General features: G+C 36.7%; 48 protein-coding genes and 1 tRNA gene (1 of these 49 running past the window's edge). 39 read left to right on the forward strand and 10 right to left on the reverse strand.

The features are described from left to right. Positions 1–132: 132 nt before the first annotated feature. Positions 133–873 (reverse strand): hypothetical protein, encoded by a 741-nt coding sequence (locus tag J2S74_RS24195; RefSeq protein ID WP_307331330.1) that lies wholly within the window; start codon positions 871–873, stop codon positions 133–135. Between the two features lie 302 nt (positions 874–1,175). Here J2S74_RS24195 and J2S74_RS24200 point away from each other — a divergent pair, with 302 nt between their 5' ends. The 4 genes from J2S74_RS24200 (at position 1,176) to J2S74_RS24215 (ending at position 3,049) form a co-directional block, all read left to right on the forward strand. Further along, positions 1,176–1,433 carry a hypothetical protein gene (locus J2S74_RS24200; protein ID WP_307331333.1) on the forward strand — a complete coding sequence of 86 codons (258 nt, stop codon included), beginning with the start codon at positions 1,176–1,178 and terminating at the stop codon, positions 1,431–1,433. Continuing rightward, on the forward strand, positions 1,414–1,596 hold the full coding sequence (locus J2S74_RS24205; RefSeq protein WP_307331337.1) for a VHS/ENTH/ANTH domain-containing protein: 183 nt from the start codon (positions 1,414–1,416) through the stop codon (positions 1,594–1,596). The genes J2S74_RS24200 and J2S74_RS24205 overlap by 20 nt, the downstream gene beginning before the upstream one ends. Before the next feature lie 243 nt (positions 1,597–1,839). Continuing rightward, complete coding sequence (locus J2S74_RS24210; RefSeq protein ID WP_307331338.1) at positions 1,840–2,268, forward strand: hypothetical protein; 429 nt, start codon at positions 1,840–1,842, stop codon at positions 2,266–2,268. A 133-nt stretch (positions 2,269–2,401) separates the two neighbouring features. After that, positions 2,402–3,049 (forward strand): MerR family transcriptional regulator, encoded by a 648-nt coding sequence (locus J2S74_RS24215; RefSeq protein WP_307331341.1) that lies wholly within the window; start codon positions 2,402–2,404, stop codon positions 3,047–3,049. A gap of 713 nt (positions 3,050–3,762) precedes the next feature. Here the strand turns inward: J2S74_RS24215 and J2S74_RS24220 are convergent. After that, a complete protein-coding gene (locus J2S74_RS24220) occupies positions 3,763–4,704 on the reverse strand; it encodes a hypothetical protein (RefSeq protein WP_307331344.1) in 942 nt (313 codons plus the stop codon). 342 nt (positions 4,705–5,046) lie between these two features. Here J2S74_RS24220 and J2S74_RS24225 point away from each other — a divergent pair, with 342 nt between their 5' ends. Then, on the forward strand, positions 5,047–6,168 hold the full coding sequence (locus J2S74_RS24225; RefSeq protein ID WP_307331347.1) for a hypothetical protein: 1,122 nt from the start codon (positions 5,047–5,049) through the stop codon (positions 6,166–6,168). A gap of 210 nt (positions 6,169–6,378) precedes the next feature. On the opposite strand, the gene mcrC is transcribed toward J2S74_RS24225, so the two are convergent. Then, a complete protein-coding gene (gene mcrC, locus J2S74_RS24230) occupies positions 6,379–7,416 on the reverse strand; it encodes a 5-methylcytosine-specific restriction endonuclease system specificity protein McrC (protein ID WP_307331350.1) in 1,038 nt (345 codons plus the stop codon). Further along, positions 7,409–9,898, reverse strand: a complete 2,490-nt coding sequence (locus tag J2S74_RS24235) for a DUF8426 domain-containing protein (RefSeq protein WP_307331353.1) — start codon at positions 9,896–9,898, stop codon at positions 7,409–7,411. Before J2S74_RS24235 ends, mcrC begins: the two co-directional genes overlap by 8 nt. Positions 9,899–11,192: 1,294 nt before the next feature. Between J2S74_RS24235 and drmD the strand changes: the two genes are divergently transcribed. The 6 genes from drmD to J2S74_RS24265 all read left to right on the forward strand — a co-directional run bounded on the left by drmD (position 11,193) and on the right by J2S74_RS24265 (position 27,380). Continuing rightward, the gene (gene drmD / locus J2S74_RS24240) at positions 11,193–14,432 is read left to right on the forward strand and encodes a DISARM system SNF2-like helicase DrmD (protein WP_307331356.1); all 3,240 of its coding nucleotides are present in this window, start codon (positions 11,193–11,195) and stop codon (positions 14,430–14,432) included. Positions 14,433–14,447: 15 nt separating this feature from the next. Further along, a complete protein-coding gene (locus tag J2S74_RS24245) occupies positions 14,448–19,301 on the forward strand; it encodes an Eco57I restriction-modification methylase domain-containing protein (protein WP_307331358.1) in 4,854 nt (1,617 codons plus the stop codon). Positions 19,302–19,315: 14 nt separating this feature from the next. After that, a complete protein-coding gene (locus tag J2S74_RS24250; RefSeq protein ID WP_307331360.1) occupies positions 19,316–24,757 on the forward strand; it encodes a DEAD/DEAH box helicase in 5,442 nt (1,813 codons plus the stop codon). 214 nt (positions 24,758–24,971) lie between these two features. After that, complete coding sequence (locus J2S74_RS24255) at positions 24,972–25,112, forward strand: hypothetical protein (RefSeq protein ID WP_307331363.1); 141 nt, start codon at positions 24,972–24,974, stop codon at positions 25,110–25,112. A gap of 721 nt (positions 25,113–25,833) precedes the next feature. After that, positions 25,834–26,022, forward strand: coding sequence for a helix-turn-helix domain-containing protein (locus J2S74_RS24260; protein WP_307331366.1), 189 nt, complete (start codon positions 25,834–25,836; stop codon positions 26,020–26,022). Between the two features lie 137 nt (positions 26,023–26,159). Further along, on the forward strand, positions 26,160–27,380 hold the full coding sequence (locus J2S74_RS24265) for a site-specific integrase (RefSeq protein ID WP_307331369.1): 1,221 nt from the start codon (positions 26,160–26,162) through the stop codon (positions 27,378–27,380). A 132-nt stretch (positions 27,381–27,512) separates the two neighbouring features. Here J2S74_RS24265 and J2S74_RS24270 read toward each other — a convergent pair. Continuing rightward, a tRNA-Sec gene (locus tag J2S74_RS24270) sits at positions 27,513–27,609 on the reverse strand. 1,263 nt (positions 27,610–28,872) lie between these two features. On the opposite strand from J2S74_RS24270, the gene J2S74_RS24275 reads away from it, so the two are divergent. From J2S74_RS24275 to J2S74_RS24315, 9 genes are all read left to right on the forward strand, one after another. Next, positions 28,873–29,556, forward strand: coding sequence for a hypothetical protein (locus J2S74_RS24275; protein WP_307331371.1), 684 nt, complete (start codon positions 28,873–28,875; stop codon positions 29,554–29,556). A gap of 119 nt (positions 29,557–29,675) precedes the next feature. Then, entirely contained in the window at positions 29,676–31,571 is a 1,896-nt protein-coding gene (gene selB / locus J2S74_RS24280; protein ID WP_307331373.1) for a selenocysteine-specific translation elongation factor, read from the forward strand. A 483-nt stretch (positions 31,572–32,054) separates the two neighbouring features. Next, positions 32,055–32,597 carry a helix-turn-helix domain-containing protein gene (locus J2S74_RS24285; protein WP_307331376.1) on the forward strand — a complete coding sequence of 181 codons (543 nt, stop codon included), beginning with the start codon at positions 32,055–32,057 and terminating at the stop codon, positions 32,595–32,597. Next, entirely contained in the window at positions 32,590–33,522 is a 933-nt protein-coding gene (locus tag J2S74_RS24290; protein ID WP_307331378.1) for an alpha/beta hydrolase family protein, read from the forward strand. Before J2S74_RS24285 ends, J2S74_RS24290 begins: the two co-directional genes overlap by 8 nt. A 61-nt stretch (positions 33,523–33,583) precedes the next feature. Beyond that, entirely contained in the window at positions 33,584–34,117 is a 534-nt protein-coding gene (locus J2S74_RS24295; protein WP_307331380.1) for a DUF4269 domain-containing protein, read from the forward strand. Positions 34,118–34,189: 72 nt separating this feature from the next. Beyond that, the gene (locus tag J2S74_RS24300; protein ID WP_307331382.1) at positions 34,190–34,681 is read left to right on the forward strand and encodes a YajQ family cyclic di-GMP-binding protein; all 492 of its coding nucleotides are present in this window, start codon (positions 34,190–34,192) and stop codon (positions 34,679–34,681) included. Positions 34,682–34,816: 135 nt separating this feature from the next. Beyond that, complete coding sequence (locus J2S74_RS24305; RefSeq protein ID WP_307331385.1) at positions 34,817–35,416, forward strand: hypothetical protein; 600 nt, start codon at positions 34,817–34,819, stop codon at positions 35,414–35,416. Positions 35,417–35,514: 98 nt separating this feature from the next. Continuing rightward, entirely contained in the window at positions 35,515–36,786 is a 1,272-nt protein-coding gene (locus J2S74_RS24310; protein ID WP_307331389.1) for an MFS transporter, read from the forward strand. 2 nt (positions 36,787–36,788) lie between these two features. Continuing rightward, complete coding sequence (locus J2S74_RS24315; RefSeq protein WP_307331392.1) at positions 36,789–37,184, forward strand: hypothetical protein; 396 nt, start codon at positions 36,789–36,791, stop codon at positions 37,182–37,184. A 204-nt stretch (positions 37,185–37,388) separates the two neighbouring features. Here the strand turns inward: J2S74_RS24315 and selD are convergent, their stop codons facing one another. Beyond that, positions 37,389–38,459, reverse strand: coding sequence for a selenide, water dikinase SelD (gene selD, locus J2S74_RS24320; protein ID WP_370876069.1), 1,071 nt, complete (start codon positions 38,457–38,459; stop codon positions 37,389–37,391). 166 nt (positions 38,460–38,625) lie between these two features. On the opposite strand from selD, the gene J2S74_RS24325 reads away from it, so the two are divergent. Together J2S74_RS24325 and selA are read left to right on the forward strand one after the other, a co-directional pair. Further along, the gene (locus tag J2S74_RS24325) at positions 38,626–38,868 is read left to right on the forward strand and encodes an Rdx family protein (RefSeq protein WP_370876067.1); all 243 of its coding nucleotides are present in this window, start codon (positions 38,626–38,628) and stop codon (positions 38,866–38,868) included. Positions 38,869–39,462: 594 nt separating this feature from the next. Continuing rightward, entirely contained in the window at positions 39,463–40,887 is a 1,425-nt protein-coding gene (gene selA / locus J2S74_RS24330; protein WP_307331393.1) for an L-seryl-tRNA(Sec) selenium transferase, read from the forward strand. Between the two features lie 99 nt (positions 40,888–40,986). On the opposite strand, the gene J2S74_RS24335 is transcribed toward selA, so the two are convergent. Continuing rightward, complete coding sequence (locus tag J2S74_RS24335; RefSeq protein ID WP_307331396.1) at positions 40,987–41,124, reverse strand: small acid-soluble spore protein P; 138 nt, start codon at positions 41,122–41,124, stop codon at positions 40,987–40,989. Positions 41,125–41,301: 177 nt separating this feature from the next. Between J2S74_RS24335 and J2S74_RS24340 the strand changes: the two genes are divergently transcribed. Beyond that, entirely contained in the window at positions 41,302–41,556 is a 255-nt protein-coding gene (locus J2S74_RS24340) for a hypothetical protein (RefSeq protein WP_307331399.1), read from the forward strand. A gap of 79 nt (positions 41,557–41,635) precedes the next feature. On the opposite strand, the gene sspO is transcribed toward J2S74_RS24340, so the two are convergent. Continuing rightward, complete coding sequence (sspO, locus tag J2S74_RS24345; protein WP_307331401.1) at positions 41,636–41,782, reverse strand: small acid-soluble spore protein SspO; 147 nt, start codon at positions 41,780–41,782, stop codon at positions 41,636–41,638. A gap of 250 nt (positions 41,783–42,032) precedes the next feature. Here sspO and acnA point away from each other — a divergent pair, with 250 nt between their 5' ends. Further along, the gene (gene acnA / locus J2S74_RS24350; RefSeq protein ID WP_307331403.1) at positions 42,033–44,747 is read left to right on the forward strand and encodes an aconitate hydratase AcnA; all 2,715 of its coding nucleotides are present in this window, start codon (positions 42,033–42,035) and stop codon (positions 44,745–44,747) included. A 312-nt stretch (positions 44,748–45,059) separates the two neighbouring features. On the opposite strand, the gene J2S74_RS24355 is transcribed toward acnA, so the two are convergent. Further along, entirely contained in the window at positions 45,060–45,431 is a 372-nt protein-coding gene (locus J2S74_RS24355; RefSeq protein ID WP_307331405.1) for a hypothetical protein, read from the reverse strand. Positions 45,432–45,623: 192 nt separating this feature from the next. Here J2S74_RS24355 and ypzF point away from each other — a divergent pair, with 192 nt between their 5' ends. The 5 genes from ypzF (at position 45,624) to J2S74_RS24380 (ending at position 47,577) form a co-directional block, all read left to right on the forward strand. Beyond that, entirely contained in the window at positions 45,624–45,755 is a 132-nt protein-coding gene (gene ypzF, locus J2S74_RS24360; protein ID WP_307331407.1) for a protein YpzF, read from the forward strand. Positions 45,756–45,779: 24 nt separating this feature from the next. Next, complete coding sequence (locus J2S74_RS24365; protein WP_307331409.1) at positions 45,780–46,496, forward strand: DUF421 domain-containing protein; 717 nt, start codon at positions 45,780–45,782, stop codon at positions 46,494–46,496. A 77-nt stretch (positions 46,497–46,573) separates the two neighbouring features. After that, positions 46,574–46,705: an FbpB family small basic protein gene (locus tag J2S74_RS24370; RefSeq protein ID WP_307331410.1), complete on the forward strand. Its 132-nt coding sequence runs from the start codon at positions 46,574–46,576 to the stop codon at positions 46,703–46,705. Between the two features lie 59 nt (positions 46,706–46,764). Beyond that, on the forward strand, positions 46,765–46,914 hold the full coding sequence (locus J2S74_RS24375; RefSeq protein WP_307331412.1) for an acid-soluble spore protein N: 150 nt from the start codon (positions 46,765–46,767) through the stop codon (positions 46,912–46,914). A 162-nt stretch (positions 46,915–47,076) separates the two neighbouring features. After that, positions 47,077–47,577: a VanZ family protein gene (locus J2S74_RS24380; RefSeq protein ID WP_307331415.1), complete on the forward strand. Its 501-nt coding sequence runs from the start codon at positions 47,077–47,079 to the stop codon at positions 47,575–47,577. 26 nt (positions 47,578–47,603) lie between these two features. On the opposite strand, the gene J2S74_RS24385 is transcribed toward J2S74_RS24380, so the two are convergent. After that, complete coding sequence (locus tag J2S74_RS24385; protein ID WP_307331417.1) at positions 47,604–48,317, reverse strand: TVP38/TMEM64 family protein; 714 nt, start codon at positions 48,315–48,317, stop codon at positions 47,604–47,606. A gap of 303 nt (positions 48,318–48,620) precedes the next feature. On the opposite strand from J2S74_RS24385, the gene J2S74_RS24390 reads away from it, so the two are divergent. From J2S74_RS24390 to J2S74_RS24435, 10 genes are all read left to right on the forward strand, one after another. Further along, positions 48,621–49,907: a LysM peptidoglycan-binding domain-containing protein gene (locus J2S74_RS24390; protein WP_307331421.1), complete on the forward strand. Its 1,287-nt coding sequence runs from the start codon at positions 48,621–48,623 to the stop codon at positions 49,905–49,907. Positions 49,908–50,142: 235 nt separating this feature from the next. Continuing rightward, positions 50,143–51,066, forward strand: a complete 924-nt coding sequence (locus tag J2S74_RS24395) for a DMT family transporter (protein ID WP_307331423.1) — start codon at positions 50,143–50,145, stop codon at positions 51,064–51,066. 93 nt (positions 51,067–51,159) lie between these two features. Beyond that, complete coding sequence (locus J2S74_RS24400; RefSeq protein WP_307331425.1) at positions 51,160–51,378, forward strand: hypothetical protein; 219 nt, start codon at positions 51,160–51,162, stop codon at positions 51,376–51,378. A 93-nt stretch (positions 51,379–51,471) separates the two neighbouring features. Beyond that, entirely contained in the window at positions 51,472–53,814 is a 2,343-nt protein-coding gene (locus tag J2S74_RS24405; protein WP_307331427.1) for an AAA family ATPase, read from the forward strand. After that, complete coding sequence (locus J2S74_RS24410; protein ID WP_307331428.1) at positions 53,814–54,251, forward strand: acyl-CoA thioesterase; 438 nt, start codon at positions 53,814–53,816, stop codon at positions 54,249–54,251. The genes J2S74_RS24405 and J2S74_RS24410 overlap by 1 nt, the downstream gene beginning before the upstream one ends. 69 nt (positions 54,252–54,320) lie before the next feature. Further along, positions 54,321–54,548: a small acid-soluble spore protein Tlp gene (tlp, locus tag J2S74_RS24415; protein ID WP_307331430.1), complete on the forward strand. Its 228-nt coding sequence runs from the start codon at positions 54,321–54,323 to the stop codon at positions 54,546–54,548. A gap of 552 nt (positions 54,549–55,100) precedes the next feature. After that, positions 55,101–55,427, forward strand: a complete 327-nt coding sequence (locus J2S74_RS24420; RefSeq protein ID WP_307331432.1) for a hypothetical protein — start codon at positions 55,101–55,103, stop codon at positions 55,425–55,427. After that, positions 55,420–56,247 (forward strand): NAD(+) synthase, encoded by an 828-nt coding sequence (nadE, locus tag J2S74_RS24425; protein WP_307331435.1) that lies wholly within the window; start codon positions 55,420–55,422, stop codon positions 56,245–56,247. The genes J2S74_RS24420 and nadE overlap by 8 nt, the downstream gene beginning before the upstream one ends. A 2-nt stretch (positions 56,248–56,249) precedes the next feature. Next, positions 56,250–57,119 carry a PHP domain-containing protein gene (locus J2S74_RS24430; RefSeq protein WP_307331437.1) on the forward strand — a complete coding sequence of 290 codons (870 nt, stop codon included), beginning with the start codon at positions 56,250–56,252 and terminating at the stop codon, positions 57,117–57,119. Between the two features lie 270 nt (positions 57,120–57,389). Next, a protein-coding gene (locus J2S74_RS24435) for a hypothetical protein (RefSeq protein ID WP_307331440.1) crosses the window boundary here: on the forward strand, positions 57,390–57,671 show its 5' end (the start). It continues 789 nt past the right edge of the window; only the first 282 of its 1,071 coding nucleotides appear in the window; its start codon is at positions 57,390–57,392; its stop codon lies off the right edge, out of view.

The raw sequence follows: 57,671 nt of genomic DNA on the forward strand, positions 1-57,671 counted from the left end.
AATCACCTTTTTCTTTAGGCTTTGTCTTTTTGGCTCAAATTAAAGAAAAAATATTTACTGAATTTTTAGACTATATTAATGCAATGCTAGTGATAAATTATATAAAAAAATATGTGGTTCCCTTCAAAAAAGTTAACCATTCCCCTCTAATTCTGCTAAGTCATCCAATAAACTTTTCCAATCATTGAAATCATCTGGTTCTTCTAGGTCATATTTGGCCTTCTGTCCACTTAATACATCAGCAAATACAGTGTAAAAATCCCCATTATAACGAGTAGTAAAATGATTAATTTCCTTTTCAATTTCTTTAATCAGATCTTCTTTCGTTTGGTTCCTCAACTTCAGTTGTTGGTGCAAGCTTTGTATTCGTGAAGCCCATAGGCCATCCTTCCAGTAAAAAGCGTTATGTATTGGATAGCAAAAATCCCCAACGTTTGCAACGGTCTCCATGCCATTACTAACCATCTGCATAATTGTTGCTTGGGAAACTCCAAGCTGCTCACATAATTCACTGCTCCGAATTAGATAGGGTGGTTGGTATGTAAAATGTAGTCTCCCGTTTTCGAAGATAAGCAAGTACAGCGAGTCCAAATAATACTTAGTTACTGCAAAGCTCTGTACCGTCAATGAATTGTTAACGAGACAGTCAATGAGGTTTGATAATAGGTATTGTGCCTTTACGGCGTCAATATTTTTGGATATCACTGTGTCATCACTTGGAGAAATTCCTACCACGAAATTATTGAATTTCAACTGGGTGGCATAAGTCGTAAGAGTGAATTTTGTTACATAATTGAACGAACCATCATCTTGGATCTGAGTTACCAATTCGCGGATAATTTGCTGCTTGCCTTCAGAACTATTCGGTTCCACTACGCCACCTCCTTTTTTATCATCATAACAACAATACAACCAAAAAAACAATTTCGTTTCAATAGATAAGCTTTATTGTGAGGATTTCAATAAATCTTGAATTATACTTCGTTAAAGGGCAAGAAACATTTCCCAGAATACGTTGGGGAGTATTTGAAATGAAGGGGATAGGTTCTCCTTAAATTAATGGCACAACAGTTAGCGAAACCAAATACATCTTGAATGGGATCGAAAGGTCGATTAAAATGTTATTAAGAACGTACGTTCCTAACAATTAAGGGATATAATATGGGGTGATAGCAATGATTCGATATACATTTGCGTTTACTACTCATGCTAAAAAACGGTGTATACAGCGTAATATTGATCGATCTCAGTTATGTCGGCACCTCCTTTCAATTCCATTTGACACAGAAACAAATAGGAAGAGAGAGTGGCCGGTGCCGAACAGTAAATTGCTTGTTGTTTTTTCGGATAGTGATTATCAACGAATTATTATTACCGTGAGTTACCAAAAAATAAAAAAAGGCCGTGATCGTAATGAAAAGGAAACAAATTGAGGAATTTGATGATGCTTTCGAGGATGGTGTTTTTGCTTTTCCTCCTAGTCCGTCCGAACCAAAGGTAAAGATTAAAGCATTGGGGGAATACTGCAAACAAAAAGGTGTTTTACCTACAGATTTAACCAATGAAGAAATGCGTCAATTCTTAGATGAAGAGTGATTGGTATGGAGTGTTAGCAAGTTTAATAAAAGTCAATGGAGTTACTTCCTTAGAAGACGGGGACTATCAAATTTCCTACGTCTTCTTTTTTCTTTTTCAAAAGCTTTAGGGTAGATATATCACCAATGTTCCTTAAATTGGAAACCAGATTGGGGTTCAAGTTTTAGTACATGCTGCCGATAAGGTTATTTGTATAGCAGAGAATGCTATTTGATTTAATCATTAAATGAGGAGGTGATATTAGTGAGTTTTACAGGTATGTGTGCTAGTTGTAAACAGCAGTTCAGAGGAATGGTTAATACGTTGTCTGACTATAAGTGTAGTAGGAAATTCGTTTCTTTCTCGTTTAGTGTTGAAGACAGTTTATATACGCAAGAAGGGAAAAAAACAATAGTTAAAAATAACTCTACAAAAACAATAAAAAAGAAATTAGTAGTTAATGAGGAAAAGAATATAATAGTTAAATTCGAGATGAGTGGGTTCATAAGTAGCACAGAATTAAAGGTGTATATAAAAGAATTTGCATCTCAAGAGAAAGTAATGATTATTAATAACCCATACTACACATTAGAAATAAATGAAACAGATGAAGAAACAAATAAAAGTAAAAAGATGATGACTATGGAGGATCTTTTTCAAAGAATTAATAATAGAGTAAATATGAGGAAGTAGAGTGGTATTTAAGTTAGTAACTAGTCCATCTAGTTACTAACTCTTAGCTATTAAAAAAAAGGTATACTCTGACCTTCAGTAGTATTGGCATCTATAACTTCAAGGTGTTAGGTGCATATAGGAGGTGATATAAATGGAACCTATGTCAATTAGTCAACTTGCTGAAAAGCTTGAACTTCATACAAACACCGTAAATAATTGGTTTAGTTTACTAGATGCTAAAAAAATACATCTGGTAAATGTAAAGACTGTCGGCAAAAAAAAGACAAAAACCTATGATGAAAAGGATTATAATGTTGCCCTCTACATTAAAGGCTTAAGAGATGAAGGGATTCTGCTTGAGGAAATAGTAGAAAATCTTCAGAAAAACGTCAGTGTAAGGTTTCATAGTGTTGAAGATCACGATGTAGTAGCTAACAACGGTGATAACAGCAGCATTAATTTACACTCCTTTGAATCGATCCTCATTGAAAATGTAGTGGAAGAAATTGAAACGTGTCAAGAAGGAATCAGGGATATATTAAATGGCCTTGATCGTTTATCTCAATCCACAGATATAGATAGTGGTGATAATACAGAATTCCTGATAGAGAAACTTACAGATCTACGGATCATTGAACTTGTTCTTGAACTTGAGGCACTAGATAAATGGGAGAAACTGCATAACACAAAGTTTTACTGGTTTAATATTTTCAAGAAGAATGAAGCTATCCGAAAAGAGAAATTTGTTAAGAACCATGTTATCGATAATATGGAAGAATATGTGAATAGAAGGCTGTAATTGTGTAATTATAGCCATATGTTAGCTACAATATTGGCCACATCTACTGAAAGTATATACAACCTATATACAAAGGGCCATCAAACTATATATAAATGGTTACCGAAGTATATAGAAATGGCTATCAAAGTATATACGACTTATAAACAAATACACCGTCTTTTCTTCCGTGAAGTGGTCAGGTACAAAGCAAGTATGTTAATATATAGCTTATCTCCAATAGAATGTTGCTGTTGTTGGAGATGACCATCCGGAAACTGCGATAAAAGCATCAAGTATAAGGAGCTCTCAAATCACATTATTGAAGTTCTGAAAATTAAGAATTGTTGTTGCTGATCGAGTAAAAGAAGTAAATAGTAAATGGGAAATGTTCAAAATGGCCGTCAGCGACACCGTCAGCGACTGACGGAGCCACTGACGGGCATTTTGTTATCAAAATACACGTCAGAACCGCGCCATTACTGAATTTTTGGTATGGTAAAAAAAGTGGAAAATAACCAGGACTAATTTATACCCTGATCCTATAAAATTGGGGGATTCTTAATTTGACTATTGAATATTCGGAATTGTTTTAGTGGTGTGAGTATAGTATTGAAAAACCTATTTTAGCAATAAAGTAATAAGGCTTATTTTGGTGGACCAGTAACTAGCTTAATATGATTAGTTACTGGTCTTATTACTTATTAAGGAATTAGCTTCCGTACAATACTCTATTACACGTTTTTCTTGCTCCTGTTACATATATCAAGAAACTTGTTATACTTTCTGTCAGAATGGATCTTAGAGTCCTCATATAGCCACTTTAAAACAGTCATCACTTGGTCTTTTCCTCGTAATTGGAGTCTTCTAATGTTATTGCTTGGATTTGCCGCAAAAAGTTTAGCACGAGCAGGTACGGCTAGTTCGACTTGTATTATTTTACGAATGGATTCCAAAAAGTCTTGTGTCCCCTCAATATCTATTGCATACTGATTATTCCTTGCAAGGCAGAAGGTCCCGTCTCCGTCGATATACCCACGGATAAAGGCCTTATAAAGCATTCTATCTAGATTTTCTGGGAATTTAATTTTATGAGTTTTATTAGGAACAACGCCAAATTTCATTAGATCTTGGGATAACAAAGGAGAGGTAATATCAAGTGACACAACTTCGAAATCTCCTACTCTAGTTTTAGCTGTATGTTCTCGTATTGGATGCTCCGCCTCCATCGCTTCCTTAAATTTAATGATAATATCTTTGTCTTTTCTGGCAAGGGTAATTGTTAACGTTCCCTTTTTAGTGAGGCAACAGTCGGCATAAATAAACCCAAGGAGGTATGCCTTTTCTTCTGTATCAATATCAGTAAAGTAGTTAAAATTCGCTCGGTACATATTCCCCATAATTCCTCGCTCGATACCACGGACCCTCAAATGCTGCCTAACATTCTGTGCACTCATTTTGTACTTCTGAGCCAATTTACTTGTTTTCTCACCTGCAAGATAGTCTTTGAGCACATTAATGGTCCTTTCTCGCGCATGTGTTAATCCAAGGCTTTTTATAATTCTATCGGCAGTTCTAACCGAAACATTGTAGTTATCTTTGATCCAACACTTATCGACATGGTTTAAAAACGATTTTGCTCTAATTTCCTCTAGCTGCTCTTTTGTTAATGGCATTGCTATTTCCTCTTTTCTCTATTAATCTTTACTCCTCTGGAAAATAGTGAATTCACATTTATGTTCATTACAGGCGGGAGTAATGCAAAAGGGAATACTTATTGGCCAATAAAGTAATTCAACCTGTATAAATTAAGATTAATAGACGAAAAGAAATTAGCCAAACTGAGTAGGGGGTAGGTGAAGGGGAATAAGAATCATAATAAACCAAACGTTAATTTTTTCTGTTTTCTATCTCTTGTTGAACAGAGAAAAACTATAAAAGTGAAGCTGGACTGGCTTGAATTAGTTAAACTTATTATGTGCTAAACTAGATATAAGAAAAAATTTAGGAGGTTGGCAATGAAAGAATTACATATGACTATTTCTGCTACACCAAATTCAAACATTGCTGGGCTTATGGCTAATGAAAGTCCACTTTTAAAAGTAGGGCTTCTCTATGCTGATAAAGTAATGCTTTCAAGTTTTAGTTCTGCATTAATGATTGATTTTGCAAGAATGTATTCTTTTACAACCCTTGAAAAACTTCAATTTATGAAAGAAAATTTGGCTATATTAGAAAAAGATGAAGAAGAGTTATATGTAAAGCAAGTTCGATTGGAATATCTTATACAGTTAATGACTAAAAGAAAATTAAAGCCAATCGAAAAGCAAGAGAAGCTCCAATTGCAAAAGGGACTAAATCAACAATGGTTGCCATTTAGAGAAGTTATTGAAAATTTAGTTGTAAGAACTGGAATGGAGGATTTAATTCGTTTTGTGGAAGACGATATACTAGAACTTCAAAACTTAACGCCCAAAGATAATAGCATGGACAGTTTAATGGAAGATTGGTTTGAGAAGATAGACAGAACTCTTTTAAACCCAAATACATATCCACTCTTCGATAAGACTATTAGCTCATTAGTAGGGCAAGCACAGAAGGTTGTCCAATCTTTAGGCCTTCAAAATGTTACGAAAAAACATATATCAGAACGTGCATCTCACGCCGGGTTTGTATCAGACGTATATCAGAGATTACCATCATTTGAGAAAGCTAGCTTTGATGAAATTATGGACATTAGAAAGGAATTAAAAAAGCCTTTGGATAATTTTAGGTCAGTGATGCTGGAGTATTCTCAAGAAATCAATAGTGTACCTTGGGAAGAGGAGTTTGATTATGAAGCCCAAAAGTTATATCTGATGAAAGTTGTTCCAGCTGTTAATAAAGTAGATGAAGCTTGTAAAGAGAATAAGATGCTTATGAAAGTAATAAATAGAGTAGTTAGAGATAATGCGGTTAGATGGAGCGGTCTAGGTTTGGGAGTTGTCTCATTAACTGAATTAACGAACTTACTTTACTTAAATGCTATACCGGTTGGGTTAGCTACAATTGATGGAATCAATGAATGGAAAGAGCAAGAAAAAAGTAATCGTAATATGAAATTGTATTATTATAATGCAGTAAGTAAAAAATTTAACTAATCATTACATTAAAGAAAAGAGACCTAAGAAGGCAGGAAGTAGTTCAGTTTTAGATTAGAATTTTCAAATTCGTCCAATCCGATTGAACTGAACCCCCATTTTTTAGAGTGTGTCTAACAAATGGGGGTTCAATTCAAAGATCTAAAGTTGGAGGTGTTAATGAATAATAGGACAGTGCTATACATTTAACAATAGTTGTTATCAATAATTTTATTTTTTTATCAACATTTCAGCCAACTGATCCAATTGTTTTTTGATATTGGTGAAATCCGTATCCATATCCAATGTCTTAACTGCTATTCGATTTCCACTTATTAAAAAATCATTATCTGGTACAGTATCTTCGTCTGTCTTTGCATAAAGTAAAACCCCACTCACGTTTCCGGAATTTGTATAATCCTTGTTTTTTACATATGTAAAAATCTGATACATATTGTGAGAGTGAAAACTTCTGCTATCAAAATAGCTGTTTCTTTGCATTGTTTTTTCATAGTATTTAGTATCGATAATTAACGTTTTCCCTTCATATTGGAGAGTAATATCTGTTTTCATGATAGGCAGAAATTCAACAATACCATCATCTACATCCCAATTAATATGAGAAGAGGAAGCTTTAAATTGCGGAAAATGTTTTCGGTAATACTCCAGTACAAACTTCTCAAAAAGCCGATGCATATGTTGATTATCCATAAATCTTGCTAGTTTACGATTTCCCTCTTGTTCGGTAAGTAGCAATCCCTTGATAACTAAGTAACATACGTTGATCAGCATCTTATAGGTTGCATTGTTTCGATGGTACTTTATGCCCGACCATTGTATTCTGCGATAGTCTACCTCTTCGACGTTCGAAAAATAGAGCAGTATTTTCTTTAAGTCCCTTTTATTCTCCCCTGAAACTTCCGGAGTCTTTATTAATAACAGGGCAGTAGTTTTTAATATTTGATTCATATAGGAGTTTTCCGTATATTCATCAAAATTACAGACTAACTGCTTGTTGAGCATGGTTTGTTGCTTTACAGAAAGAGATACATTGATCTTCCCTCTTGGAGACCTAAGGGACTCCGTTTTATCAACATAGTCCCTGCCTAGCCCCCGTTTTATTTGATTGCCGATGCCCTTTGCTAGTATTGCGGCAAATAAATCAGCTGTATACTCAAATTCTTCAGTTTCTAATTTTGCATAGTTTACCTTATTCAAAACCTGAAAGGCATAAGCTAGCATATGGTAAATATTTTTAATTCTAATCATTTAGAACACCACGAAGTCGATTTGTCCATAATTCCACTTTAGATGGTTCATCAAACCAATATTCATCTAACAAAGGGATTAATTCATATTCTATAACCGATGACATCCATTCATCTGTTACTTCTTCATCAGAACATAAAAAACTGTGTCCTATCTGAAATCCACTACCCAAAGATTCGTCTTCACTTATGTAGTTGTTTAAAGCTTTAATTTGCTCAACAAGTGCAGTGAATTTTGAGTTATTTTCCTGGTTCATTATTTCCAGGAAGCCATCAGAATCAAATGCAGCCTCTAGCTTATAGAAAGCAAATCTTCTTCTAAGGGCATAATCAATCATGGCTAGACTTCGGTCTGCCGTATTCATCATTCCAAGAATATATACATTTTTTGGAACAGAAAATAATTCATTTGCATAAAGAAGACGAAGTTTTTGCCCACGCTTGTCATTTTCAATGAGCATCAGAAGTTCTCCGAATATTTTACTTAAATTTCCGCGGTTAATCTCATCAATAATAAAGAAATAATCGCGATCGTTATCTTTTTCTGCTTTTTTACAAAACTCATAAAATGGTCCTTCTGAAAGTTCAAACCCATTATTTGTTGGACGATATCCCATAATAAAATCTTCATAACTATAGCTTTGATGGAACTGCACCATCATCACACGATCCACATCTTTCTCCCCCATAATAGAATAAGCAATTCTTTTAGCAGCAAATGTTTTTCCTACGCCAGGTGGTCCTTGTAATATGACGTTTTTCTTCTTTTTTAGGAGATTTACTATTTTATGGTAACGATTTTCAGGTATAAAGACTTCATTAAGAAAATCTTCTTTAGTATAAGGATCATAATCAACTTCTATTTCTTCTATATCCTCATCGTCTTCATCAATAAACAGATTTTCCAGTTTCCGTACATAATCCGTATAGGGGGTAATATCGGTAAGTGTCTTATTGACAGCTTTACCTGGATGATCCCATTCTCCATTTTCTACCCAATTAACTTTATGAATATGTTTATATTCATCTCTAGTTGGATCATACATATATTCTGATTCAACAATTCCCTTTCCTATTACTGTTGAAGTTCCTTTTTTTACATAAACCGTATCTCCTGGTAATATTTCGTTAGCGAATTGCCAAGTTGCATGTGCAGCATTCATATAAGTATATTCTTGTCCATATAATTCTTTCATTTTGACTTTCATTTTTTGTTTAGAAGAGAACTGACTTAAATCCCCCAGCTCATCCCAACCAATTCCCATAACACCTTGAGAGTAAAATTTCTCCCATTGGGAAGCATTTTGGCCAGGCGAATAAATCCAGTATCTTTTTTCCTTTTCGTTTACAACATCTGAAGGGGAAGAGGAATCTTCATCTCGTTGCAGCTTCATTTTATCTGTCCATTTGAGGAATATGTCACTAGCTATATCATCATTCATATCGGCGGTTCGTCCTATTTCAGTTAGTGACCATGTTCCTCGAATAGAATTATCTATGTAACCCTCATAAACCAAATAATTTCTTGCGAAAGCAACTTCATTATCAAACTTTTTAACGCCACTTTTTCCACGAGTTTCACCTAAAAATTCACCTGTGAGATTTAAGTCCGATGCTATTTGTTGACGTACTTCTGCTGGTGTACCAGAGCCTCCAAGTGCTTTTAAAGCATTTATAAGTGGGACAAACCACTTAAGAAAGCTAGCATTCGATTTCTTGTCGTCTACTTCTTTTGGTGATGGTGATTTCCATGCTGCAAATGATAGCTCTGGAAAACTTTGGTGTGGGAATTCTTCTATTTGAAATTTGTCTTTAAAGTAATTAATTAGTTTTAAGTAATCATTGGTATTAGGTAAGTCCTTCAGTTTTGATATTTCTGTTATATCATTTGAATAGGGACTATTTTTCTGTAATAAGTAGGTTCTATTTCTTTCATCAAGGTTTAAATAAAAAAATGGGCGAATCCAATAGAGGCCCATTGTTAAATTCCATTTAACACCTCGCTGTTTTCTTACTTTTTCATAAATATCGGTAAACTTTTTCTTTGTATCTTCGGATGGATGATCTGCGTATTGTATTCCTGTTTCAAAAACGTTCCAAAGATTTGGAATATCATCTGCCTTTCTACGATCTTTAGATGCAAAAAACCATGCTCTCATATTGTTTAATACAGGGATACCATCAAAATCAGTTGGAACAGAAGCATCAACTCCAATCCTATTACTAATTTCTTTAGCGATCACAATACGATTTTCATTGGTTATTCCTTTGTTAAAACTCCCAAGAACAGTGAATGGACAAATGTCGTCAATGGGTTGGTCATTTTCAATAAAAGGGTACCGTATCCCTAAATCACCATAGACTTCTTCAAGCATATTCAAAAGTTCCGGCCTTTTATTTTTGTACTGTAGCAGTTTGTCAGCAAATTCCATGTAAAAAGCAGTCCAGGTAAAAGAACTAGTAGTTGGATTAACGGTTTTCATTTAAACACCTCTAATCATTTTTATAATCGAAATGGATGGAGCTACCTGAAATGGTATTTAATATTAGTCTAATTTTTATTATAAGGACTTAATCTTATTAAATAAATAGGTGAGCTTTATTCATGTATAAGACTTAACGTAATACAACCCCAATACCCTTAGGTTCGTAATTAACTTACTGTGAAGGCTTAAGCAGACCGTAACCCAGGTAAAATGGATCTTATTCCTTAATGGATATATCTACTTCTTAACAGATACTTTATAAAACAACATTTATTTACACACGAGCTTAGTAAGGATTTAAAAATCTTCAGGCATTACGTACTTCATTAGCCATCTATAGAATAGTTTTCGACAACCACGCCAAGATGATCTCGTCCAATATCTTGCTTAACGATATAATGAAAAGGAAAAGAAGCAAATTAATATTGAAATAATTGATTTGAGTCCTTAAATAAGTAGGTGATTTAATTAGAGGAATCATATGTTTATGTGGTGGCTCAATCAGGAGTACAATTCAAGCTGTAGAATTTCTTTACAGCTATTCTACTTGTACATACTGTAGTCCTCTTTAACTAGACAGTTTAATATTTATAAAACTAATCGAAAATTGTTTGGATTTAAACCAGTAACTACTAAAGGTATTATTGCCCGTTAAACCAAAATAGTTTAGCTTATCTAATTTTTTGGTGATACTTTCTCCTAAGTCAGGTTAAGTCGTTTACTACTTTTATACATCAATGATTATCTCTCCATATTTATAAATTACATGTTCATTTTCAAATGAATCTGTAGCTATTGATTTAATTAGAAAATGAAGGTGTTTAATTTAATATGGTGATAATAAATATTAAGGTAGTAAAAATTACCTAAAATAAGATAAAATAAAAATATAGTAAAATATGGAATAGTGATTGGTGTTCTGGAAATATCATGGAAATATCTTCAATAGGCTGTTTGAACAAAGGAATTTATTCGGAACAGTGCTAGCTAACAAATATTTCTATATGTCGAACTTACTGGTCATGGTTTTTGTTGATTTAAGGCTTAGAATGTTTAGAATGATTATTCCATAGGTAGAGATTTATATTGGGATATACTGATTTAAGAAAAAAATTATTAGGATTAAAATTAAATAAAGATTATATATCTTGATTCTCTAAAGCATTAAATTATAAAAGTTAGAAGTTTCAATGACATTACAGTATGGAAACTTCTATGCGTAAAATATTATAAGTAGTTGTTAGAAATTATTAAATAATGTTTGTGAATGGTTAATAATGGGGTGAGATAATTGCATCAAATAAATAAGGATATTCCAAAGAGCGGTCAACTTGTTGTTGTTAGAGGTAGACCAGCAATTGTAAGAGGAGTTCAGGAATATAGAACAATGGACAATCATTTTTCTTATGGTGTCGAAATTGCCTATACTGACGGTTGGAATTACCCAAATAGTGACTTTATTATTTGGGAAAATGAAGTTGGAGCTAGGATTATCAAAGGGAATATGTTACCGAAAATAGATAACCACTCAATTGCGCCGGATAGACCTGAGAATCTTCAAGCATTTTTAGACTCATACAAATGGTCCTCTATAAACCGTTTGGATGAAAATGAAGTTAATGATATTAAGTTAATAGGACCTTGGCAAAGTGCCATACAAATTGAAGATTATCAGCTATATCCTGTATTAAAAGCTCTTTCAATGCCTAGGGTATCATTACTTCTAGCTGATGATGTTGGTTTGGGAAAAACTATTGAAGCTGGTTTAATTATTTCAGAATTGTTTGCAAGAAATAAGGTTAAAAGGATTTTGATAGTCTGTCCAGCGGCATTACAAAACCAATGGAAAGAGGAGTTGAAAGAAAAATTTTATCTAGACTTTGAAATTGTAGATAGAGATCGAACATTTAGACTCCAGAAAGAATTTGGTATTGATTCCAATCCATGGGCCACGTTTCCGAGAATTATTACTTCTATGGACTATTTAAGACAAAAAGATATCCAGGAGTCTTTTAGAAGCGCTAATGAACAAATATGTGGAAACAATGAGTCCTTATTACCATGGCAATTGTTAATTGTTGATGAAGCCCATAACTTTGCTCCAGCAACCTTGGGTAAAAGTAGCGAAAGATATAAGATGCTTCGACAATTTAGTTTGCAATTTGAACATAGATTATTTTTAACAGCAACCCCGCATAATGGCTATACTCACTCTTTTACGGGTTTATTAGAATTGCTTGATCCGGTTCGTTTTACTCAAAAAACAAGTATGGACTCTGAAGACCTAAGCCAGATTAATTTAACTATGGTAAGGAGACTAAAATCAGATTTAAACAAAATAAGTGGTGGTAATCGATTTGCTAACAGGTTTGTCAAATCCCTAGATATTTCGATTAGAGGGTTAGAAAAAGACTTGTTTATCGCCTTACGGTGGTATAGAAACAAAGGATCTAAATTATTAAAAACACTAGGCAAAAAAGAAAAATATATAGGGGATTTCTTATTTAATTTATTAACAAAAAGATTATTATCAAACAGTTATTCATTTGCTTCTACATGGTGGCAACATGTTGCAGGGTTAGATAGGGATATGCCTGCTGTAGATGAATTAAACTATTCGATAAACAGGGTAGAAGCTCCAATAAATGATGATACGGAAAAGAATGATCGAGAAGACGATATGCTTCGTAAGGGGGGAGCGTGGCTTCACCGATTTTCAGACGATTTAAAATCTGAGATGGAAAACGTCTCATCTATTCTTAGAGAGATGGGGTTAGGAAAAGATCTTTTTCAAATTTCAACGAATCAATTTACAGTGTTTCCACCTGATGCTAAATGGGATTGTTTAAAGGAATGGATTTGTTCGAATTTAACAGATAAAGGTAAATATTTGCAAGAGGAACGTGTAATCATTTTTACAGAATATAAACAAACTATGGATTACTTTGTTGAACGCTTTCGTAGTATTGGAGTAGAGGAGCCAGTATTACAATGCCTCTATGGAGGCATGACATCTGAAAGAAGACAAGAAATTAAGAAAATGTTTAATGACCCGTTAAGTTCCGTCAGAATCCTTCTTGCTACAGATGCAGCTGCGGAAGGTATAAACTTACAAACCAATTGTAGGTTTATTATTCACCTAGACATTCCTTGGAATCCTATGCGGTTGGAACAAAGGAATGGACGTGTTGACAGGCATGGACAATTTAGAGACGTTATTATTCATCATTTCAATAGTGCTGATGAAGAGGATATGAGGTTTATGTCAAGAATTGTAAGTAAAGTCGATAGAGTACGGGAAGATCTTGGTACAGTGGGGCAAGTTTTTGACCAGGCTATTATTAACTATTTTAATGATAAAAATATTGATGAAGATAAAATGGACTCTTGGGTAGAATTGACAAGAAGTAACATTTACGAAAAACAAGACCTTTCTGAATCAGACAAGGGAAATCAGAAATTATATAGTCAATCTTTACAACGTTTGAGGTTAACAGAGATGGAGTTAGGACTAGAAGAACATAGATTAGCAAATGTTTTGACAAGTGCCATGATTATGGAAAATGGTGAGTTGAAAGAAGTAGAACCTGGGGTTTATAGAATAACTCAAATTCCTCCCTCTTGGAAAAAGATGATAACGGAAAACCTTGAGATTTCAGGTGGAGTAGCCCAGGGAGCTTTACCCAAAATTGTTTTTGATCCAAGTTACTTTGAAGAACTTGTTAATAATCGTAAAGTCTTTAAAAGTAAATCCGACACAGTATTATTAAGATTAGGACATCCTATAATGCAAAAGGCACTATCTACAATGAAAAAGGCATTATGGGATCAAAATGGACTTGGACGTTGGACAATTGAAAAGACGAAACTTCCAAATGGCTTTAACCAAATTTTGGTTATTCACTATATCCTAGAAGCAAATAATAATTTAAGAGAAAATTTTCATCAGGAGTTTATTTCGGTACCATTTCAAGTAAGTGGTGAAATATTAATACCATTAGAAAAAGAGTTTTGGAATCAAATTAAGAACGTACCAAGAAATCCTTTAAATATTGAGGAACTAAAAAAGTGGAGACATCAATTATCAGATCAATGGATGGATTTTGAGCCCCAATTACGTCAATATCTAAAAGAAAGAAAGCTTGAGGCAGAGGTCAATATTAATACGCATCTAAAAGAAATGTCCCGAAAAGTAATAAAAAATGAATCAGATCGTTATGATAGAAGGATTAAAGAGCTACGAAAAAGCAGTCAATCAAATGCTCAAAAAAAGTTACTTAAGGAAATTGAGCAACAAAGAGGAGTTCTAGAGCAAGGTTCACTATTTGTGGAGTTTGATATTGAAGAAAAACAAAAACTGCGTGAATTAGAATTACAACTTGAACTAATTGTTCAAAATTATGAGTATATGAGAACGGTTTTAGAAAGAGAAAAGAAAAGAGTAATTGAACATGTTTTTCCTAAACGATTTAATTTAGCTCATATAGATATTCAACCCTTGGCATTACAATACATTGTAAACACAATGTAAGGAGGTTTTAAAATTATGGCAGTAATTGCTTCCACAGATCCATTTAAATGGTGGAGCGAATTAAAACACGGAGGAATGCTCATTTCTCCTCCAGTGCTGGAGGAATATTTTCCAAACGAATCTAATATTACACCCTCTACGTATCGAGTTTTAAGGGATAATTATACTACTTTTTTATCCTGGTTTGAACAAACGCAAGATTTAGCAAAGGGGGAGACTTATCGTATACATCGCTGGTTAGATGTAGTATTAGAAAAATTATTAGGGCACAATGAGCAGTTGTGGTTAAAAGGAACAAATATAGATGATAAGTATACTGTAGAGACTCCTTTAAAAGAAAAAATTCGACCTCACAGAATTCTTTTTACTGATAAAGAACAAAAAGACCCACAACTATTTGTTTACATAGATAAGAGTAAACGAATTGGGTTAGGTAAAGGAAAGCATAACTATAGTAAATTGCTAGAATTGTTAAGGGTATCTGGTGTGAAAATGGGATTAATAACAAATGGGATTCAATTTCGTTTGTGCTATGCAGGGGTAGATCATGAATCCTGGGTAGAATGGGATGCAACAACTTGGTTTGAAGAAGGGGAATTGCGTTACCAATTAAATGGATTATTGACGTTATTAGGCTCAATGGGCATGAAGCCACGGGAAAATTTTAAATACCCTTTACTAAAAGCAGTGGAGGAGTCGAGAACAAGACAAAGCGAACTATCTTCAGTGTTGGGCGAACAAGTTCGAGAGGCGATTGAGCTAGTACTTAATCAAACTTATATTTCCTTAAAAAAGAATCCTGATTTAGCTACTAAACTAAACTTAGTTACCTCTTCATCGGAAACTTTAAATTCAGACTCTCTAAATGCTATCTATCAGGCGTCATCACGAATAATCATGAGACTAGTTGTCGTCTTATTTGCTGAAGCTAGAGGCCTACTTCCTAGGGACATTTCTACTTATAATGAAAGTTATAGTCTTGAAGGAGTTTATGAAAAGCTTAAAAATGCACTAATTTATGAAGGGGCTTATACTTTAACACAAAGAGGTAATTCTTGGTTGAGAATAATCTCATTGTTTCGTGTAATATCAAAAGGATCATTTCATCCAAATTTACCAATTAGGGCTTATGGTGGTTTACTTTTTAAAGAAGGTGAACTAAATCAAGAAGACTTAGTGTTAAATATTATCCATCTAATAGAAAGTGAATATTTTGAGATAAGTGATTTTACTGTATACCAAATACTGGAAAAATTAAAAATAGGTAAATTAAAAGTTAAAAGAGGAAGATCTACAGCTTGGGTAAAGGGACCTGTGGACTTTTCAGAATTACGAACGGAGTATATTGGTATGATGTATGAAGGGCTTTTAGATTATCAATTAAAGTCTGCAACTGAGCCAATTGTATTTTTAAATTTAGGAAATGAACCAGCCCTACCCTTAAATACACTAGAGAGTATGTCGAATACCGATATAAAAAATTTATTTGAAAAAGTGAAATCCGAAAGTAGTGATAATAATAGTGATTCGGATGATATGGAAGTAGATCATCAAAATAGTCCGTTTAGTGTAGATAAAGAAGAAGTATTTGATATGGAAGAGCAAGAGGAAGTACATTTTACACGAGATGAAGAGTCTTTATTGCAGGAACGAGCACTTATATGGGCAAAAAAGGCTGTCGAAATAAGTGGAATGATAAAAAAAACAAAGAAAAATACTGAGCGGTATATTTACGAACAGAAACTCGAGAAAATAGCAAGTAACATTGTTAAACAGGTCCTAACAGATGATGAATTTTATTTAATTCGTTGGGGGGGGAACAGAAAAGGTTCAGGTACTTTTTATACTAAACCAGGGTTGTCAATTCCTACTGTTAATAAAACTTTACAACCATTATTATATGAGAATGACAAAGCAGGAAATTTAATACCTCGTTTACCTGAGGAAATATTATCAGTAAAAGTTTGTGATCCTTCTTGTGGTTCAGCATCTTTTTTAGTAGCTGCTTTGAATTATACCACTGAAGCATTATTTCGATCTATGATGTATTTTAGTCGCTATAAGAAAAAAGGTAGTAAAAATACAATATTGTTACCATTTGGAACTAAAGTAAAAGGCCACCTACAAGAAGATATAGTAAAAGTTACACCGGAAGATGAAAGATTTGAAGAAGTAGTTAAAAGTCAGCTAAAAAGATATGTAGTTGAACGGTGTATTTTCGGTGTTGATATTAACCCTATGGCAGTTGAATTAGCAAAATTAAGTCTATGGATAGAGACTATGGACAGGGAACTTCCTTTTACTTTTTTAGACCATAAAATAAAAGTTGGAAATGCTCTTGTCGGTTGTTGGTTTAACAATTTTATGGATTATCCAATTCTTGCTTGGAGTCGGGATGGTGGAGATAGTTCTCATACAAATGGTATTAACTATAAAAAAGAAGAATGGTCTAAAAATATAAAAAAAGCATTACAAGAAAAAATAAAACCAGAGATAGTTGATTATATTGAATCGTTAAATGGACAATCTAAATTATTTGAAACAGCTGAAGACTCCGGAAAAGATATCCTTGCTCATATTTTGACAGTGTTTAATGAGATTCATGATACAGCTCTATCTGCTGAAGGAATACGTCAAAGGGAAAAGTTATATAAAGAAAAAATCGTACATAATAGTACATTTCAAACTTTAAAGAATGCTTTTGACACTTGGTGTTCGCTATGGTTTTGGCCTGCCGATCAACTTGACGATGCACCTACCCCATCGAGTTTCCTTGACCCAGCTGAAAAAACTGTAAATATAGTTAAGAAACTAGCCAATAAATATAAATTTTTTCATTGGGAATTAGAGTTTCCAGATGTATTTACCTCGCAAAATTCAGGGTTTAATTCTATAATTGGAAACCCTCCTTGGGATGTAAGTAAGCCGAATTCGAAGGAGTTTTTCTCTAATTTTGACCCTTTATATCGGACATATGGTAAGCAGGAAGCTATTAGAAAACAAAAGGATTATTTTAAAAATGATAAAAATATTGAACGGGATTGGTTATTGTATCAGGCAGAATTTAAAGCCATGAGCAATTGGATCACTAATGTTGCTTTTCCTTACGGGGATGGCCAATTCCCTGGTTCACAGAAATTAAACTTAATGCAAAAAGGAGGGCAATGGAGAAAAAGCGATTCGTTACATAAAGCCTGGTCCTTATTTAGAGAAAATAGGCTAGGGTTTGTGGATTCTAGACACCCTTTTAGATATCAAGGATCTGCTGATCTAAATAAATATAAATTATTCGTTGAAGCATCTCATTCCCTCCTAAACGAAAAGGGAAGATTAGGAATGATTGTTCCTTCAAGTATTTATACAGATAAGGGGTCAAGCGATCTTAGGAAGCTATTCCTTGATAATAGTAATTGGGAATTAATATTTAGTTTTGAAAATAAAAATAAGATCTTCAAAATCCATTCATCCTATAAATTTTGTATATTAATTATAAATAAATATGGAAAGACGGGAGAAATTAAAACTTCTTTTATGAATCATGATTTATCCGATCTGGAAAAGCATATAAATGATACAATGCCTTACAGCCGTAATCAATTGCAAAGATTTAGCCCCAATAGTTTAGCTTTATTAGAGTTTCGAAATAATAAAGACCTTGACATAGCAGAAAAAATATATTCAAACTCTGTACTGTTAAGTGATGGTGGAGAACATTGGAAAATAAAATATCAAAGTGAGTTTCATATGACTAGTAAATCAAATTTGTTTTTTAATTTGAAATATGTGGAAAACCATGGCTATGAAAATGATATTTATGGAAGATGGATAAATAATAACGAATCATCAATTATGTTACCGTTATATCAAGGTGTGATGATAAATCAGTTCGATTTTAGTACAAAAGAATGGCTATCTGGAACAGGTTTAAATGCAGTATGGGAGGAAAATAGTTGGGAGCAAAAGAGAATTAAGCCCCAATTTTTAATTAAAGAAGATAATTATCTTGAAGAAATAGAAGAAACTGGTGGTATAAAGGTTTGTTTTAGGGATATTGCAAGAAATACTGATACACGTACTATGATTGCTAGTATTATTGGTGACTTCCCTTGTGGAAACCCGGTACCAGTTCTTAGGTTAGAGGGTAATAATATTTTTAAGTATTTATTTTTAGCAGCAAATTTAAATAGTTTTTGTTATGACTTTGTTATAAGACACAGGTGTGGGGGAACTCATTTAAACTATTTTGTAATAAGTGAATCTCCTTTATTGAAATTCGAAAATATAAGTGAACAAATTATCCACAAGATATGTTCTAGTGTTGCTTCATTAAATATGGCACATAATTTATTTGCACCTTACTGGTTAGGCTTAAAGAAAAATATTTCTGGTCTATCGAGTAAACCATGGAAACAACATTGGGCACTTACAAGTCATGAACGTACCAGATTACGTTGTGTAATTGATGCAATTATTGCTGAATTGTACGGTTTGACCTACCAAGATTTTGCATGGATTTTACGTAATGACCTATCAGATCCAAAAGGTTTTTGGCGTGTTGATAAAGACAAACCTCAAGAGTTTCGCCAAACTACGTTAACATTAGAAGCATTTAAGAGAGTAAAAAATGTAGGGTTAGAGGCTTTCTGTAAAGAAGATTGGCAATTACCTTCATATGTTGCTCAAGAGTTGGGCAAAAGGTTTTTGCCTTCTCAACTTAAATTATCCATCGAAGAGTCTTGGGAAGAATGCGAAAAACATGCAATTAATATTCAAGAAGAGAACAAAATGAACGAAATGGTCCAGTTTAATGAAAAAGAATCATTAGTAGCAGATAAAAAAGAAAGTTACCAAATTAAATTCGATTTCTAATCTTGGAGGTGCCCATGGTAAATAAATTGATTAATCCTATCAAATTTGCTAATCAAGTAAATGAGCAGTTTTTGAATTATCAATTGACTGCATTTCCTTTAACTGATTCAGATTTAGCATCGCAAGCACGAACTTTAATTAAAGGCAGTTTAGGACATTCTCCACTAATAAAAGGACCTTATGTAAGTTTAAGTAAATTTTTTAGAGTAGGAAGGAATTTATTTGACCTTGCCAGAACTGGTGAGGTCCATCCTGCTCTACCAGGCTTAACAGAGTTCCCCACTTTATTTGCCCATCAAGATAAAGCTTTAGAATATATAAAAGCTGATAGTCACTGTCTAATAGCAACAGGAACTGGCTCAGGGAAGACAGAGTCCTTTTTATATCCTATATTAGATCATTGCCTTCGTTTGCGTGATCAGGGTACTCCTGATGGCGTAGTAGCGATTTTAGTTTATCCTATGAATGCGTTAGCAACTGATCAATTAGATAGATTACGAAAAATGCTGGTTGGATCTGGTGTTTCTTTTGGTATGTATGTTGGTAGTACGCCTTCTGATGAATCTGAACTAGAAAATGTGATTAAAATGAGAGAGGGCGAAGGTAGAGAAGAGCTTGTTAACTACACAAATCAATACAGTCAACATAAAAATATTGTAATTTCCCCACCTGAAGAAAGAATAACTGAAAAGGAAATGAGAGACCGTCCTCCCCGTTTACTACTAACGAATGTTAATCAATTAGAACTGTTATTAACTAGAGGGAAAGATTTAGGAATGTTTTTAAATGCACCTCTAAAATACTTAGTTTTTGACGAGGCACATACATATAGTGGTGCTGTTGGGGCTGAAGTTTCCTGTTTAATTCGGCGTTTACGGACTTTTTGTGGTAAGACTGCGGATGAAATAGTTTGTATAGGAACATCTGCAACTGTAACTGATCCAACTGACACAGGAGAAAATGTTGCACAATTTGCACAAAGATTTTTTGGTGTTGATCCTCATAGAGTAACTTTAGTAAAAGAAGAGTATCAAAAAGAACAATTTCCTGATAGTCGATACTTACCTAATTATAGTAAGGATCAAATAACAGGATTATTAGAAAAAGTTCTTCTTACTTTAGAAAATGATAATATTCATGATTTACAAATTGTTTACAAGGAATTGACTGGAGTCGAAATTGAGTTGGAAAAAAGTACATGGAAGCAAACACTTTTTGAAGACTTTAAGAAGAATGAGTATATTTATGCATTACTTCAAGGTTTAAATCAACCTTATCATATCACTGATGCTGTTAAAATGATTAACAAATATTTAGAACGACCTTACGATAATATTGAAGAATGGATGAAAGAAGAATTATTATGTTATCTTGCGCTTGGAGCAGCAGTTGAAAAAAATGAAAATCCTTTACTAAGACCCAAAATTCATTACTTTGTAAAAGGCTTAGAAGGTGCAGTTATTACTTTTAATGAAGATTATAAAGGTAATATTCGCAGTAACCTTAGTTTGAGTGTTGATGAAGCTCTAGAGAAGGATAACGTGGAGCGAACTGCATGCTTTCCAGTATTAGTTTGTAAACACTGTGGTCAGCATTATCTTGAAGGGTATTATCCTAATATATCATTCCAGAGCGGATTAATGGTCGGTGGGGATGCAGAGGAAGATAACGTCATATGGATTCCGACTGATGAGGCAGAGGGAGGTAAAAGGCTTCTCTTTACTACAAATCTTATCTCTGATTCTGATGATGAGCTAATCATAGAGAGTAAAGGGAAGAAAAAAGCTAGCAAAAAGCGTAGTGTACATTATATTTGTCGCTGTTGTGGAACAATACACCGTAATCAAGGGGAATGTCTAAATAATAAATGTAAAGTAAACGGTAAATTAGTACCTATTTGGGTTATACATTCAGAAGAGGGACTATCCTCATGTTTGAGTTGTGGGCAAAGGGGAAGAAAGATTGGTGAAAGGCTCATAGAACCAATTCGAGAGTTTAAAGCGACAACAGCTGCAGATGTTCATATTTTGGCACAAAATATGATGAATTCCGAAAACGAAGGTAAAGAACAAAAACTTATCGTTTTTTCTGACAATAGACAAGATGCAGCATTTCAATCTGGATGGATGAAAGATAGGGCACGACGCTACCATTTTCGTCATATTATTTACGATTATCTTCGCGATAAAATAGAGCCGACTTCTATAGGTGATATAGAACTATACCTAATGGAAATCTTTAAAGAAGATAAAGCATTAGGCCAAACTTTGGCACCAGAAGTTTATACTGCAAGGAGATCTGAGGCATTTGGTAGAGGTTTAGAAAATTTATTAACAAAATTTCTGAGAATAACATTGTTAAGAGAGTTTACAACTTCTTTTAAACAAAAAGATAGCTTAGAAACATGGGGAAAAACCAGAGTAGTTTATGCTGGTATTAATGAAGAGCAGCCATGGGTACATGAATGGTCAACCAAATTAAATATATCTAATTCAATGCTAGTTGAAGGCATAAGTTCATTATTAGACTCATACAGAAGAACACGTATTTTATGGGATCAGAAAGAAGATATATATAGTCATTACTGGCACGAGAGTAGTGATGAAGTACAACAGGGTTTTATACCAATGATGGATTTTCCGCCAGTGGGACTTAAAAGGTTTAAAGAAGAGAATGATTCAAGCGGTAATATTAAATATTTTGTTACAGAAAAAGCTCAAACTAAAAGTATGGAATTTGTTACAAAATGGGGGATTCCAAGGGACAAAGTAAAAGAATTTTTAGAGGAACTATGGTTCTTTTTAACAGACACAACAAAGATACTTACGCCTGTTTCTTTAAAATCAGCAAAAGGAAGACAAATTAGAGGAACAAATGGAGTATTCCAAATAAATAGTGACCAACTAGGGATAGTCCCTCAAAATTTTAGATATCGATGTGATACTTGCCAACAGATCCATACACGCAATGCACCGAATGGTGCATGCTCAGGATGGCAATGCAAAGGCATATTAAAAGAGGAATCATTACCAAAAGATGACTACAATATTAATTTATTAGAGAAGAAATTTAATATGTTAATGGCAGAAGAGCATTCAGCACAAGTTCCGGCTAAAAATAGAGAATATGTTGAAGAAGAATTTAAAAAAGAGTTAGGAAAAGTAAATTGCCTAGTTGCTACTCCAACCCTAGAAATGGGTGTTGATATAGGAGCACTTGATATGGTCCTAATGAGAAATGTTCCACCGAAATCAGCTAATTATTGGCAAAGAGCTGGACGAGCAGGAAGAAGACATCGAATGGCTGTAATTTATACTTATTGTAGACGTAGTGAACATGACAGATATTTCTATTATGATCCTGTGAAAATGCTAAGCGGACATATTGATACTCCAAGATTTAATCTTCGGAATGAAGTAATGATTAGAAAACATATTCATGCCACAATAATATCTGAAATTATTCGACTTTCTAGATCAACAAGTAATAATATCTCACAAATAGAGAAAGAAATGTTGGAAGATATAAGAAAGTCTATTTTCCCGAATTATATTAAGGATTACTTATTTGTTGATGAAAATAATTACCGTAATACTCCCTATGATGTTAATAATTTATCAGTAGTTATTGAAAAATATAATGATTTATTTATTAAAGCAGGAAATGATGTATTTACTTCTTACTGGCCTGAGGAAGATCGTTCTACTGTAAATAATGAAATGCTAGTTCAATTCATTAATGAAATGCCAGTTCTTCTTCAAGAAGTAGTTAACCGACTTCATAAACGCATGATGTGGGCAAAAAACAAACTTGATACTCTAATTAGTGAAGAAACAAATCGGTTATTAGATCCTTCTGAAGAACGTCTAAAAACTAGATGTTCAAATTACTTGAAAAAGCTTAGTAAAAGTGAGATGGGGACATACACTTTATCTGTATTAGCTACTGAAGGTTTTCTACCTGGGTACGGAACTTACGAAGGGAGTTTAAAGGCATTTGCAAATAGATCTCCTTTCAATAGAACAAGTAGACCGGACTTTGAATTACCTCGAGCTTCTACAATAGCTATCAGGGAATTTGTACCAGGAAATATGATATATGCTAATAATGGTAGGTTTAAAACAAGATTTTACCATTTGCCTGTTGGACAACAACAACTCGAACCGGATCGTTACATTGTAGATATTGAGAGAGAAAGGGTAATTGAAGCAAAACGAGTAGATGAACAAGATGGTAGTTATGGAAATCAAGAGAATTTTTTATTATCAGGCATTCCTATTTCTGATGTTGACTTAGCTTATTTATCAAGAATTTCTGACGAAGAGGATAACCGCTTTCAGCTCCCAGTTAGTGTAATGGGTTTCTTAAAAGAAATCCATAGGGGGGTAAAACACTACGATGTGGGATTTGAAAGTGTTCAACATCGATTTGGACAACATGTAAGGTTAATAAATGTAGGTCCAGCTGATTTGGTAAAACAGGGGGAGCTTGGGTTTCCTGTTTGTTCAGTATGTGGGGGAGCAAGATCACCATATGCTTCTAATAGGGAAATAAATGATTTTGAAGAGCACCATAATAAAATTTGTGGAAAAAAACCAAACAAGGTAGCTTTTACTGCTGATGCAAATGTTGATGGATTAATGATTACAGGTTTAAAAAATAAACCAGAAGCAGTAAATTTAGGTGAGGCTTTAAGAATTGGGGCAGGTATAATATTAGAGATGGAAAGGGATGACCTTCAATTTTTAATTATTCCTGAACAAGACGATTCATACACTTTATTCTTATATGATCCAATGCCGGGAGGATCTGGATTATTACAGCAAATGCTTAATAAATGGTCTAACTTAATCAGTTCTGCAGTAGAGCATCTGACAGGATGTATTTCTCAATGTGAAGCAAGTTGTTACTATTGTATGCGTAGTTATAGAAATGTGTTTTTTCACTCTTTACTTGATCGAAATTTAGCTTCAGTTATTTTGCAAAGGTTTGACAATAAGCCTGAATTTGATAAAGAAATCGACCCAATAGTTGCTGTTGATTTTTCAGAAAATAGTAACCAAGGCAATCCTACAAATAGTGGAGAATATAGATTAGAAAAAATTCTTGAACGCGCTGGCTTTCCTAAATTCGAACACCAAAATGAATTGAACATAGGGCCACCATTCCATAAAACAACACCTGATTTGTATTACGGGGATGAAAATGAGGAAATTTACGTAGCGATTTACTTAGATGGATTGTCAAAAGGGATACATGGTAACAGTGAAAGAGAGCAAATTGATAATACAATTCGCCAGCAATTAGAAGCCGAAGATATAAACGTAATTTCGATAGCTACAAGCCATTTAGATGACCCTGAAATTTTAAAAACTCAACTAAAGATAATAGCAAATAAATTAAGACGTAGAGATTTAAGGAACAAAGTAACTGAAGATAATTCTTGGTTTTGCTGATTAGACAACTTAATCCTTATAAATAAGACAAAAAAAGGAATATCCACTCAAATATTATTTGGGTGGATTTATTCTATAAATAATTCTTTGTAGTTTTTTTATGTTTTTCGTTATATCTATTTTCTTATACTCAGTTTTTTGACCGATATGTAATTGCATTAGAAGTCTCATAGTAATAGAATATTATTATACTAAATTTTAGGAGGTTTTAACTATGTATCAATGTCCTACTTGTAAGAGACAAACATTAGAAGGTTTTACTGATAAGAAAACTGGCGAAGGTTATTATATGTGTGACAATAAAGGTTGTCCTGATTATGGTAAACAAATAACCGATATTGAAGTTGTACAATAACCCTTTTCTTTTACAATACAAAGTTTAAATTAGTATTCCTGTCTTTCGTGAAGGTTTGAGGCAGGCTCTATATTGTCAAGTATCTTTACTGTGATAACAATATAGGCTAGTTTATGACATTTATGTTGTGGACTAGAAAAGTAAGTGAACGGAAAAGCTTCCCTACTAGAATACAATTTGAGGTATGCCTATCTACACTCTGGTAAGTACATAGTATTTACTCGGTTATTTGAAGAATAGGAAATAAACTATGAAACGCACTGCATGCTAACTGTTTTAAAAGGAGACAATTTTTCAAAAGTTTAAACCATATAATTTGTTTACACAAATTTTACACACCCCCTCAGCAAAATCTTATAAACTAAATAACTATTAACCTATCTCGCCTCCGACCACCTGTATAATTTTTAAAATAAATTACATTTTATATCAACGCTTTCCTTCGCATTGGAGAGCGTCTTTTTTTGTTTAAATAAAATGATCTGATTGTACCGAGTTCTAGTTACCCCATTGTTTTGGTTACATATTCGTAGTTACCAAAAAAGTACATATCTGCTATAAATTTATACTTTTTTAAACCTTCGAATTTTGCCCCTTATAGTCGATAAGGGAATTATGAGAAAGAGAATATTACTTTTTCTCCGGCTATTTAGATCACAAATACTCACGATAGAAGGTTGAACACTCCGTGAGTTAATTTTTTCCAAGGAGGTGGGGCTGAATGCAGAGTTTAAAAGACTTTCCTGATGTTTTAACTGTTAAAGATGTTAAGCGATTTTTGGGAATAGGACAAGTGCAGGCATATCAACTTGTGCATTCTCAGAAGTTTCGCATAGTAAGAGTCGGAACTAGAATTTTAATTTCAAAGCAATCGTTTGAGAGTTGGTTCGAAGGCAACTCAGTAAAATAATGAATATAAATAATATTTTCTTAGAATGACTTGGGCGCACTGCTGAACCATTTCCTTAAATGATTTTTTGTTATAAGATAAAGTTAGTGCCAAGTAGTAGATGCCCAGTCAAATATTTTTTGAGGAGGAACAAAACATTGACTGGCAATATAAGAGAAGATAAAAAAACAAACAAATGGCTTTATACGATTGAATTAGGTTTTGACGAAAATGGTAAAAGGAAGCGGAAAGTAAAGCGAGGTTTTAAAAATAAAACCGAGGCACGGAAAGCGATGGCAATTGCGATCGCTGATTTTTATCAAAATGAGCCTACGTCTATGGATACAAAGGAATTTAATAATGTAAATGAAACTGTTCAAGCAACTGAATCGGACAAGTGTGAAGGATTAACTTTAGGTGAGTACTTGGATTATTGGTTATTGACTTACGTTGAGACCAGTACTGCGTATAATACTTTTCTTGGATATGAGCGAATGATTCGAGTCCATATAAAACCAGAATTAGGCAATATTTTATTAAGTAAACTGAAGCCTAGAGATATCCAAGATTATTATACACGGAAAGTGAGAACGGATAACACGTTGGATGGCAATGAAGATGATAGTCGTTTATCTGCGCAATCGGTAAAACATCACCACCGTGTACTGTCAAAAGCACTTTCAGATGCTGTGGATCTGGAATTTATTGAGAAGAATGTAGTCAAAAAGGTAAAGCCACCTAAAGTTCAGAAAATCAAGACGATAACTTATACTTCTATTGAGTTAGAATTACTTCTAAACAATGCTATAGCAAATGAAGTTTATGGTCCCATTATTTATTCAGGTGCCTATACAGGAGCAAGACTTGGTGAATTAAGGGCACTTACATGGGAAGATGTGGACTTTAAAAATAAGAAGATGTTTATTAATAAAACGGCTTATGACGTTCGAAGAAGAGGAGTAAAAATCAAATACACTACCAAACATGGAGAGCGTCATATCGTTATGGGGAAAAAGCTAATAAATTTTCTTAAAGATCATAAACGAAAAAGTGATGATACTAAAAAGGTAATAGGAAAATCTTTTAATCCAAATAACTTAGTTTTCTGTAATTCGGTTGGAAACGATGTTCATCCGTCTGAATTACGATTAGCTTATAAAAAAGCAGTCGCACAAGCAGAATTACCAGTTAGTCGCTTCCATGATCTGCGTCACACACACGCAACTATTTTGCTACAAGCTAATGTCCATCCAAAAATTGTTTCAGAACGACTTGGGCATTCTAAAATTGGAATTACACTTGATCTTTACTCACATGTAATTCCTTCGCTTCAAGATGAAGCTGCAGATATGTTTGATTTGGCATTTGATGATAAATAACTAAAAAAAATTAAATGGCACCCTCAAATGGCACTCTTTCGGCACTCTATGGACAAAAGTAATGAAAAATGCCAATGAACTTATCGAGGTGCCTCATCTACATAACCTCTCAAAGCCTTATGTATCATAGTTTGGCGGGACCGTCTGGGAATCGAACCCAGCGGAGACGTCACGCGCCTCCCAAAAGGTTTTGAAGACCTCGAAGGACACCAGTACCTTAGCCGACCCCACGAAATAAGAAATATTACAATCAATAAACTATATTATAGTATTATAATAGGTAATAATCAATCTGTTCACGAAATTGTTACATTTCACAAATACTTATTATTACCATGACAAGAAATTATTATACGGAATAATATAGGGATTGTCCAATATTTACTTTTGGGGAGGAGAGGGAATGCGAGATTTTCATTGTTGTGCATCCTGCCGGGATTTTAAGATAGAAAAAACGAAGACTGGTATCAGGCACTATTGTTCCCGGCTTGGCTATGACACAAAACCAACATATAAGTTTAACTGCTGGAAACCGTCGGAGAGAGTAAAAAAATTAATGGATAAAACCAAGTAATTGACTAATAAACAGTGAAAGAGGCTGGGACATAACTAAAGTGTTTAACTGGAAATACGAACAATGTACTACCTTAGCGGAGGAAATATACGTAGACTCCTCGAAAATGTTAGCACATTTTCTTCGTGCGTGGGCAATCTCAAGGATGTGTAATCAGTGTCCTGCGGGAGCAAAGGCGAGGCCACTGAAAACAGTGGCAATGGCTTCGCGCGTTGCGAGTCTGATATGAGAAACCCACTCATATCAGGCTTCGAAAACATTGAAACGGCTCCGCTCATTGCTTCAAGCCCACTGAAAAAGATAAAAAGCGGAGGCCACTGAAAAAGTCATATATTTTTCGCTGAGAAAATAGCAATCGCTCCGCGCGTTGCGCGCCTGCTATGAAAAAACCACTCATAGCAGGCTTTAAAAACTTGCAACGGCTTCGCTGATTGCTTCGAGACCACTGAAAAAGGGAAAAAACGTCCTTTTTCAGTGGCCTCGAAAAGCGATCTTTTTCAGTGGGCCAAGGGCAAAGGTGAAACCCCGCAGTGGGAGCCAGGATGGCGACATTACGCCGTTGCCCACAAGCGGGACCTGAGACGCTTCCTCGAGTAGTTTGCGTCGAGTAATCGCAGACGCAGGACGTGGACTTTCCTTAGGTGTAATTGGCGAGGAGACTCACCAGACGCCCGCGGAAAGCGAAGTGTATTTCCGAAGCGATTTTTATATGCACCAACTATTTCGTTCGGGTTTCTTATTGATAAAAACACTTTTGTCCCAGCCTCTTTTACTAAAGTTAGAATTTTCACATCCCACTTAACAATTTTTGGTGTGGAAAATATTTAGGCCTTTTGGGAATTATTAAGATAGAGAGGGAAAGAATGTAACTACCTATTCTTTAAAAACTGTGACGGAATCGCTTTAGGAGGTTAAGGAATGAGAAGGATAATGCCAAGCTCTATTTCATCTTATAGTCAATATGGGCATTTAAAAATACCTAAATGTGTGAAAAGTGAGTGTCCTCAGTGTGGAATAAATGCTGAATTTACCTTGAAGGTGAACTATCAGTCAAATAGAGTTGGCCTTTTTTCACAGGGGGATTGTTCCAAATGTAAAAACACCTCTTCCTTTGTGATCATGATTGGAAATGGTCTAGAGAAAACAGGGGAAGTAGCGGAAGTGTACATTTACGACCAAAGACACCCACTGCATCAAATGAAGCAGTACAGAAATATTCCCGATGATCTTGTAAGAGCATACCGCTCAGCTATTAATGTCCATCAATCGAAAGATACTTCTGCAACAGCAGTCATGTCGAAAAGGGTACTTCAAAGCATGATCAATAGTTTTCTTGCGGAAAATAAGCTAGAAGGTAAACCTTTATCAGAACAATTGGAAATGCTGCCGGAGTATGTTGATTTTACACGGCCCATCTCATCCTTAAGAAGCCTCATCCATCCTGACAGTCATTTTCAGCAAATGTTAGAGCTAGAACGGGATCTGGATGAAGATATGGCGGGCTTAATCGTGGATTTATTAAATAATCTCATTGAGTATTTGTACATCCTTCCTTCCAGAATGGATTTTATCCATGACCAAATTGAAGAAAGGCTTAAATAAAAAATGAACATATCATTACGATTCCCCCTCATTCATTGACGAGTGAAGCCCACACTACTATGATAAGATAGAGGATCATAGTAAAATTTGGTTTCCGTTATTGAAGAGGGGGAACATTTATGTCAAAGCGTTTTTATACCATAGGAATGGCAGGTCATATTGACCACGGAAAAACAACATTAACGAAGGCGTTAACCAATGTAGATACAGACCGATTAAAAGAGGAAAAGGAACGGTCCATTTCCATTGAGCTTGGTTATGCCCCATTACATTTAGATGATGAGTCACAAGTTTCTATCATAGACGTACCAGGTCATGAGAAATTTATTAGACAAATGATAGCCGGAGTTGCAGGCATTGACCTCGTGCTACTCGTGGTTGCTGCTGACGAAGGCTTCATGCCACAGACGGTGGAGCACTTAGATATTCTTCGTCTTTTAGGAATACATAAAGGTTTAATTGTAGTAACAAAAATGGACCAAGTGGAAGAAGATATGATCGAATTAATAGAAGCAGATATTTCGGATCAAGTCCAAGGAACCTTCTTTGAAGGATCGGAACTGATTTTTGTAGACAGTCTTTCGAAAAAGGGTATTCCTGAGCTCTTAGAGAAAATAAAGGAATACTTAAAGGACCTTCCCATGCGTGACGCAGCTGGTGCCTTCCGTTTACCAATCGACCAGGTGTTTACGGTACATGGACAAGGTACTGTAGTTCGGGGAACCGTCTATGAGGGAGCCGTTGAAGAGGGAGATACTCTTGAACTTTTACCCTCTGGAAAAAAGGTGAGGGCAAGGCAACTCCAAGTTCACCATCAACCGCAAAAATCCGGTCGTGCAGGTCAACGGGTAGCTATCAATTTAGGGGGAATATCGAAGCATGAAGTAAAGCGTGGCGATGTATTAGTTTCTACCCAATTTTATACTACGACGACTACAGTAGATATCGCTTTGGATACGGTCGACTCTTTAGAATACCCGTTAAAACAACGGGGGTATATTAAGCTTCACCTTGGGACCGCAGAAGTTTACGGAAAAATCGTGTTTTTTGACCGTAATGAATTAACGGAAGACAAAAATGTTCTTTGTCAGCTTCGCCTTGACGAGCCTATCGTAACAAAACGGGGCGATCGATTTATCTTGCGGCGCCCAAGCCCAGTGGAAACGATCGGTGGAGGAGTCGTTATTGATCCTAATGGGGAAAAGTATAAGTTCGGAGAGGCAACCATTGACATGCTCTCTCGGAAAAAAGAAGGCACTCCAGAAGAACAACTAGTAGATCTGTTGAAAAAAAGAAAGGGTATGACAAAATCGGAAATAGAAAAGGAATTTTCATTAGGGGTTGGCGAACTAGAAGATCTTTTAAAGGAGCTTTTAGATAATGGAACGGTGGTTTCTTTTGGGAATAAGCTCGTTCTCCAATCTGTGTATGAGGAAATGCTTGAGTTAGTGAAAGAAGAGCTTTTAGCCTACCATAAAGAAAACCCTATGAGAGAAGGGAAAAATAAAGCGGAATTGAAAAATGACCTTCTTTTTTACGGTTCTGACTTAGCTGAGTCCGTTATCGAATCAGGTGTGAAAGAGGGCCTCTTTAGGAAAAACGGTCAATTCATCTCTTCTGCAGACTTCCAGCCTAGCTACCCAGCCCAATGGGCAAAGCGAATGCAGCAGGTGGAAGATACCATTGTAAAGCAAGGATTTGAAGTAGAGCTCTATGAATATATCGTTGAGAGAGCAGGTTTACCTTCTCATTTGCATGATGAATTGCGTCATTTCTATTTGCGAACAGGATTTGCCATAGAGCTAGATGACAAGCATATTGTTTCTACAGAAGCTTTTCAGAAAGCGGCGATTGCTGTTTATGAAAAAACAGAAGACCGCTTTGCATTGCAGGATGCCAAAGCAGTATTGAATCTGACCAGAAAATATTTAGTTCCATTCATGGAGCGTTTAGATTCTATGGGCTATACAAAACGAGAAGGCAATGAACGAATATGGGTGAAAAAACCGGAATAAAATGAAGTTAGGGCATTTCCTATTTTAGTGGGAGGTGCCTTTTTTATATCTTGAACTCAGGTGGAAAAGCTGTTTTTCTCCAACTTAGAGGAGCCTTTGCAATTGGGTAACGAGGAAGCTAATATTGTTCTCCAAATAAGGCTTCCATTCGTATTTGGGTAACAAGAAAGGGAATCTCGTTTCCAAATCTGAAGAAATCTTGACACTTGGGTAACTTACTTAAAGGCGGGAGTGCAAAAAGGTCATCATAAAGCATTCATGGATCCCTTTCTAGTTTGGAAGCAGGGGGAAAGGTCGCCATAACCAGTTTATGAGCCCGAAAACGAAGCTTAGAACTAATTTGAGTTATTATTATCATTTTTGATAATAATCCTTGACCTTTCAATATACTCTATTTAAAATAAAGTTAGACTAACCATTATCATTTTTGATAACAATAAAAACAATAAAATCCTAACTAACTTATGAAAGTGGTGATTGGCTATGGGTCAATCGAAAGGGGATGTTATTTTACATCCAGTTCGTATGAAGATCATTCAAGCTTTGGCAGGACGATCACTAACTGTGCAAGATTTAATGGATAAAATACCTGATATACCTCAAGCTACCATGTACCGTCACCTTAACATGCTAAAGAAGCATCAAATCGTTCTCGTTCAGGATGAGCAAAAAAAGCGGGGAGTCATAGAAAAAACCTATACATTGGACGTCCGTAATAGTTTTATTTCTGGAGAAGAAGCGAAACAAATATCGAAGGAAGACTATCTTCGTTATTTTATGATGTTTTATGGAAATCTCCTTCGGCTAATGGAAGAATACTTCGAGGATGAAGTGAATTTGGAAAAGGATGGATTTGGGTTTCATCAATTAGAACTAAATCTTAATGAAGAAGAAGGGGTTAGATTTCTTCAAGATTATAAAGCGTTAATCACAAAATATCAGTTCGAACCGAGGGGGGATAGAAAAAAACGAACGATGGCCACTGCATTTATACCAGAAAGAAATGGGGATAGAAAAAGTGAATAGGGAAGTTACATTTTCTTCAGATGTTCAGTTAGCAGGAACGCTAAGTATTCCTGAAAATGTTCAGGATAAGGCACCTGCCATTTTAATTATAGCTGGGAGCGGACCGACAGATCGTGATGGTAATATGAAAAAGTTTCAAGCCAATATGTATAAGCAGCTTTCGGAATTTTTTGTATCATTAGGTTTTATTACCCTTCGCTTTGATAAGCGAGGCACGGGGAAAAGCGAAGGAAAATTTATTACTGCGGGGATGTGGGATCTTGTTGAGGATAATATTGCGGCCTTAAACTTTTTAAAAAAGCAGGCAGAAGTAGATGAAACGAAAGTATTTGTTGTGGGTCATAGTGAAGGGTGCCTCCAAGGAAATATGATAGCAAGCAAAGTTCCTATTAGAGGGTTAGTCATGTTAGCTGGTGCTGGTCAATCGTTAATGGAAGCGACGGACTATCAAAGGGAAATCGCCTATTCACAAATTAAGGAGTTGACAGGCTTTAAAGGATTTCTCATTCGAAAATTAAATGTTATTGAAAAGGACCGAAAAAAAGCAAAAAAGCTATTTGATAAAATGCTTCACACAGATAAGGACACCATTCGTTATCAGTTTATTAAAATGAATGCAAAATGGTTTAGGGAGCATGCGGAATATGATCAAGAAACTAGCTTTAGAAAAATTCCTTGTCCCGTTTTGGCCATTACAGGAACGAAGGACGCACAAGCTGACTATAGGGCATTAGAAAGACTAACATCGGACGTAGGTGCCCCTATTGAAACACATATCATAAAAGATATGAACCATATTTTAAAAATTCAAGAGGAACCGATTGATTTTCAAAAATTAAAGAAAACGTACGTCAAAGGATTTACAAAGCCACTTCCAACAGAACTAACAAATATCCTTTCTAAGTGGTTACATGAACAAATTTAAGTTCAATAGTGTTAAACTTTTATCATAAGGTTTAACACTTTTTTGCGTTAAGGGGGCTTATATGTTTCTATCGATTGATTATTTGAAAGAAGGTAATCCAAGGCAGCAATTAGCTTACAAAGCTATGCATGCCCTTGGGTTACTAATAGATTTAGAGGAATATACGCCTGTTCTTTGTGGTACTTTGCCTATTAATATCGACATAGATAATTCAGACTTAGACATTATTATGGAAGTGAAGAATTTCGATGCTTTCGAGAAATCAATAGTAGCATTGTATGGTTGCCACGAGGGGTTCAGGATAAAAAAGACACATATCAGGGGGAATCCCGTAATGAAGGCGAATTTCCTTTACGGTGGGTTCGAATTTGAATTATTCGGTCAAGACGTTTTGGTCACTGAACAATATGCGTATTTGCATATGATCATAGAAAACACTTTGTTGAGGAAAAATCCCCCTATTAGGGAAGAAATTATCGCTCTAAAGAAACAAGGTTATAAAACGGAACCTGCATTTTGCAAGGTGCTAGGTTTGGAAGGTGACCCGTATGAAGGGCTTATCATGTATGGAAAGGAAAGGGGTATTATCACATAACCCCTTCATTTTAGTTGAATACGAAGGGAATTATCAACTATAATGAAGGAAATAACATGTTGGAGGTAAATCATGGCAAAAGATAGCTCATTTGATATTGTTTCACAAGTAGATTTTTCGGAGGTTACTAACGCTGTAACAATGGCTACGAAAGAGATTTCCACACGTTACGATTTTAAAGGGAGTAAGAGCAGTATCACCCTTGAAAACGAAGAGCTTGTTTTGGTTTCTGATGATGAGTACAAGCTAGAGCAACTAAAGGATGTTTTAATTAGCAAGCTAATAAAGCGTGGCGTTTCCATTAAAAATTTGGATTATGGAAAATTGGAAGGGGCTTCTGGCGGTACTGTGCGCCAACGGGCAAAGTTGATCCAAGGAATCGACAAAGAGCAAGCGAAGAAGATCAATACCCTTATTAAAAACAGTGGACTTAAAGTAAAAAGCCAGGTACAGGACGACCAAATTCGCGTAACAGGGAAGAGTCGCGACGACCTGCAGAAGGTAATTGCGGCCATCCGAGAAGCCGACCTGCCAATTGATGTTCAATTTATTAATTACCGTTAGATTACATACTTCGCGATGGTTAAAGAGAGGGGGCCTGTCAACTGACAAATATTACCCATTAGGTGATAGATTGACGCCCCCTTTAACATCTTCCATCCTAGTGGGGGCATCTTTTATGTTTTGGAGGATTGACTCATGTCCTTGAGGTTTTTAAGTTTGATTATTATTTTTTTACTATCTGGCTTTTATCTTTTTCAATTATATAGTTCTAATCATGCTTTAAGTTATCTTCCTGAGGAAGGGAAGGTTTATACTTATAAGTATCCGATTACAGACTTATTCATCAGTATTCATTACACTTCTATTCCAAGTGATGATTTAACGCAAAAGAAGAATCTCTTAGGTACTGTTACTTTTGAAGATGGTTGGGAAACTGAAATTCATTTAACTGAATCCAAGAACACAACAGAAATAACATTTGTAACATCTAATACATCACCCCTTATTTTATCTAAACCACTAGAAGTTGGTGATAGATGGGAATCGAATGTTTTAGATCCTGGAACCCATTCATCTAGTACAGAAAAGTATGAAATTGTAGATATTATAGAAGATTATGGATTTTCTTTTGGAACAATCGAGGAAGTAGTTCAAATTAAAAAAACCATTTCTTCTAGAGATTATGTAGGAACAGAATATTTTTATATTGCTTCAAATATTGGTCTACTTTATTGGGATAAAATTTATGAGGACGATGAAAGAGTTCGTTACAAGGAATTAGTTGATATTAAATGAAAGCAGAGGGAAACGTAACCCCTGTTTTTTCTATGTGTTCCATTACGCTAAATGAATCATGGGCACACACTAATATGTTTTTGTAAGGGGGGAAGAGGTTGCCACAATCAATGGTTAAAGAGGAATCTCCAAAAAAGAAACCACTTGGAAGCAATTTTAATAAGCTCCTAAGTGGAGTTTCTTTGACAATGCTAGGGGATGGACTAACATTGTTGGCAATTCCCTGGATTGCTACCACGTTAACAGATAATGCCTTTTACATAGCATTGGTTTCTGCAGCAATGGTTTTACCATGGCTACTATTTAGCATACCAGTAGGATTACTCATTGACAGGGTATCCCATCAGACTTTAATGGTTATGACTAGTGCTTTTCGGGGAATTGTCTTAAGTTTCCTTGCGTTTATCGTTTTTCAAAACTGGGTGAATATTCCGATCCTCATATTGGCCACATTCTTCATTGGAGTTGCCAAAGTTATTTTTGACAGTACGGCACAAACGACGATCCCAACGGTGGTGGGCCGTGATCAGCTGGAACGGGCGAATGGCTATATGGTAACTTCCATTACCACCATGGATGACATCATTGGTAAGGGGATAGGCGGACTCCTCCTTTCTTTAGGACTTTTCGTACCACTAATGCTGGATGCGGCAACGGCTTTGTTAACCATCCCTATCTTATTATCCATCCGTGGTGCGTATCAGAAGCGGAGTACGGCGCCATCAGAAAAGAAAGGGAAAAAAAGAGTCAAAGACGAGCTCCTCGAAGGGGTGAAGTGGGTTTGGAATCATCCTCTGTTGCGGGGGTTAGCCCTGTTGAATATCGGATTGACCACTTCTTTTGCTTCTATCATTGCTATTCAAGTTCTCTTCATTCAGGAAAACCTTGGTCTCGGTCCTGCGGGCTTTGGCATGTTAATGGTAATTGCTGCCGTGGGAGCTATCATTGGCGGACAGCTTGCTGGCTTTTTAAAAAATAAATTAGGAACGAAGCAAGGGATGCTTTTGTCGGTACTTATTACTGGAGTTGCCTTAGGTTCTGTTGGATTTTTAAATAATTGGGTTATCGTTGCCGTTCTTTTCATAATCGGAAACTTTGCCGTTGTCATTTGGAATGTTTTCCGCCTATCATTACTGCAGCGGATCGTCCCAGAGGAATTATTAGGAAGAGTGCTAAGTGTTTTTCGCTTCGTCTCCTGGGGGATGAGCCCCATCGGGATGATGCTTGGAGGCTTAATTGTCACACTAGGAGAATTTGTAGTTGCTAGGGAAATGGCCTTAAGGCTGCCATATATTGTATTTTTAGTAGTACAGCTGTTATGCTGCTTTATCATGTATTTTTTATTGAAAAATAAAGAGTTAGAGGGATAGTCATGAAAAAAGACAGGAAATATACAAAAGGATACCGCACTTATCAAATTATACTTCTCATCACCATTGTCATTGCTTATTTTGTTTACATCCTAACGGGACTTGCGACCAACAACTTTACCATTGCCGGAGTCGTAACAGCGAACATGGTTCATCTAATCGTATTGCTGTTAATTTTAACGCAAATTCATACCCTATTAGATGTGTATAAAAAATTAAACAAATGGGTGGATTTAGGGTTTAGTGTATTATTAGCGGTATTTTCCGTTATTCTCGCCTTTCAATTTTACCACTCAGCATTACACATTGCCTTTCCCATAGTATTGGGTATTATCGCTTTATCCCATTTATTCAATGCCGTGCATTTGATTAGTTCTAAAGCCAATAAAAACGAGTGAGTAAAATGAGAGTCGGGCAGAAAGTTACCGAAATGAAGAACAAATATAGTTTTGGGTAACTTTTAACAGGAAATCGTTACCCAAATTTAAAACCAAAATAAAATTCGGTAACATTCGACCTTAGAATGTTACCGAACTTCACAAAAGAAGCTACCATATTAGAATAATTGCCATCCATAGTTCACCAATAATAGCTCCCCTATCTTATTTCACGTAAATAGATTTTTCTCCCTTTTCAACGACAGTACCGATAATGGCAGCTTTAGAAACGCCTTTACTGTTCAATTCCGTTACATACGCTTCCGCTTCATCTGCTGGGAGACTCACTAATAATCCTCCTGAGGTAATGGCGTCGCATAAGGTGAATTGATCCACTTCTTCTAACGAATCCCCATAGTCTACACACTCCGCCAGCCATTGGTGGTTTGCTTTACTTCCTCCAGGAACAACACCTTGTTCCGCAAGTTCACGAGTTCCGTCAAGCATTGGCACGTCTTCATAATTGATCTCAAAGCTCACATCACTGCCATTGGCCATTTCAAAGGAATGTCCCAACAATCCGAAGCCAGTAATATCTGTTACAGCATGTGGGTGGAAAGAGTCTAATGATTCCCCGGCTACTTTGTTTAATTCGGCCATTGTATGGGTAACGACTTCTTCCTGCTCCGGCGTTGTTTTATCCCGTTTAATACCAGTAGTTAATATACCAACCCCGATTGGCTTCGTTAAGACGAGCTTGTCTCCCACTTGGGCACCGACATTTTTAAAAATACGGCTAGGGTGTACTACACCTGTTACACTTAGACCAAATTTAGGCTCTTGATCATCGATGGAATGTCCTCCAGCAATAACCGCGCCAGACTCGTCCACCTTATCAGAAGCCCCCTTAAGTATTTGAGCCAAAACTTCATGGGGCAGCTTCTTAATTGGGAAGCCGACGATATTTAAAACCGTTTTCGGCACACCGCCCATGGCGTATACATCACTTAGGGCATTGGCTGCAGCAATTTGTCCAAACATATATGGGTCGTCCACGATTGGTGTAAAATAATCCACCGTTTGAATTAAGGCAATATCCTCTGTTAACTGATAAACCCCAGCATCATCAGAAGTTTCATGTCCAACAAGAAGTTTTTCGTCTTTCGTTGATTTTGGTAAATGACGCAAAACTTGCGCCAGGTCGCTTGGACCAATTTTACATCCTCAACCAGCTTTTGTAGATAGTGCTGTTAATCTTATTTCTTGATTTTGATTTTCCACAAAAAACACCTCCATTGGTAACATACAATAACATTTTACATTTGTCTAAAGTAATACATTTTCCAGCTCTAGTAATGATTTTTGACGAAGTATGAGCATGTTTTTTGAATTTATAACTCATCCTATTATAGAATGATACTGAATCGTTCACAAAATATTCACATAAAGGGGACATTAAAACATGGAACACGAATACAAAATTCAAGTAGAATTCTGCCAACAGTGAAACTTTGCACCAAAAGCTGCGAGTCTCGCAGAAGAACTTTACAATCATTTCCGTTCAAAAATTGAGAACCTAAACCTAGTTACAAGTTCCGGTGGAGCTTTTGAAGTAACCGTAAATGGTGAAAAAATTTACTCCAAGCTGGAAACTGGACAATTTCCTGAACCACAGGAAATTATTTCAAAAATGGAACAACTGTAGTTTCAAAAGATGATCACCCTGACCAATCGAGTCAGGGTTTTTATATTTTTTTCACAATACAGACTTTAGTATAATCAAATGGAGGAGAATTAATTTTTATATAGAAAAAATATAAAGTAGACTTTAGGATGTTCTGTTTATAAATGATATAGAACGTACAGAATTAAAAAGTAAGAGGAAGTAGTTGTCACAGGAATTTTACGTCAACTTTGTTGCCATTTTTAAAAAGCTTGGAGAAGCGAAAAGCGTCCGCCTGTAGCGTAACCAAGCAAAACTTATTTTTAAAAAAAGCTATATAAAAAAAGAAAGGTGGCCGTAAAGACCACCTTTCCTAAGAGTCGATACTGCGTCCTATGGGGTAAAAGCGATGTTTGTCTTTTGGAAACACCTCATTTTCGATCGTATTCTTTCCTTGAATGTCTGTTGCCTGTTACTTGTACAAGCGAACCACCCCTCAAGGTTTCTTACGTCGAATCCCTTGCTGTATCTTCTCTATAAGAAGAAAGAGTTTATTAACTCCCTCTTCAGTTATTATGATGAACCATTTTAAATAAAAAAATAAGTGGAAAAATATTCAATATGGAGAGATTAATGATGACACAAGTAATAAGGATGCTCCCTGCGGTACATGAGGTGCAGCAATCGGATATGTATAGAGAGTTAGTCCAAAGCCTTCCTAAACTTCTCTTAAAGGAGTGGGTTCAGGAGGAAATTAGTCGATTACGGGAAAGTATTTTACATAATGAAAAACAATATAACGATGTTTCAAGAGAGGAACTTTTAAATGAAGTTCTAAATGGATTAGCTCAAAAGCACAGGAACTATGTTCCTTACCGGTTGCAACGGTTAATCAATGGGACAGGCACCGTGCTCCATACTAACCTTGGCCGGGCGAGGTTAAGTGATGCCGCCATTGAGCGAGTAGTGGAAACATCCAAAAACTACAGCTCCCTTGAATATGATGTTGCTGCTGGGAAGAGAGGTTCCCGCCATGACATCATTCAAGATTTGTTAGCAAAAGCAACGAATAGTGAAGCGGCTATGGTTGTAAATAACAATGCAGCAGCTGTTTATTTGATTTTAAGGGCGTTAGGGAAGGGGAGAGAAGTTATTGTTTCCCGAGGAGAGTTAGTGGAAATCGGTGGATCCTTCCGAGTATCCACCATTATGGAGGAGAGTGACGCCACCCTCGTGGAAGTGGGAACCACCAATAAAACTCACCCATATGATTATGAAAATGCCATTAATGAACAAACAAAAATGTTAATGAAAGTACATACGAGCAATTTTAAAACCGTTGGCTTTACAAAGGAAGTTACTACTAAGGAATTAAAGGAAATTGCCAAGTCACACGAAAGACCGGAAGATGATTTTTTAATTGTATATGAAGATTTGGGAAGCGGATCTTTATTTCCATTTAAGCATGACGGAATTGGAGAGGAACCAGTGGTAAAAGAAGCACTCACACAAGGTGCTGATATCGTTTCCTTTAGTGGAGATAAACTGCTAGGCGGCCCACAAGCTGGGATTATTGCTGGAAAAAAGGAATTAATACAGCAATTAAAAAAGCACCCTTTAGCACGGGTTTTACGAGTGGATAAAATGACACTGGCAGCTTTAGAAGCTACATTGTACCAATATGTATATGAAGAAGCAGAAATAGAGAAAATTCCAACCATCCGGGATATATTGCAGACAGAGGAACAAATAGAAGAAAAGGTAAATTACTTTCTTAATGAACTCAAAACAAATGGAATGCCGCGTAATTTGGAATTAGTAGTTGCAACGGATGCATCTCAAGTTGGTGGGGGAACGATGCCAACAGTAGAACGGCCTACGGTGGGGGTCAAGGTTATTCACTCTCAACTTTCCACTACACAACTAGAGAGAAGTTTGAGGGAAGGCCCAGTTCCAATCATCACTCGGATTAAAGATGATCAAGTTTTCATTGATTTTCGAACAATAGCAATAGAAGAAGTACCATTAATAGTGGAGAGCTTGGCCAATATAGGGAAATAACTTGGTTTGTTTTTCATCAAGCACTTACATGATTCAAATAGAAATAGAGGTGTCTCATGACCCAGCACTAGACACCTCCATTTATTTACCCAAAATGACTTAACCTTCTCCATCCGTTTGAGGTACATGATTTCGTTTCTTGACTTTATGGGACCCTGATAATGGTTCTGGCTGTCCACTTGGTTTATTCTTTGATGCATTCCTTCGCTGGTCTTTGTACGTATTCTTCTCCGTCATCTATTAAATCCTCCTCCTATAATTTCAAGCGTCCGTTTTATAACAATAATTAGGGACGCACTTTTAATTTTCGCGTTTCTCCTTCGTTTCATTCACAGACAATGGAATGTATAAACAATACCTAAATATAAACAATAACAGTGATTATATTTTTTACAAAGCTAAGGGGGAAGGGCCATGCCATATCATAAGAATAAGCGTCAAGCCTTTGAAGCGGCACAGCAAGCCTATGTTCAATTACAAGAGGCTATGGAGAATTTACATCCGGAAGATGCTGAATATGGGCATCAACACAAAATTGCAGAACAAGAATTAAATGAAGCAGTCCAGATTATACAAAAGGCACATGTAACTGCTTCTGAGCACCAGCGAAAGCAATTAGACATGTATTCAAAGGATATTGAGAAGTACAAGCATGATTTAATGGAGTAAAAAGTAGAAATTCACTAATAAATTTCAAAAATAGTGGGAGACTGAAAAGGTAATTTTGACCTAATCAGTCTCCCGTTTTTTATTGACGTTTTTTCGTCTTCTTATTAAATTGGCGCTGCTCTTCTGGAAGTGGATCGTTTACGTGACCCTTTTCGTAAAAACCTTCCCCTTGTGTTTTGGCGTCATTCATTCCAGGACGCGTGTTTGTGATTTTTCTATGTGACATTTTTCAACACCTCCGACCTTTAGTTTGTTCAGAGATGAATAAATTAATTTACAAAGATAGTTTTTCATAAAATATGGCAATAAGGAAAATGAAACTAAAAGTATAAGAAAAGTGTATATTATTTATTTGAACATTTTATGACAGTTTTGGTGTTATTGTAGTAAAATGAAAAGGGCTAATCTTCAGATGAAGTGTTTAGACAATTTTGAATAGGTATTATATGATAGTACATGAATAGGAGGGAATACATATGTCGAATGAAAATTTGTATAATTCGAAACGTACGTTTGAAGCAAATGGTAAGACGTACAACTACTATGATTTAAAAGCAATTGAAGAAGCGGGAGTTGGAAACGTATCCAGACTGCCATACTCCATTAAAGTACTTTTAGAGTCCGTATTACGTCAATATGACGGTAAAGTAATTAAAGAAGAGCATGTGGAAAATCTTGCAAAATGGGGAACAGATGAAGTGAAAAACATCGATGTTCCATTTAAGCCAGCACGTGTCATTCTACAAGACTTTACAGGGGTACCAGCGGTGGTAGACCTTGCATCCTTAAGAAAAGCAATGGCGGATATGGGGGGGGACCCTAACGAAATTAACCCTGCTATTCCAGTGGACCTTGTTATTGATCACTCTGTACAGGTTGATGACTACGGTAAGGAAAACTCTTTATTCCGTAATATGGAATTAGAATTCCAACGTAACGAAGAGCGTTATAAGTTCTTAAACTGGGCACAAAAATCCTTTAACAATTACCGTGCAGTTCCTCCTGCAACAGGGATCGTTCACCAAGTTAACTTAGAGTACTTAGCGAACGTTGTCCAGCATGAAGAGAAGGATGGCGAGACAGTTGCTTTCCCAGATTCTCTAGTTGGTACCGACTCCCACACGACGATGATCAACGGTCTTGGAGTTCTTGGTTGGGGTGTTGGTGGTATTGAAGCGGAAGCAGGAATGCTTAAGCAACCATCTTACTTCCCAGTACCAGAGGTTATCGGTGTGAAGCTTGTTGGAACTTTACCAGAAGGAGCTACTGCAACTGACTTAGCACTTAAAGTGACTCAAATTCTTCGTGAGAAAAAAGTTGTAGGTAAATTCGTTGAATACTTCGGTCCTGGGCTTACAGATATGACCCTCGCTGACCGTGCGACTATTTCTAATATGGCTCCTGAATATGGTGCAACTTGTGGTTTCTTCCCAGTTGATGAAGAAACATTAAACTATTTACGTTTCACTGGACGTAGCGAAGAGCTAGTTAACCTTGTTGAAGAATACAGCAAAGCTAACGGAATGTTCTATACTCCAGGCCAAGAAGATCCAATCTTCACTGACGTAGTGGAAGTAGATCTAAGTACTATCCAACCAAACCTTTCTGGTCCTAAGCGTCCACAGGACTTAATTCCACTAGCAGATATGAAACAAGAGTGGAGAAAAGCACTTACTGCACCTGTAGGAAACCAAGGCTTCGGTCTAGCACCAGAAGAAGTGGAAAAGGAAACTACGGTTAAGCATCCTAACGGCCAAGAGTCTACGTTAAAAACAGGTTCCGTTGTTATCGCAGCGATCACTAGCTGTACGAACACTTCTAACCCATACGTTATGATCGGCTCTGGTTTAGTAGCGAAAAAAGCTGTAGAAAAAGGTTTAGAAGTGCCTGCTTATGTAAAAACAAGCTTGGCACCAGGTTCAAAAGTAGTAACTGGCTACCTAGAAGATGCTGGGCTAATGCCTTACTTAGATAAACTAGGATTTAACCTAGTAGGTTACGGCTGTACAACATGTATCGGTAACTCCGGTCCACTTCCTACTGAAATCGAAGAAGGAATTGCAGACAGCGACTTAACAGTTGCCTCCGTATTAAGTGGTAACCGTAACTTTGAGGGACGTATCCACCCATTAGTGAAAGCTAACTACTTAGCTTCACCACCATTAGTAGTTGCTTATGCACTAGCTGGAACGGTAGATATTGATTTATACAATGATGTCATTGGTCAAGATAAAGATGGTAATGATGTATTCTTTAGTGATATTTGGCCAAGTCACGCTGAAATTCAAGAGGCAATGGAAAAGGCTGTTGCTCCAGAACTATTCAAGAAGCAATATGAGCGCGTGTTTGACGATAATGAAGAGTGGAACAAGTTAGAAAGCCCAGAGGGTGATCTATACAGCTTTGACCCAGAATCCACTTACATTCAAAATCCTCCGTTCTTTGAAAACTTATCTCCGGATCCGGAAGATGTTAAAGAACTTACAGGATTACGTGCCGTTGGTAAGTTTGGTGACTCCGTAACTACGGACCACATTTCTCCAGCAGGCTCTATTGCAAAAGACAGCCCTGCAGGAAAATATTTAATCGAAAAAGGCCTAAAGCCTGTTGACTTCAACTCTTATGGATCCCGTCGTGGTAACCATGAGGTAATGATGCGCGGTACTTTCGCCAATATCCGTATTAAAAACCAATTGGCTCCAGGAACAGAGGGCGGTTACACAACTTACTGGCCAACTGGTGAAGTTATGGCGATTTACGATGCTTGTATGAAATACAAAGAAGATGGTACTGGCCTAGTAGTTCTTGCTGGTAAGGACTACGGTATGGGAAGCTCCCGTGACTGGGCAGCAAAAGGTACAAATCTTCTTGGTATTAAAACAGTTATTGCAGAAAGCTTCGAAAGAATCCACCGTAGTAACCTAGTGTTAATGGGTGTACTTCCACTTCAATTTAAAGAGGGAGAAAGCGCAGATTCACTTGGATTAACAGGTAAGGAAACATTTGAAGTTAAAGTAACAAATGACATCAAGCCTCGTGACTATGTAACAGTAGTAGCGAAGGATGAGTCAGGAAAAGAAACAACATTCGAAGTTCTAGCGCGTTTCGATAGCGAAGTAGAAATCGATTACTACCGTCACGGCGGAATCCTACAAATGGTACTTCGTAACGCATTAAACGAAGCGAAGTAATATAAGCATAAAATAAAGGGTGCTCCTCAGGAGTACCCTTTTATTCATTCATAGCCGAGACCCCACAGCGACGAAGTCGCGAGGAGGCTTGGCAGGTCACCCACGACACTCCTGCGGAAGAACGAGCAAGCCAAGACCACACTGGGCAAAGCCCGTGGGGGCTTGACAGGTCGTCCGCGGAAAGGGAGTGGACCGTAGCGAATGACAACTAGATTCGAATTTTCAGGCTAGACCCTTATTCACCATGCTATGTCAAAGAGGATATGTTTAAATGAACAATGTATTACTTCTTGAGTGGTGAAAGGAGCATTATTACTGTTCCGCTAAATGAACGTGTACATATTCCGGTAATAAATGCTTGTCCTTTAATGATTGATCCTCCTCATAGGCTTTATAGGAAAATAACTCTTCCCCATTTTCCAAGGCAGTAACCTCTAAAATATAATCATCATCTTTTCCTTTTGTTTCTAACTTTAAGGTAATAGGACCCATTTTTAATTGGTAAAAGTTAAATTCAAGACCTAGCAATGTTTTTGACTGTTTTCTACTTTCTTGGTGAGTAATAATCAAGTTAGCAAGGTCGCGAATTCTGATGGGACGTTTAGACTCCCGCTTGAACAGTTCAGAAACTCCTTGTCCAAGATGTTTAGAAAAATTTTTAAGTTGATCTAAAAACTCGCCCATAGGGTGTTCACCGTCCTTTACTTTTTACGTTAGTGTATGTAAAGGATTTAAAAAAATGAAACAAAATGCTTCCGCATTTAGGAGAAGTTTTTCCAAAATAAATATATACCTCTTCTTTACATAGTTGATGGAAGAGAACACATACTAACGCTAGTGTATCCAATTTTTTTTCAGAAAGGGGCTGTATAAAAAATGGGAAGACAAAAGAAGGGTAACGCAAATGCCCAAAGGAACAATAATAAGAAAGCACAAGGGAAGAAGAATCATGCTTCGGAGCTTGAAACATTTGCTGATTATGAAGTGAAAAAAATGAAGAATGATTAGTTCATCGTGAAGGAGACGGAAGGAATGCTTGATTTTTGGCATGGTGCTCAAGATCTTCCGATTTACGGCTTTGTTTTAAGAGCTGCAATCGTTTATGTCTACGTATTTGTACTAATAAAAATTTTAGGCCAGAGGTCCATGACAACGATTAATCCTATTGATTTTCTGTTCGGAGTGATTATTGGGGATGTTGTGGGGGAACCGTTAGCTGATGGGGAAGTACCGCTAGCCGGCCCTTTTGCTGCTGCAGGATTTATTGGGGCAATACATTTATTTTTATCTTATATTGCTCTTAAGATGCCTCGTTTTAGAAGGGTTATTGAGGATGAACCCATTATCCTGATTGAAAAGGGGAGAATTCTTCACAATGAGCTGAAAAAAGCAAAGATGACGGTAGAATCCTTATTAATGGATTTGCGCTTTAAAAGTGCTATTGATTTAACGGAAGTGGATTATGCCATACTGGAGTCAAATGGACAAATAAGTGTCATCAAAAAATCTAAATTCGATTCCCTTACCCCTTCTGATATGGGGCAATCTCCACAATCGAAAGGATATCCTAGTGTTATTATTCAAGATGGGCATATCATTAAAGCAAATCTTGATAAATTTGCTGATGAGGTATGGCTCAAAAATACGATAAAACAACATGGATACCATCGAGCATCAGAAATATTTTTAATGACCTTGGATGGAGCTGGGAAAGTATATATTAGCGGAAAGGATAGAAAGGCAAACTAGACCGATTATCCCATTTTATGTTAGAAACGTTTACCTCTTGTTAATAATGGAAATAATTAACGTAGAGGTGAATACTTATGATGAAAAAGAAAATGCGTTTTGAAGAGCTCATTCAAGAAAATAAAAGAGAATTATTAAAGGATCCAAAGGAGTTAGAAAAGATTGAACGTCGTTTAGACAAGCGTCATATGGATCGATTACCCTCCTAAAAAAGTGAATTCTATTATTTACTTCCGGCCATATTAATCATATGGAAGGAGGGTGGAGCATGGCTTCTGATTATACAAAATTCCAACAGTTCCGACCGAATAAATTAGGAACACAACCAAGAAAGAGCGACTCCAACAAAGGGAAGAAAATGAATTCTAAAGGTGACGATAACCCGAATTATATACCTCCCCATGGAGACGGAAAATAAGTGACAAATAATAAGAAGGTGAGGAAAGGATGAATGTAACCTTATACCTCACCTTCTTTTTTTTTGAACAAAATTTTAAGACAATCGTAGGACTTGTCAAATGAGTGTATGCATAAGATAATAATACTTATTGGACAAAAGGTGATTTGAGGTGTCGTGATTTTGACCAAAACAAATATCGGGGAAAAAAAGAAAAGTAGGTCTTTATACCCTTTTGCTTCTTGGCTGTTATTCATTTATTTAATTGTTCTTTTTTACATAACACTGTTTGCATGGAATTATGGAGCTTCCTTAGGCCCAGTGGGACCTGGAGGAAGAAATTATAATTTGGATCCTTTTTTTAGTATTTATCGAATTGCAGTTTATAGCCCAAGCTGGGTAGACCCTTTTCGGATTTTAGTTGGAAATGTGCTATTATTTATTCCTTTTGGATTTCTATTACCTCTTTTTGTGGAGCGTTGGAAGACAAATGATAAGCCTGTTAGAATGTTTCCCGTTGTGGTTGCAGCCATGTGTCTATCCATTGCAATTGAAATTAATCAATTTGTCTTTACTTATAGGGTAGCGAACATTGATGATGTTATACTTAATACAACTGGGGCATTAATCGGGGTAATTGCCTATCGCCTAATGCGATGGAGTGAAAGGTTTAAGAAAAAATAAAGGGTGTGGCTAAAGTCATTTAGACTTTATGACACACCCTCTTTTTTCGTTGTGGAAGCAGAAGCCAGCTCACTGTACATCCGCTTTGTCCAAATTCGGTATCCTACATAAACAATAGAAATAAAAATACCGTATATAATCCCCATATAAATGAGCTCTATTGGATTGGTAACAATCGTATGTCCAATCAAGGCGAATAGTGTCATGGCAGGGATTTTTCCTAATCCAGAAGCGATAGAATAGGATACGAATGAGACTCTGCTTAATGCAGCATAGGCATTGATTAAAATGGATGGAATGACTGGAATCATCCGTAATACAGTAATGCTCATAAAGGCATTGCGTTCAAATAACAGTGTTACTTTTTTTGTGACAGTGTATTTTAATAAGATTTTCGTTCCCCATTCATGAAAGCCACCATACCGAATCATGGCAAAGAAGATGATCGAAGCCAAAGTAGACCCAATCCAAATGACTAATGATCCGAGGGCTGGTCCATATGCAGCACCAATGACACTTCCTACTATCGGGTAAGGAATAACAGGAAATAAGGACATCAATGTAGCAATAATGGCTGTAACCCAAACAAAGCTCCGGTCCGCATTTTGTATCCAATGAAGCAGCGGTTCATGGTAAAAGAATAGAAAAGTTACGATGACAACTCCAAGAAAAAAAACGGATAATTTACGGGACATAATTTTCTCCTTTAATATAGTTATCTGCTCCATACGATTATACAACAAAAAGTGACATTAAGGTAACAGGTAATCCTATCCCTCGTCCTGCGTCTGGGATTACTCGACGCAAACTACTCGAGGAAGCGTCTCAGGTCGACCTTGTGGGCAACGGCGTAATGTCACCGTCCTGTGGTTCCCCCGGGTAACACTGGAGTCGCCCGCCGCCTTGCGCTTCTCCAAGCTTTTGCTAAACAGCCAATGTTTGTTCTAAAAGGGAAATACTATTAATTTTTGGAAACTGTTCACGGGACATTCATCTAGCACGTAGACTACAATGATGAACGTGTTAAAAAGGGAGTGTACCGTATGCAAATCCATGTTGTACAAGAGGGACAAAGTTTGTATGGGATTTCTCAAGCGTACTCTGTTTCAATGGAGGATATTATTGATGCCAATGAAATTGTAGATCCTAATAATTTGGTGATTGGTCAGAGTCTTGTGATTCCTATTGTAGGTTCATTTTATTGGGTTCAACCTGGGGATAGTCTTTATAGTATTGGTCAACGGTTCGGAATACCTGCACAAAGGCTTGCTGAAGTAAATCAAATTCCATTAGAGACGCCTCTAAATGTAGGTTTAAGACTTTATATACCACCTCGGCCAAAAACAGAAATCGAAGTAAATGCTTATATTGAACCATTAGGGGGCACGGTATCTGAAAATTTAATTGAATCGGCACGTTCCAGAGCGCCTTATTTAACATACTTAGCCCCATTTAGTTACGAGTTAAATAGGGATGGAACATTATCAGCCCCACCTTTAAATGATTTTCCATCCATCGCACAGGCAAACAACGCTGGATTAATGATGGTTATTACCAATTTAGAAGAGGGTGCATTTAGTGCAGAAGTTGGTGCTGCAGTTTTGACAAACGAAACGGCACAGGACACCTTACTAAATAACATCATTGAAGAAGTAAGAAGAGTAGGATATCAGGACGTCCATTTTGATTTTGAATACTTACGAGTAGAGGACCGAGAGCGGTATAATCAATTCCTAAGGAAAGCGGTTAACCGTTTAAGGCCGGAAGGGTTACTTGTATCAACGGCCCTTGCGCCAAAGACCCGTGCAGATCAACCAGGTCAGTGGTACGAGGCACATGACTATCGGGCCCATGGGGAGATTGTGGACTTCGTGGTGCTGATGACTTACGAATGGGGGTATAGTGGTGGACCTCCAATGGCCGTTTCACCAATCGGCCCTGTAAGGGAAGTTATTGAGTATGCTCTCACAGAGATGCCAGCGGACAAAATTATGATGGGGCAAAACCTCTATGGGTATGATTGGACATTGCCGTATGTTCCTGGTGGGGAATTTGCTGCTGCATTAAGTCCAAATAGAGCTGTTCAATTAGCCTATCAGCAAGATGTTCCTATTCAATACGATACGGAAGCACAGGCACCATTTTTTGAGTATGTAGACGACGAGGGGGCGGAGCATGTTGTATGGTTTGAAGATGCGCGGAGTATTCAAGCAAAGTTTGATTTGATCAAAGAATTAGGTTTAAGGGGTATCAGTTATTGGAAGCTTGGATTACCATTCTCCCAAAACTGGACATTGCTTGCCGATCAATTTGATATTAAAAAGTTTTAGTTAGGTGGCAGCACCCATGGAGGGTGCTGTTTTTTAGTGCCCGAAACTGGAGCAGCAAGGGGGAGTTGGTGCACTAAAAACGTTGAGGAGTTCACGAAATCTATTTCACACATTAGTTATTTCGAGAAAGATTACAAATACGAAATATAACACTAGCGAAATCACCAATTTTCTAGTAATATTTCGTATATCTAAACATTTCAAATTTTTTTCGTACACTAAGGTGGAATCACTTATGAAAAACAGACCATGGTTCGTTTATGTTATTTTAGCATTAGCAACTAGCAGCTGGGGAAGTGCATTTATTGCCGGAAACTTTGCTACTAGAGATTTTGACCCTATCACTGTTGCTTTTTTACGTTTCCTATTTGCGGCAATTATTCTCCTGCCTCTTATGTGGTGGCTGGAACCTAACCGAGTGAAGCCGAAAGGAAAAGAGTGGCTTCTTCTCGCATCCTTGGGGTTAACTGGAATTGCCTTATACAATATTTGCTTTTTTATTGCAACAAAAGAAGCACCCATTGTAAAGAGTTCCTTATTTATTGCCTCTAATCCTGTACTCATTATTTTATTATCAGCCCTTTTCCTTAAGGAAAAAATCACATCAAGAAATATTATCGGGTTAATTTTGGCGTTAACGGGGGCTACTGTTATTATCACCGAAGGAAACTTTATGGCCGTTATCCTAGCAGGGTTATCACCCATTGACCTTGTTTTACTAATCGCTGTAATATGCTGGGCACTGTACAGCGTTTTAGGAAAGGTTGCATTACAACGATTTAGTCCTTTAGTTAGTACTACCTATGCAGTTGTATTCGGAACAATCATGCTGTTTCCCTTTGCTGTAGCTGAAGGCAGCTGGAGTCAGTATGTGGAAGCAACTCCTTTAACATGGATGTCTATCCTACATATGAGTGTGATCGTTTCCGTTGTAAGTTTTATCATGTACTATCAAGGTATTCGTACCATTGGTGCCGCGAAAGCATCTATTTTTATAAATTTAATGCCTTTATCTGCAGTTATTCTAGCTGTTTTATTGTTAGGAGAACCTATATTGCCGGTTCATATTGTAGGTGCTGTCTTAGTACTTACTGGTGTTACTATAGGAACGGGGGCAAGGCTTAGGAAGAAGGCCCCTGTCTTAGCAGTTGAAAAATAATTTTTCTCATTCTCGGTCATGAAGACACAGGAGACAACCTGTGCGAATACACTACAACAAAGCATTTCCATAAGTGTAGGGGGCGAGGTATTCATGCTATCACAAAACTATGAGAAACTCTCTGACAAAGAGTTAGAGGCGTATTATAAGCGTGTGAAAAACTATATTGAACAGGGGTTTCGAGTGGATGGTCTAAAAGAAGAATTACAGATGATTTATGATGCATTAGAAAAGAAAAGTGACTTGCAAGTAAAGAATAAAAACCAGTATCTTGAGGAAATTAATTATTATATTAAGACATTGAGATTATAGCCAACGGGGGGAAACGCAGAACTCGTTGGCCTTTCTTATTTCTCATTTCTCCCTTTCCTTTGATACAATAGCAGAAGGAAGTGAGGGAAGCTTATGGAGCAGGAAAAGAAAAAGGCAGAATCTCTTCAACAGCAAATAGATAAGCAACAAAACATGGCTTTTCATAAAATAAATGAAGCAGTAGTCGTTCGCTTGTTAACCCAACTAGAAGAAGCGTCATCAAAAACATTGACTGAATACCATATAAATCGTGCACGCTTATTGGCCATGGCCGCGGTGGCACGGTTCCATCGAATTGGTGAATTGGATGGGAAAATAGAAGAAAGGTTGGGGGAGGCACTAGAACTATCTCCGGATGACCGTTATGTATCTAAAGTGGTTATTCATATCCATTCAACCTTATTGAATCAGAGATTCCTTATAGAGGATATTCCGAAGATAAGGGAGACGGACCATTCCCAAGGAAAAAAGAAAACAATTCAACGAATTAAAGGAATAATTACTGATGCTCTCCAACGTACGGAAACCCTTTTAAAACAATTAAAGGAATATGAACATGCAGCTCATATAGTAGATGAGCGATCTAAACTAGACCAGGCTGATCAAGGGAAAGAAATATTACAAAACTCATACGAGCAGCTAAAGAAAACCCTTGTACTAGCGGAGCAATATGAAGCAACGATTTCCGGTATCTACTCTTCCCGTGAAAAACTAGAGTCCTACCAGGAATCTTTAAGGGAATTAAATCACCTCTCCTCCCAGTGGGCCAACTGGTTAGAGGTCTTCGGTCAAGAGGAAGAAGTAAGCGCATTAAAGAAACTTCAGTCCATGGTAGGTTTGACGGAAGTAAAAAATAAAATTGAACAATACTATCATTATTTACGCTATCAAGAGGAACGTCGTAAGAAGGGCTACCAATTACAAAGTGATCCATCATTAAATATGATTTTAACTGGGAATCCTGGTACGGGAAAAACGGAGCTTGCTAGACAGCTTGCAAGAATCTATCATGAATTAGGTGTTTTACCAAAGGAAAAAGTATTGGAAGTAGATCGATCTCAACTTGTGGGTGCTTATGTGGGCCAAACGGAAGAAAAAACAATGAATGTGATAAAAGAAGCTGTTGGAGGTGTCCTATTTATTGATGAGGCCTACAGCTTAAAGCGAGCAGATACAACAGGCAATGATTATGGACAAGCTGCCATCGACACATTAGTTGCGGCCATGACCAACGAGGAGTATGCAGGGAAGTTTGCTGTCATACTTGCTGGATATCCAGAAGAAATGCGAACTTTCTTATGGAGTAATCCAGGCCTTCGAAGCCGCTTCCCAGAACACAATCACATCCATCTTCCGGACTATTCCTTAGATGAGCTAGTGGAAATTGGGGAACAGACTGCCCTTGAAAATGATTTTTCATTAACAGAGTCTGCTCTAACCGCCTTGAGATACAGACTGGAGCAAGAAAAGGTGGATGATAGCTTTGGAAATGCCAGGGCAGTAAAAAACATTATCCAGGAAGCCATTTTTAAAAAGGGTTCCGAGGTAGCGAAGACAAAGGATTACAGGAAAGAAAACTTTATCCTATTAGATGAAGAAGCTTTTGAGCCGAGGGACCGAAAGAAAAATGATAAATCAGGGGATGAACAATTAAACGAATTAATTGGATTGACAGAAGTGAAGGATCAGGTGAGGAAGCTAACCTCTTTTGTGAAGGTGCAGCAAATGCGAAAAGATAGTGGCTTACCCGTCGTTCCCATTCAACTCCATGCTATTTTTTCAGGTCCTCCTGGTACTGGAAAAACAACGGTTGCGAAGATATATGGAGATATTTTGTGTGAGCTTGGATTATTAAAGCGGGGACATATGGTTATTTCTGGAAGGAGCGACCTCGTTGCCGGCTATGTAGGCCAAACGGCAATGAAAACGAAAAAGAAAATTAAAGAAGCCCTAGGGGGTGTGTTGTTCATTGATGAGGCCTATTCTCTCCTTGCCAAGGGGGAACAGGACTTTGGGAAAGAGGCTATTGACACCCTTGTGGAGGAAATGACAAAGCATAATGAGAATCTTGTTGTTATTTTAGCGGGCTATTCCCAACCCATGGAGTTGTTAATGGAGAGTAACCCAGGCCTATCCAGTCGATTTAAGAAAACAATAGCCTTCCAAGATTACACTGCAGAGGAGCTCATCGAAATTCTTGTTTTTTATGTAAAAAAACTTGGTTATTCTTTGGATGGAGCTATAAAAAAGGAACTATATGAAACATTAAAAGCGTCGCCACCTTCTGGTAACGGAAGAGCCATGAGGGACATGGTAGAAGAAGCCATTCAGCAGCAAGCTTATCGCATTGTTTCAGAAAAACAGGGAAATGTCTCGGACTTAACGAAATTAGTGAGGGAAGACTTTTCTATATTGATAGAAGGGGAGAGAAATTAATGCTTATCTCTACAGAGAAAATTGCCGTACGCTATGCAGAAACAGATCAAATGGGGGTTGTCTACCATTCTAACTATTTAGTATGGTGTGAAATTGGCAGAACGAAACTTTTTGAGGATTTAGGATACCAGTATGCCTCCTTAGAAAAAATGGGGATCCTCGTTCCAGTAACAAATGTGAATATGAATTATCACTATCCTGCAAAATATGGAGATACAGTGACCGTAAGGTCCTGGATTGAAGAATATAACGGACTTCGGATCACTTATGGCTATGAAATAATCAATGAAGATGGAAAGCAATGTTTAACAGGGACAAGTGAGCACGTTTGTGTGAAAAAGGATTCCTTCCGCCCTGTTTCACTTAAAAAGCAATTTCCAGATGTACATGATGCATATGAAAAAAATAAAAAAGACAGCCATCAACCGGTGGAATAATAGGTATATATAACCCCAACTCGTACAAACTATTTTTGTGAAAATTGTATTTAAGGGGGGGGATAAACAATGGCAAAGCCAGATAACCGTAAAAATAATGTGGAAAGACTACAAAAGATGGTAGAGAACACAAAGGAAAATATCGAAGCAGCAGAAGAAACGATGCACAAAGAGGACCTTTCAGCTGCAGAGAAACAAGCCATTCAAGAAAAAAATCAACGCCGTCACGAAAGTATTGAAAGCTTTAAAGCGGAGATTGCTGATGAGAAATCAGATCGAGAAAATGGTAGAATTTAATTAACCGATCTTTGTTCAATCTACAAGAGCGCATTTTCATACAAATGGGCTCTTGTTTTTATTAGTCTGTTATTAAAAGGTAGTTGTTATTGGGATCAAATAAGATAATATTGCTCGAATTCGTTACAGGCGGACCAATTACGCCTAAGAGCAGCCCACGTCCTGCTCCTGCGCTACTTCGTATGCTCGTCGCAAACTACTCGAGGAAGCGTCTCAGGCTCCGCTTGTGGGCAACGGCGTAATGTCGCCATCCTGGCTCCCGCGGGCAACGCCTCAGCCTCCTCGGGTTCCTGTCTCTTCCTCTTCTAGCATCGCGCTGTAGAAGTATACGTCGAGACAACTCGAAGTTTATTCGAGAAGTAAACGCTCGTCGCTGGAGTCGCCGCCTTCACTCCTTCGAGTTATTAAAAAGTAATTGTTGTGAAAAAAGCCTATTATTTAGTAGAGATTGGTTTATATAAAAACCTTGTTACATAATCTGACAATTGGATTGTTAACAGTTGAACTTTTGTTGCTGTTCGTTGTTATAATAGAAGGGGAAGGGGACCATGTATGGCTTTTGGAGTAAAGAGAAGTGAATTATTACAATGGAAGAAAAAAGCAAGGGAAGGTGAGGTAGCTTTCCTCACTCATTTTTGGTTGGATGATAGATTTCCTCAATACCATACCGTAACAAAGGCAGCCTGTTCTAATAGGGAGAAATTAGTCCAGTGGGGGAAACAATATGGCTTAAAAGGAGAATGGATCCATGATCGAGAGGACTTCCCACATTTTGATCTTCTCGGGGACAGACAAAGGGAAATATTGATGGAAGAAGGCCTGTATGATCAGTTAGAAAAATTAGAAAATCGCAGGAAAGGGATGAAGGTCAATGAGTGAATTACAACAGGAAATTATTAAAGCATTACGTGTTAAACCGTCCATTGATCCAAAGGAAGAAATTCGTTCAAGAATACAACTCCTAAAGGATTACTTAAAAAAGTCTGGGTTAAATGGATATGTTTTAGGAATATCTGGGGGACAAGACTCCTCTTTGGCTGGCAGACTTATTCAATTAGCTATGGAAGAATTAAATAAGGAGGAAGGTACAGACAAATATACCTTTTATGCCATGCGCCTACCATATGGAGTTCAAGGGGATGAAGAGGATGCCCAAAAGGCATTAGACTTTATTCAACCATACCACCGTATTACATATAATATAAAAAATGCAGTAGATGCTTCCTTTAACCAGTTCCAGAAATCAATTGGGGAGGAATTATCTGATTTTGTAAAAGGAAACACGAAAGCCCGTGAACGAATGAAGGCGCAATATGATGTTGGTGCCCATTACGGTTGTTTAGTAGTTGGAACAGATCATGCTGCGGAAGCTGTAACCGGTTTTTTTACCAAATTTGGTGATGGGGCATGCGACATTACGCCATTATTTGGTTTAAATAAACGTCAAGGGAAAGCACTACTAAAGGAACTTGGGGCAGAGGAAGGTATTTATGAAAAAGTACCAACAGCTGATTTAGAGGATAACCGGCCAGGCCTTCCTGATGAGGTTGCATTAGGGGTAACTTATGAGCAAATTGACGACTATTTAGAAGGTAAGGAAATGGAGGATTCAGCTAGAAAGACAATTGAAGGGCATTACCTCAAAACTGAGCATAAGCGGCAGTTACCAGTAACATTATACGATCGGTGGTGGCGTTGAGGATGCAATTTAAACCTAACGGGAGGTTAGCGGATTTACATATGCATTCCACTGCATCTGATGGAGGATACTCCCCTGAGGATTTAATGAAAAAATGTGTTCAAGCAGGTCTTGAGATAGTTTCCCTAACAGATCATGACACCACAATGGGAGTAAAGTCTGCTAAAGAAGTAGCTGAGGCAAATGGAATGCAATTTATCACTGGAATCGAACTTTCTACAAGATTCAAAAATACCCATGTGGATATATTAGGATACGGCATTGAACCTTCTAATTCTATTCTCCAAGACACCATTTCCTTTCACCAGCATATGAGGGTGAAACGAATGGAAAAAATGATTGAAAAGTGCCATGAACTGGGATTACAAATAGATTTTCAAGAAGTAAAGGTACTAGCAAAGGGGGATACTCTTTCAAGACCACATATTGCTCAAGCATTGGTTAATCGTGGGTACGTTTCCAATGTAAAGGAAGCCTTTGACCTTTATTTTAAAGAAGGCCAGCCATGCTATGTGGAGAAGGAAAAGGAAATGACTCCCCAGGAAGCTATACAGTTAATCCACCAAGCAGGAGGTATTGCCATTGTTGCCCATCCTATCTTGTATACTTTAGACGATGACATTTATCAATGGTTATTGGAAGAGGATCTCGATGGTGTGGAAGTGTATCACCGTGATCATGATGTTGAAGCTGTGGAACGCTTTTTAACCATTGCAAAAAAGGCCGAAAGGGAAAGGGGACGTCAAGTTTATCTAACGGGGGGGTCTGACTTCCATCACGAATCCTTCGGGAGAACAGGGGAATCGATCGGAACAACCACACTCCCCTTCGAACATGCGGAAAAATTACTTCATGCGGTAAATAAAATTTAAAAAAAGCTCTTTTTGATATAGTTTTGTATTTTTAGATAGCTCGGAGGAGTGAAAGGCGGCGACTCCAGCGACGAGCGTTTACTTCTCGAATAAGCTTCGAGTTGTTTATCAAATAGTAATAATCTATAACAAAATAGCCTTACATAAAAATTAAAAACTTCTTAGATTGTTAGGTTCTAAGAAGTTTTTTTGTTTGTACATTTGCCCTGCTTTCACAAATTTGGGCGTTTCGGAATACCATAAAGTGAAGTTAAAAGGAGGGATAATAACGTGCAAACGTATTTTATTAATGGACATACAAGTAAAGGCTTTTATCATTTAGCCAACCAATTTTGGAATGATTATGACTTGTGGGTTGTTACAGGGGGCAGTATGTACAACAGAGGAGAGGTATTATCTGCTGCTGCTGATACATTAATAGAAGTAGAAGATATAGATATCTTTGTTCATCCCAATGATGGAAAAACGATTGACGGTATATTATTAAAAGGAAAAAATATACTTTTATTATCTGATAATGATCCGTTACTCCCATTAAGCAGATATCGAGGA

It is taken from the genome of Evansella vedderi, from assembly GCF_030813435.1.
In the GTDB taxonomy this organism is placed as follows: domain Bacteria; phylum Bacillota; class Bacilli; order Bacillales; family Salisediminibacteriaceae; genus Evansella; species Evansella vedderi.

Excerpts from the sequence above, each read along its gene's own strand:
- J2S74_RS24355 (WP_307331405.1), bottom strand. The coding sequence starts at position 45,431 with ATGGGCGAGTTTTTAGATCAACTTAAAAATTTTTCTAAACATCTTGGA.
- J2S74_RS24430 (WP_307331437.1), top strand. The coding sequence starts at position 56,250 with ATGCAATTTAAACCTAACGGGAGGTTAGCGGATTTACATATGCATTCC.
- J2S74_RS24245 (WP_307331358.1), top strand. The coding sequence starts at position 14,448 with ATGGCAGTAATTGCTTCCACAGATCCATTTAAATGGTGGAGCGAATTA.
- J2S74_RS24200 (WP_307331333.1), top strand. The coding sequence starts at position 1,176 with ATGATTCGATATACATTTGCGTTTACTACTCATGCTAAAAAACGGTGT.
- J2S74_RS24250 (WP_307331360.1), top strand. The coding sequence starts at position 19,316 with ATGGTAAATAAATTGATTAATCCTATCAAATTTGCTAATCAAGTAAAT.
- J2S74_RS24335 (WP_307331396.1), bottom strand. The coding sequence starts at position 41,124 with ATGACGGAGAAGAATACGTACAAAGACCAGCGAAGGAATGCATCAAAG.
- J2S74_RS24275 (WP_307331371.1), top strand. The coding sequence starts at position 28,873 with ATGAGAAGGATAATGCCAAGCTCTATTTCATCTTATAGTCAATATGGG.
- J2S74_RS24305 (WP_307331385.1), top strand. The coding sequence starts at position 34,817 with ATGTCCTTGAGGTTTTTAAGTTTGATTATTATTTTTTTACTATCTGGC.
- J2S74_RS24340 (WP_307331399.1), top strand. The coding sequence starts at position 41,302 with ATGCCATATCATAAGAATAAGCGTCAAGCCTTTGAAGCGGCACAGCAA.
- J2S74_RS24315 (WP_307331392.1), top strand. The coding sequence starts at position 36,789 with ATGAAAAAAGACAGGAAATATACAAAAGGATACCGCACTTATCAAATT.
- J2S74_RS24370 (WP_307331410.1), top strand. The coding sequence starts at position 46,574 with ATGATGAAAAAGAAAATGCGTTTTGAAGAGCTCATTCAAGAAAATAAA.
- J2S74_RS24375 (WP_307331412.1), top strand. The coding sequence starts at position 46,765 with ATGGCTTCTGATTATACAAAATTCCAACAGTTCCGACCGAATAAATTA.
- mcrC (WP_307331350.1), bottom strand. The coding sequence starts at position 7,416 with ATGATTAGAATTAAAAATATTTACCATATGCTAGCTTATGCCTTTCAG.
- acnA (WP_307331403.1), top strand. The coding sequence starts at position 42,033 with ATGTCGAATGAAAATTTGTATAATTCGAAACGTACGTTTGAAGCAAAT.
- J2S74_RS24420 (WP_307331432.1), top strand. The coding sequence starts at position 55,101 with ATGGCTTTTGGAGTAAAGAGAAGTGAATTATTACAATGGAAGAAAAAA.
- J2S74_RS24300 (WP_307331382.1), top strand. The coding sequence starts at position 34,190 with ATGGCAAAAGATAGCTCATTTGATATTGTTTCACAAGTAGATTTTTCG.
- J2S74_RS24205 (WP_307331337.1), top strand. The coding sequence starts at position 1,414 with ATGAAAAGGAAACAAATTGAGGAATTTGATGATGCTTTCGAGGATGGT.
- J2S74_RS24285 (WP_307331376.1), top strand. The coding sequence starts at position 32,055 with ATGGGTCAATCGAAAGGGGATGTTATTTTACATCCAGTTCGTATGAAG.
- J2S74_RS24225 (WP_307331347.1), top strand. The coding sequence starts at position 5,047 with ATGAAAGAATTACATATGACTATTTCTGCTACACCAAATTCAAACATT.
- J2S74_RS24410 (WP_307331428.1), top strand. The coding sequence starts at position 53,814 with ATGCTTATCTCTACAGAGAAAATTGCCGTACGCTATGCAGAAACAGAT.
- selA (WP_307331393.1), top strand. The coding sequence starts at position 39,463 with ATGACACAAGTAATAAGGATGCTCCCTGCGGTACATGAGGTGCAGCAA.
- J2S74_RS24260 (WP_307331366.1), top strand. The coding sequence starts at position 25,834 with ATGCAGAGTTTAAAAGACTTTCCTGATGTTTTAACTGTTAAAGATGTT.
- J2S74_RS24395 (WP_307331423.1), top strand. The coding sequence starts at position 50,143 with ATGAAAAACAGACCATGGTTCGTTTATGTTATTTTAGCATTAGCAACT.
- J2S74_RS24235 (WP_307331353.1), bottom strand. The coding sequence starts at position 9,898 with ATGAAAACCGTTAATCCAACTACTAGTTCTTTTACCTGGACTGCTTTT.
- J2S74_RS24365 (WP_307331409.1), top strand. The coding sequence starts at position 45,780 with ATGCTTGATTTTTGGCATGGTGCTCAAGATCTTCCGATTTACGGCTTT.
- J2S74_RS24405 (WP_307331427.1), top strand. The coding sequence starts at position 51,472 with ATGGAGCAGGAAAAGAAAAAGGCAGAATCTCTTCAACAGCAAATAGAT.
- J2S74_RS24215 (WP_307331341.1), top strand. The coding sequence starts at position 2,402 with ATGGAACCTATGTCAATTAGTCAACTTGCTGAAAAGCTTGAACTTCAT.
- J2S74_RS24220 (WP_307331344.1), bottom strand. The coding sequence starts at position 4,704 with ATGCCATTAACAAAAGAGCAGCTAGAGGAAATTAGAGCAAAATCGTTT.
- sspO (WP_307331401.1), bottom strand. The coding sequence starts at position 41,782 with ATGTCACATAGAAAAATCACAAACACGCGTCCTGGAATGAATGACGCC.
- selB (WP_307331373.1), top strand. The coding sequence starts at position 29,676 with ATGTCAAAGCGTTTTTATACCATAGGAATGGCAGGTCATATTGACCAC.
- nadE (WP_307331435.1), top strand. The coding sequence starts at position 55,420 with ATGAGTGAATTACAACAGGAAATTATTAAAGCATTACGTGTTAAACCG.
- J2S74_RS24390 (WP_307331421.1), top strand. The coding sequence starts at position 48,621 with ATGCAAATCCATGTTGTACAAGAGGGACAAAGTTTGTATGGGATTTCT.
- J2S74_RS24400 (WP_307331425.1), top strand. The coding sequence starts at position 51,160 with ATGCTATCACAAAACTATGAGAAACTCTCTGACAAAGAGTTAGAGGCG.
- J2S74_RS24295 (WP_307331380.1), top strand. The coding sequence starts at position 33,584 with ATGTTTCTATCGATTGATTATTTGAAAGAAGGTAATCCAAGGCAGCAA.
- ypzF (WP_307331407.1), top strand. The coding sequence starts at position 45,624 with ATGGGAAGACAAAAGAAGGGTAACGCAAATGCCCAAAGGAACAATAAT.
- J2S74_RS24255 (WP_307331363.1), top strand. The coding sequence starts at position 24,972 with ATGTATCAATGTCCTACTTGTAAGAGACAAACATTAGAAGGTTTTACT.
- tlp (WP_307331430.1), top strand. The coding sequence starts at position 54,321 with ATGGCAAAGCCAGATAACCGTAAAAATAATGTGGAAAGACTACAAAAG.